46 protein-coding genes and 1 tRNA gene (2 of these 47 cut by a window edge) are annotated in these 57,118 nt (G+C 69.4%); 25 read left to right on the top strand and 22 right to left on the bottom strand.

What is annotated here, in order from left to right:
• The 3 genes in view from N8A90_RS00275 to N8A90_RS00285 are tightly spaced (at most 20 nt apart) and all read left to right on the top strand, a layout consistent with a single transcriptional unit that may run on beyond the window.
• Positions 1 to 337, top strand: partial view of a branched-chain amino acid ABC transporter permease gene (locus N8A90_RS00275; protein WP_262072646.1) — the 3' portion only. 839 nt of this gene lie to the left of the window's left edge; 337 of the gene's 1,176 nt are visible here — the last part of the coding sequence; its start codon lies off the left edge, out of view; its stop codon occupies positions 335 to 337.
• Positions 338 to 357: 20 nt separating this feature from the next.
• A complete protein-coding gene (locus N8A90_RS00280) occupies positions 358 to 1,128 on the top strand; it encodes an ABC transporter ATP-binding protein (RefSeq protein ID WP_262072647.1) in 771 nt (256 codons plus the stop codon).
• 1 nt (position 1,129) lies between these two features.
• Complete coding sequence (locus tag N8A90_RS00285; protein ID WP_262072648.1) at positions 1,130 to 1,891, top strand: ABC transporter ATP-binding protein; 762 nt, start codon at positions 1,130 to 1,132, stop codon at positions 1,889 to 1,891.
• Between the two features lie 45 nt (positions 1,892 to 1,936).
• On the opposite strand, the gene N8A90_RS00290 is transcribed toward N8A90_RS00285, so the two are convergent.
• Together N8A90_RS00290 and N8A90_RS00295 are read right to left on the bottom strand one after the other, a co-directional pair.
• A complete protein-coding gene (locus N8A90_RS00290; RefSeq protein WP_262072649.1) occupies positions 1,937 to 2,914 on the bottom strand; it encodes a Bug family tripartite tricarboxylate transporter substrate binding protein in 978 nt (325 codons plus the stop codon).
• 43 nt (positions 2,915 to 2,957) lie between these two features.
• Complete coding sequence (locus tag N8A90_RS00295) at positions 2,958 to 4,022, bottom strand: CDP-6-deoxy-delta-3,4-glucoseen reductase (protein WP_262072650.1); 1,065 nt, start codon at positions 4,020 to 4,022, stop codon at positions 2,958 to 2,960.
• Positions 4,023 to 4,062: 40 nt separating this feature from the next.
• Between N8A90_RS00295 and N8A90_RS00300 the strand changes: the two genes are divergently transcribed.
• The 4 genes from N8A90_RS00300 to N8A90_RS00315 all read left to right on the top strand — a co-directional run bounded on the left by N8A90_RS00300 (position 4,063) and on the right by N8A90_RS00315 (position 9,466).
• Positions 4,063 to 4,992, top strand: a complete 930-nt coding sequence (locus N8A90_RS00300) for an SDR family oxidoreductase (protein WP_262072651.1) — start codon at positions 4,063 to 4,065, stop codon at positions 4,990 to 4,992.
• A gap of 68 nt (positions 4,993 to 5,060) precedes the next feature.
• Positions 5,061 to 6,314, top strand: coding sequence for a cation:proton antiporter (locus N8A90_RS00305; RefSeq protein WP_262072652.1), 1,254 nt, complete (start codon positions 5,061 to 5,063; stop codon positions 6,312 to 6,314).
• 14 nt (positions 6,315 to 6,328) lie between these two features.
• A complete protein-coding gene (locus N8A90_RS00310; RefSeq protein WP_262072653.1) occupies positions 6,329 to 7,807 on the top strand; it encodes a GGDEF domain-containing protein in 1,479 nt (492 codons plus the stop codon).
• Between the two features lie 30 nt (positions 7,808 to 7,837).
• A complete protein-coding gene (locus N8A90_RS00315) occupies positions 7,838 to 9,466 on the top strand; it encodes a putative bifunctional diguanylate cyclase/phosphodiesterase (RefSeq protein WP_262072654.1) in 1,629 nt (542 codons plus the stop codon).
• Positions 9,467 to 9,491: 25 nt separating this feature from the next.
• Here the strand turns inward: N8A90_RS00315 and N8A90_RS00320 are convergent, their stop codons facing one another.
• From N8A90_RS00320 to bcsD, 6 genes are all read right to left on the bottom strand, one after another.
• Entirely contained in the window at positions 9,492 to 13,754 is a 4,263-nt protein-coding gene (locus N8A90_RS00320; RefSeq protein ID WP_262072655.1) for a cellulose biosynthesis protein BcsC, read from the bottom strand.
• On the bottom strand, positions 13,730 to 14,911 hold the full coding sequence (gene bcsZ, locus N8A90_RS00325; protein ID WP_262072656.1) for a cellulose synthase complex periplasmic endoglucanase BcsZ: 1,182 nt from the start codon (positions 14,909 to 14,911) through the stop codon (positions 13,730 to 13,732). The genes N8A90_RS00320 and bcsZ overlap by 25 nt, the downstream gene beginning before the upstream one ends.
• Positions 14,908 to 17,211: a cellulose biosynthesis cyclic di-GMP-binding regulatory protein BcsB gene (gene bcsB / locus N8A90_RS00330; RefSeq protein WP_262072657.1), complete on the bottom strand. Its 2,304-nt coding sequence runs from the start codon at positions 17,209 to 17,211 to the stop codon at positions 14,908 to 14,910. The genes bcsZ and bcsB overlap by 4 nt, the downstream gene beginning before the upstream one ends.
• Positions 17,211 to 19,388 carry a UDP-forming cellulose synthase catalytic subunit gene (bcsA, locus tag N8A90_RS00335; protein WP_262072658.1) on the bottom strand — a complete coding sequence of 726 codons (2,178 nt, stop codon included), beginning with the start codon at positions 19,386 to 19,388 and terminating at the stop codon, positions 17,211 to 17,213. Before bcsA ends, bcsB begins: the two co-directional genes overlap by 1 nt.
• A 67-nt stretch (positions 19,389 to 19,455) precedes the next feature.
• Entirely contained in the window at positions 19,456 to 19,803 is a 348-nt protein-coding gene (locus tag N8A90_RS00340) for a hypothetical protein (protein WP_262072659.1), read from the bottom strand.
• Positions 19,800 to 20,276 carry a cellulose biosynthesis protein BcsD gene (bcsD, locus tag N8A90_RS00345; protein ID WP_262072660.1) on the bottom strand — a complete coding sequence of 159 codons (477 nt, stop codon included), beginning with the start codon at positions 20,274 to 20,276 and terminating at the stop codon, positions 19,800 to 19,802. Before bcsD ends, N8A90_RS00340 begins: the two co-directional genes overlap by 4 nt.
• A 212-nt stretch (positions 20,277 to 20,488) precedes the next feature.
• Here bcsD and N8A90_RS00350 point away from each other — a divergent pair, with 212 nt between their 5' ends.
• Together N8A90_RS00350 and N8A90_RS00355 are read left to right on the top strand one after the other, a co-directional pair.
• Entirely contained in the window at positions 20,489 to 20,701 is a 213-nt protein-coding gene (locus N8A90_RS00350; RefSeq protein ID WP_262072661.1) for a DUF3606 domain-containing protein, read from the top strand.
• Between the two features lie 115 nt (positions 20,702 to 20,816).
• A complete protein-coding gene (locus tag N8A90_RS00355) occupies positions 20,817 to 21,032 on the top strand; it encodes a hypothetical protein (protein ID WP_262072662.1) in 216 nt (71 codons plus the stop codon).
• A gap of 75 nt (positions 21,033 to 21,107) precedes the next feature.
• Here N8A90_RS00355 and N8A90_RS00360 read toward each other — a convergent pair.
• Positions 21,108 to 21,192 (bottom strand) — tRNA-Leu (locus N8A90_RS00360).
• Positions 21,193 to 21,233: 41 nt separating this feature from the next.
• On the opposite strand from N8A90_RS00360, the gene cysM reads away from it, so the two are divergent.
• The 4 genes from cysM to N8A90_RS00380 all read left to right on the top strand — a co-directional run bounded on the left by cysM (position 21,234) and on the right by N8A90_RS00380 (position 24,125).
• A complete protein-coding gene (gene cysM / locus N8A90_RS00365) occupies positions 21,234 to 22,136 on the top strand; it encodes a cysteine synthase CysM (protein WP_262072663.1) in 903 nt (300 codons plus the stop codon).
• A 21-nt stretch (positions 22,137 to 22,157) separates the two neighbouring features.
• Complete coding sequence (locus N8A90_RS00370; protein WP_262072664.1) at positions 22,158 to 22,697, top strand: NUDIX domain-containing protein; 540 nt, start codon at positions 22,158 to 22,160, stop codon at positions 22,695 to 22,697.
• 29 nt (positions 22,698 to 22,726) lie between these two features.
• Positions 22,727 to 22,954: a sulfurtransferase TusA family protein gene (locus N8A90_RS00375; protein ID WP_262072665.1), complete on the top strand. Its 228-nt coding sequence runs from the start codon at positions 22,727 to 22,729 to the stop codon at positions 22,952 to 22,954.
• A gap of 67 nt (positions 22,955 to 23,021) precedes the next feature.
• Complete coding sequence (locus N8A90_RS00380) at positions 23,022 to 24,125, top strand: SGNH/GDSL hydrolase family protein (protein WP_262072666.1); 1,104 nt, start codon at positions 23,022 to 23,024, stop codon at positions 24,123 to 24,125.
• Here N8A90_RS00380 and galU read toward each other — a convergent pair.
• Complete coding sequence (galU, locus tag N8A90_RS00385; protein ID WP_262072667.1) at positions 24,106 to 24,993, bottom strand: UTP--glucose-1-phosphate uridylyltransferase GalU; 888 nt, start codon at positions 24,991 to 24,993, stop codon at positions 24,106 to 24,108. The two genes, N8A90_RS00380 and galU, sit on opposite strands and share 20 nt — an antisense overlap.
• A gap of 58 nt (positions 24,994 to 25,051) precedes the next feature.
• Positions 25,052 to 27,958, bottom strand: a complete 2,907-nt coding sequence (locus N8A90_RS00390; RefSeq protein ID WP_262072668.1) for a valine--tRNA ligase — start codon at positions 27,956 to 27,958, stop codon at positions 25,052 to 25,054.
• A 130-nt stretch (positions 27,959 to 28,088) separates the two neighbouring features.
• Between N8A90_RS00390 and yaaA the strand changes: the two genes are divergently transcribed.
• The 7 genes from yaaA (at position 28,089) to N8A90_RS00425 (ending at position 33,814) form a co-directional block, all read left to right on the top strand.
• Positions 28,089 to 28,874, top strand: a complete 786-nt coding sequence (gene yaaA / locus N8A90_RS00395) for a peroxide stress protein YaaA (RefSeq protein WP_262072669.1) — start codon at positions 28,089 to 28,091, stop codon at positions 28,872 to 28,874.
• Complete coding sequence (locus N8A90_RS00400; protein ID WP_262072670.1) at positions 28,871 to 29,716, top strand: 2OG-Fe(II) oxygenase; 846 nt, start codon at positions 28,871 to 28,873, stop codon at positions 29,714 to 29,716. Before yaaA ends, N8A90_RS00400 begins: the two co-directional genes overlap by 4 nt.
• Before the next feature lie 10 nt (positions 29,717 to 29,726).
• Positions 29,727 to 30,626 (top strand): alpha/beta fold hydrolase, encoded by a 900-nt coding sequence (locus N8A90_RS00405; RefSeq protein WP_262072671.1) that lies wholly within the window; start codon positions 29,727 to 29,729, stop codon positions 30,624 to 30,626.
• A gap of 10 nt (positions 30,627 to 30,636) precedes the next feature.
• Positions 30,637 to 31,494, top strand: coding sequence for an NADPH-dependent 7-cyano-7-deazaguanine reductase QueF (gene queF / locus N8A90_RS00410; RefSeq protein ID WP_262072672.1), 858 nt, complete (start codon positions 30,637 to 30,639; stop codon positions 31,492 to 31,494).
• A 70-nt stretch (positions 31,495 to 31,564) separates the two neighbouring features.
• Positions 31,565 to 31,933, top strand: coding sequence for a response regulator (locus N8A90_RS00415; RefSeq protein WP_262072673.1), 369 nt, complete (start codon positions 31,565 to 31,567; stop codon positions 31,931 to 31,933).
• The gene (locus N8A90_RS00420) at positions 31,930 to 32,613 is read left to right on the top strand and encodes a hypothetical protein (protein ID WP_262072674.1); all 684 of its coding nucleotides are present in this window, start codon (positions 31,930 to 31,932) and stop codon (positions 32,611 to 32,613) included. Before N8A90_RS00415 ends, N8A90_RS00420 begins: the two co-directional genes overlap by 4 nt.
• A gap of 145 nt (positions 32,614 to 32,758) precedes the next feature.
• The gene (locus N8A90_RS00425; RefSeq protein ID WP_262072675.1) at positions 32,759 to 33,814 is read left to right on the top strand and encodes a purine-nucleoside phosphorylase; all 1,056 of its coding nucleotides are present in this window, start codon (positions 32,759 to 32,761) and stop codon (positions 33,812 to 33,814) included.
• A gap of 1 nt (position 33,815) precedes the next feature.
• Here N8A90_RS00425 and N8A90_RS00430 read toward each other — a convergent pair whose 3' ends face one another.
• Together N8A90_RS00430 and N8A90_RS00435 are read right to left on the bottom strand one after the other, a co-directional pair.
• Entirely contained in the window at positions 33,816 to 34,499 is a 684-nt protein-coding gene (locus N8A90_RS00430; RefSeq protein ID WP_262072676.1) for a TIGR02117 family protein, read from the bottom strand.
• A gap of 8 nt (positions 34,500 to 34,507) precedes the next feature.
• Positions 34,508 to 35,704: a Y-family DNA polymerase gene (locus tag N8A90_RS00435; protein ID WP_262073126.1), complete on the bottom strand. Its 1,197-nt coding sequence runs from the start codon at positions 35,702 to 35,704 to the stop codon at positions 34,508 to 34,510.
• A gap of 225 nt (positions 35,705 to 35,929) precedes the next feature.
• Between N8A90_RS00435 and N8A90_RS00440 the strand changes: the two genes are divergently transcribed.
• On the top strand, positions 35,930 to 37,288 hold the full coding sequence (locus tag N8A90_RS00440; protein ID WP_262072677.1) for a dicarboxylate/amino acid:cation symporter: 1,359 nt from the start codon (positions 35,930 to 35,932) through the stop codon (positions 37,286 to 37,288).
• 143 nt (positions 37,289 to 37,431) lie between these two features.
• Here the strand turns inward: N8A90_RS00440 and N8A90_RS00445 are convergent, their stop codons facing one another.
• The gene (locus tag N8A90_RS00445) at positions 37,432 to 38,757 is read right to left on the bottom strand and encodes an MFS family transporter (protein ID WP_262072678.1); all 1,326 of its coding nucleotides are present in this window, start codon (positions 38,755 to 38,757) and stop codon (positions 37,432 to 37,434) included.
• A gap of 121 nt (positions 38,758 to 38,878) precedes the next feature.
• Positions 38,879 to 41,113 carry a penicillin-binding protein 1C gene (pbpC, locus tag N8A90_RS00450; RefSeq protein WP_262072679.1) on the bottom strand — a complete coding sequence of 745 codons (2,235 nt, stop codon included), beginning with the start codon at positions 41,111 to 41,113 and terminating at the stop codon, positions 38,879 to 38,881.
• Positions 41,114 to 41,248: 135 nt separating this feature from the next.
• On the opposite strand from pbpC, the gene N8A90_RS00455 reads away from it, so the two are divergent.
• The gene (locus N8A90_RS00455; protein ID WP_262072680.1) at positions 41,249 to 41,461 is read left to right on the top strand and encodes a hypothetical protein; all 213 of its coding nucleotides are present in this window, start codon (positions 41,249 to 41,251) and stop codon (positions 41,459 to 41,461) included.
• An 8-nt stretch (positions 41,462 to 41,469) separates the two neighbouring features.
• Here N8A90_RS00455 and N8A90_RS00460 read toward each other — a convergent pair whose 3' ends face one another.
• Positions 41,470 to 41,748, bottom strand: coding sequence for a DUF2164 domain-containing protein (locus N8A90_RS00460; protein WP_262072681.1), 279 nt, complete (start codon positions 41,746 to 41,748; stop codon positions 41,470 to 41,472).
• Between the two features lie 22 nt (positions 41,749 to 41,770).
• Complete coding sequence (locus N8A90_RS00465; protein WP_262072682.1) at positions 41,771 to 47,785, bottom strand: alpha-2-macroglobulin family protein; 6,015 nt, start codon at positions 47,783 to 47,785, stop codon at positions 41,771 to 41,773.
• Positions 47,786 to 47,965: 180 nt separating this feature from the next.
• Between N8A90_RS00465 and N8A90_RS00470 the strand changes: the two genes are divergently transcribed.
• Complete coding sequence (locus N8A90_RS00470) at positions 47,966 to 49,162, top strand: glycosyltransferase family 4 protein (protein WP_262072683.1); 1,197 nt, start codon at positions 47,966 to 47,968, stop codon at positions 49,160 to 49,162.
• A gap of 22 nt (positions 49,163 to 49,184) precedes the next feature.
• Positions 49,185 to 50,381: an OpgC domain-containing protein gene (gene opgC / locus N8A90_RS00475; protein WP_262072684.1), complete on the top strand. Its 1,197-nt coding sequence runs from the start codon at positions 49,185 to 49,187 to the stop codon at positions 50,379 to 50,381.
• Here opgC and N8A90_RS00480 read toward each other — a convergent pair.
• The gene (locus N8A90_RS00480) at positions 50,365 to 51,138 is read right to left on the bottom strand and encodes an SGNH/GDSL hydrolase family protein (protein WP_410087622.1); all 774 of its coding nucleotides are present in this window, start codon (positions 51,136 to 51,138) and stop codon (positions 50,365 to 50,367) included. The genes opgC and N8A90_RS00480 overlap by 17 nt on opposite strands.
• A gap of 185 nt (positions 51,139 to 51,323) precedes the next feature.
• On the opposite strand from N8A90_RS00480, the gene N8A90_RS00485 reads away from it, so the two are divergent.
• Entirely contained in the window at positions 51,324 to 52,646 is a 1,323-nt protein-coding gene (locus N8A90_RS00485) for a hypothetical protein (RefSeq protein WP_262072686.1), read from the top strand.
• 12 nt (positions 52,647 to 52,658) lie between these two features.
• On the opposite strand, the gene N8A90_RS00490 is transcribed toward N8A90_RS00485, so the two are convergent.
• The 4 genes in view from N8A90_RS00490 to N8A90_RS00505 are tightly spaced (at most 33 nt apart) and all read right to left on the bottom strand, a layout consistent with a single transcriptional unit that may run on beyond the window.
• Entirely contained in the window at positions 52,659 to 54,158 is a 1,500-nt protein-coding gene (locus tag N8A90_RS00490) for a rhomboid family protein (RefSeq protein WP_262072687.1), read from the bottom strand.
• An 18-nt stretch (positions 54,159 to 54,176) separates the two neighbouring features.
• Entirely contained in the window at positions 54,177 to 55,553 is a 1,377-nt protein-coding gene (locus tag N8A90_RS00495) for a UDP-glucose dehydrogenase family protein (protein WP_262072688.1), read from the bottom strand.
• A 7-nt stretch (positions 55,554 to 55,560) separates the two neighbouring features.
• Complete coding sequence (locus N8A90_RS00500; RefSeq protein WP_262072689.1) at positions 55,561 to 56,532, bottom strand: UDP-glucuronic acid decarboxylase family protein; 972 nt, start codon at positions 56,530 to 56,532, stop codon at positions 55,561 to 55,563.
• Positions 56,533 to 56,565: 33 nt separating this feature from the next.
• A protein-coding gene (locus N8A90_RS00505) for a glycosyltransferase family 2 protein (RefSeq protein WP_262072690.1) crosses the window boundary here: on the bottom strand, positions 56,566 to 57,118 show its 3' portion. 290 nt of this gene lie beyond the right edge of the window; only the last 553 of its 843 coding nucleotides appear in the window; the start codon falls outside the window, past its right edge — the gene reads right to left on this strand; the stop codon is at positions 56,566 to 56,568.

The following is a 57,118-nucleotide window of genomic DNA, read 5'->3' on the forward strand; positions in this document are numbered from 1 at the left end:
GGTGCTGGGCGGCATCGGCCATCTGCCGGGGGTGATTCTGGGCGCGGTGCTGCTCGCCGCATTGCCCGAAGTGCTGCGCTACGTGGCCGGTCCGCTGCAGTCGATGACGGATGGCCGGCTCGATGCATCCATCCTGCGGCAACTGTTCATCGCACTCGCGATGATCGTGATCATGCTGGTGCGTCCGCGCGGTCTGTGGCCATCGCCGGAGCATGGCAAGTCGCTGCGCCGCAAGGGCGACGCCACGCCCATGACGCCGATCGAGGCATCGGGTGTCGACAGCCCCGCCGACGAAGTGCCGGGCTCGCCCTCGCGCCCCATGTCGATCAACCCCTGAAACGGATGGAACCCCAGACCATGACTGACACCATCCTCGAAGTCCGCGGCATCTCCAAACGTTTCGGCGGGCTGCAAGCCCTGTCGGACGTCGGCATCAAGATCCAGCGCGGCCAGGTCTATGGCCTGATCGGCCCCAACGGCGCCGGCAAGACCACCTTCTTCAACGTGATCACCGGCCTTTACACGCCCGACAGCGGCACCTTCGAGCTGGCGGGCAAGCCCTACCAGCCGACGGCGGTGCACGAAGTGGCCAAGGCCGGCATCGCGCGCACCTTCCAGAACATCCGGCTCTTCGCGGACATGACCGCGCTGGAGAACGTGATGGTCGGGCGCCACGTGCGCACGCATTCGGGCGTGATCGGCGCCATGCTGCGCACCAGCGGCTTCAAGGCCGAGGAGGCCGCCATCGCCGAGCGTGCGCACGAACTGCTCGACTACGTCGGCATCGGCAAGTTCGCCGACTACAAGGCCCGCACGCTGAGCTACGGCGACCAGCGCCGCCTCGAAATTGCACGCGCCCTGGCCACCGACCCGCAGCTCATCGCGCTGGACGAACCGGCTGCCGGCATGAACGCGACCGAGAAGGTCATGCTGCGCGAACTCATCAGCCAAATCCGCAAGGACAACCGCACCATCCTTCTGATCGAGCACGACGTGAAGCTGGTGATGGGCCTGTGCGACCGCCTCACGGTGCTCGACTACGGCAAGCAGATCGCCGAGGGCACGCCCGCGGAAGTTCAAAAAAATGAGAAGGTGATCGAGGCCTACCTCGGCACCGGAGGACACTGAGATGAGCGAAACGATCACCGCCACGGCACCTGCATCCACCGGCGCGACCGGCAAGACCCTGCTGAAGGTCACCGGCCTGAAGGTCGCCTACGGCGGCATCCAGGCCGTCAAGGGCGTGGACTTCGAGGTGCGCGAGGGCGAGCTGGTGTCGCTCATCGGCTCCAACGGCGCCGGCAAGACGACCACGATGAAGGCCATCACCGGCACGCTGCCCTTCGTCGACGGCGACATCCAGTTCCTCGGCCGCAGCATCAAAGGCCGCGGCGCCTGGGACCTGGTGGGCGAAGGCCTGGTAATGGTGCCCGAGGGCCGCGGCGTCTTCACGCGCATGACCATCACCGAGAACCTGCAGATCGGCGCGTACATCCGCAACGACAAGGGCGGCATCGCGGCGGACATCGAGCGCATGTTCACCATCTTCCCGCGCCTGAAGGAACGCAAGGACCAGCTGGCCGGCACGATGTCGGGCGGCGAGCAGCAGATGCTCGCCATGGGCCGTGCGCTGATGGCGCAGCCCAAGGTGCTGCTGCTCGACGAGCCCTCGATGGGCCTGTCGCCCATCATGGTCGACAAGATCTTCGAGGTGGTGAAGAACGTCTACGACCAGGGCGTGACCGTGCTGCTGGTCGAGCAGAACGCCAGCCGCGCGCTGCAGATCGCCGACCGCGGCTACGTCATGGAGTCGGGGCTGATCACCATGACGGGCGATGCGAAGGTCATGCTCAATGACCCCAAGGTCCGCGCCGCCTATCTGGGCGAATGAAAAAGCCGCCTCCGGGCGGCTTTTTCGATAGTGCGGGGTGCGCCGTCAGTCCACCTTTGCGCCCGTGGCCTTCACGACTTTCTCGTACTTCGCCAGCTCGCTCTTCATGAACGCGCCGAACTGCTCGGGCGTGTTCGCGACCGGCTCCGCCAGCAGGTTGGCGAAGCGCGCCTTCGTCTCCGGCGCGTTCAGCGCCGCGACGAAGGCCTGGTTCAGCTTGGCGACCACGTCGTGAGGCGTGCCGGCCGGCGCGACCAGGCCCCACCAGGTGTCGATCGCGAAGCCCTTGAGGGTGGCGGCCACGGGCGGGACGCCGGGCAGGGCGCTGCTGGGCTGCGCGGTGGTCACGGCGATGGCCTTGAGCTTGCCCGAGCGGATGTTCGGTGCCGCGGTGGCGAGGTTGTCGAAGTTGAAGTCGACCTGGCCCGACAGCAGCGCGAGCTGGGCCGGGTTGCCGCCGTTGTAGGGGATGTGCACCGCGAAGATGCCGGCCTGCTGCTTGAACATCTCGCCGGCCAGGTGCCCGGCGCTGCCGTTGCCGCCGCTGCCGTAGTTCAGCTTGCCGGGGTTGGCCTTGGCGTAGGCGATGAGTTCGGGCAGCGTGCTGATCTTCAGGCGCTGCGCGGTCTCGGTGTTCATCACCAGCACGTTCGGCACGCGGACCATCTGCGTGATGGGCGCGAAGTCGGTGGCCGCGTTGAAGGGCATCTTGCTGTAGAGCCACGGGTTGACCGCATTCGTGGCCGTGGCCGCGATGCCGATGGTCAGGCCGTCCGGCGCGGCCTTGGCCACGGCGTCGGCGCCGATGTTGCCGCCGGCGCCCGGCTTGTTGTCGATGATCACGGTGCCCAGCGAATCCTTGACGCGCTCGGCCACGATGCGCGCCGTGACGTCGATCGGGCCGCCCGCGGCGTAGGGGACGATCAGTCGGATCGGGCGATGCTGCGCCAGGGCGGGCGCTGTGCTGAGGACGGCGAGGGTGGCGGTGGCCAGCGAGGCCAGGAGGAAGTGTCTCGTCTTCATTGTCGTGGGCCGTTGCCGGCGTTGCTGCAAAGGAAGGGGAAGCTCAGGGCAGGGCCTTGTCGGCTTCGGTGGTGAAGGCGTCCGCGTAGAACTCGTCTTCGGGCAGGCCGGCTTCGGCCACGTAGTCGCGCCTGGCCGAGTCGACCACGATCGGCGCGCCGCAGGCATACACCTGGTGGCCCGACAGGTCGGCGAAGTCCTCGAGCACGGCGCGGTGGACGAAGCCGGTGCGGCCGGTCCAGTTGTCTTCCGGCACCGCGTTGGACACCACCGGCACGTAGCTCAGATTCGGCATCTCGGCCGTCTGCGTGCGCAGCCAGCTGTCCATGTACAGGTCTTCGGGCCGGCGCCCGCCCCAGTACACGGTGGCGGGCCGCTCGATGGCTTTGAATTTCATGTGCTCGATGAGCGCCTTGATCGGTGCGAAGCCGGTGCCCGAGGCGAGCATCACGATCGGCTTGTCGGAATCCTCGCGCAGGAAGAAGCTGCCGTACGGCCCTTCGATGCGCAGGATTTCCTTTTCCTTCATCGCGCCGAAGACGTGGTCGGTGAACTTGCCGCCGGGCAGGTGGCGGATGTGCAGTTCGATGCCGGTGCCCGGCTCCAGCAGCGTATGCGGCGCGTTGGCCATCGAGTAGCTGCGGCGCGCGCCGTCGCGCAGGATGAATTCGACGTACTGGCCGGCATGGAACTGCAGCGGCTCGCCGGCCGGCAGTTGCAGGCGGACCATCATCACGTCGTGCGACAGCTTGGACAGCGCCAGCACGCGTGCGGGCATCTTGCGGATCGGGAAGGCGCCCAGCTCGGTCACCTGGCGCGACTCGAGCATCACGTCGCTGGTCGCCGTCGCGCAGCAGGTCAGCACGAAACCGGCGAGTTCTTCTTCGGCACTCAGCGCCTTGCTCTGGTGCGGGCCGTGGGTGACTTCGCCCGAGAGCTTGCGGCACTTGCAGGAGCCGCAGGCGCCGTCCTTGCAGCCATAGGGCAGGCCGATGCCCTGGCGGATGCCGGCAGCGAGGATGGTCTCGTCGCCCTGGGCGGTGAACTGGCGACCACTGGGCTCGACGGTGATCTGGAAGCCGGCTTCGTGCGGGGGGGCGCTCGTCATGGGTATTCTTCGGGTTCGTCTCAGCAGGGAACCCACGATTTTGCCCTCAATCCACAACCCTTCCGGCGCGCTGCCCGCGCGCTTCCGGCGGCAGCGCGTGCTGATCGTCGGTTGCGGCGACGTCGGCCTGCGTGCGGCGTCGCTTCTGCGGGGCCGGGTGCAGGTGCTCGCGCTGACCTCGTCGCCCGAGCGCGTGAGCGCCCTGCGCGCGGCCGGCGTGCGTCCGCTGGTGGCCGATCTCGATGCGCCGCAGAGCCTGCGCCGGCTGGCCGGCCTGGCCGACCGGGTGCTGCATCTGGCGCCGCCGGCCAACGTCGAAGGCGCCCGCTGGTGGCACGACGCGCGCACCACCGCCCTGGTGCGGGCGCTGCGCCAGCGCTCGCTGCCGGCCGCGCTGGTCTACGGCTCGACCAGCGGCGTCTATGGCGACTGCGGTGGGGCGCGCATCGACGAGACGCGCGCCGTCCGCCCCCACACGCCGCGGGCGCACCGGCGCGTCGACGCCGAGCGCGCCGTGCGCTGGCTCGGGCGGGCCGGCGTGGCGACGCGCATCCTGCGCATCCCCGGCATCTATGCGCCCGACCGTCCGGGCGGCACGCCGCACGAGCGGCTGCGCAAGGGCACGCCGGTGCTGCGCAGCGAGGACGACGTCTACACCAGCCACATCCACGCCGACGACCTGGCGCGCATCTGCGTGGCGGCGCTCTGGCGCGGCGGCACGCAGCGCGTCTTCCATGCCAGCGACGACACCGCGCTGAAGATGGGCGACTACATCGACCTGGCGGCCGATCTGTACGGCATGCCGCGCCCGCCACGCATCGCACGCGACGCCGCGCAGGCGCAGCTGCCCGTGTCGCTACTGAGCTTCATGGGCGAGTCGCGTCGGCTCGACAACGGCCGGCTCAAAAAGGAGCTGCGCGTGCGCCTGCGCCATCCGACCGTCGCGACCGGATTGCGGCCCGCGTCTTGAGCGCGGCGGCAGACATAATCCCCCTCGGACGTTTGGTAAAGAACGTCAAAGATTTTCCTGCCCACCGTATGCCCACGACGCAACTTTCCGTCTATTTCTTCCTGCAGATCGCTGTGATCATCACGGTCTGCCAGCTCGTGGGCCGCCTGGCGCAGAAGCTCGGGCAGCCGCAGGTGGTGGGCGAGATGATCGCCGGCGTCACGCTGGGCCCGTCGCTGCTGGGTCTGTTCTTTCCCGAGGTCCAGCGTGCGCTGTTCCCGAAGGAGACGCTGGGCATGCTCTACGTCGGCGGGCAGCTGGGCGTGGGCATGTACATGTTCCTCGTGGGCACCGAGTTCCGCGCCGATCACTTCAAGAGCCGCTTCCGCAGTGCCGTCTCGGTGTCGGCGGCCGGCATCGTCGTGCCCTTCGTGCTGGCCTTCGCGCTGATCCCCTGGCTGCTCACCATTCCGGGGCTGTTCTCGGCCAAGGCGAAGCCGCTGGAGGCGGCGCTGTTCCTGGGGGCCGCGATCGCGATCACCGCCTTCCCGATGCTCGCGCGCATCATTCACGAGCGCGGCCTGGCCGGCACCTCGCTCGGCACGCTGGCGCTCACCGCCGGCGCGGTCGACGACGCCGCCGCCTGGTGCATCCTGGCGATCGTGCTGGCGAGCTTCGGCGGCCACTGGGGTGGCGCCTACGCCGCAATCGGCGGCGGCATCGCCTATGCGCTGTTCATGGTCTTCATCGGTTCGCGGCTGCTCAGGCGGCTGGCCCGCCACGTGCGCCCAGACGCACCCCTGAGCGCCACGATGCTGGCCACCGTGCTGGTCCTGTTCGCGCTGAGCGCCTTCGCCATGGACGCGATCGGCATCCACGCGGTGTTCGGCGGCTTCCTGCTGGGCGCGGTGCTGCCGCGCGGCGCACTCACCGAGAAGCTGCGCGCGCAGCTGCAGCCCTTCGTGGTGGTCTTCCTGTTGCCGATGTTTTTCATCTATTCAGGCCTCAACACCCGCCTGGGTGTGCTGCTGGACCCGGGCATCCTGCTGGCGGCGGTGGCGATCCTCGCGGCCTCGTTCTGCGGCAAGGGCATCGCCTGCTGGGCGGCGGCGCGCGCCTCCGGCGAAAGCCACCGCGACGCGATGGCCATCGGTTCGCTGATGAACGCGCGCGGCCTGATGGAGCTCATCATCATCAACATCGGCCTGCAGGCCGGTGTCATCGAACCGGGGTTGTTCTCGATCCTGGTCCTCATGGCGATCCTCAGCACCCTGATGGCGACGCCTTTGTTCAACTGGGTGACGCGCGTGCCCAAGGCCGCCGCGGTGCGGGCCCCTGTCTGAGCCGATAAGCAACCATGTCCCAGCTGACCGATTTCGAGTCCATGTTCGACCTGGCGCCGGTGTCGCTGTGGGTGGAGGACTTCAGCGCCGTGCGCAGGATCTTCGAGTGCTGGCGCGCCGAGGGTGTCGAAGACCTGATCGCCCATCTGCGGGCCGACCCGTCGCGCGTGGGCGAGTGCATGTCGTCGATCCAGGTGCTGAAGGTCAACCAGACCACGCTCGACCTCTTCGGCGCTGCGGACCACGCGGCCCTGGTCGCCGGCCTCGGCCAGATCTTCAGCGGCGACATGGCCGAGCTGATGACCCATGAGCTGAACCAGCTCTGGCAGGGCAAGCTGCTCTACGAGAACACCACGGTCAACTACACGCTCGACGGCCGCCGGCTCGACGTGCAACTGCGCGTGCGCATCCTGCCGGGCCACGAAGCCAGCTGGGAGCGCGTGTTGGTGTCGCTCGACGACATCACCCTGCGGATGAAGGCGGTGCGCGAACGCGAGCAGAGCGCGCGGTACGCCACGGGGCTGTTCGAGCATTCGCCGGTGTCGCTGTGGGTCGAGGACTTCAGCGCGGTCAAGAAGCTGCTCGACGACATCCGCCAGCGCGGTATCACCGACTTCAACACCTTCCTCAAGGTCCATCCGGAATTCGTCACCCGCTGCATCGAGGAGATCCGGGTGATCGACGTCAATCGCGAGACGCTGCGCATGTTCGCAGCCGACGACCGCCGCATGCTGCTCGAGAACATCCCGCGCATCTTCCGCGACGAGATGCGGGACTCCTTCGCCGAGCAACTGCAGGACCTGTGGGCCGGCAAGACGCTGCAGCACCGGGAGGTGACCAACTACTCGCTCAACGGCGAGCTGATCAACATCCACATGCAGTTCGCCGTGCTCGAGGCGCACCTGCACGACTGGAGCATGGTGCTCGTGTCGCTGATGGACATCACGGCACGCAAGAAGGCCGAGGCCTACCTCGAGTACCTGGGCAAGCACGACGTGCTGACGCAGCTGCGCAACCGCACCTTCTACACCGAGGAACTCAACCGCCTCAACCGCAAGGGGCCGTGGCCGGTGTCGGTGCTGCTGATCGACCTCAATGGCCTCAAGCAGGTGAACGACGAGGAGGGCCATGCGGTCGGCGACGCGCTGCTGCGTCGTGTCGGCGAAGTGCTGGGCCAGGCGGTCGAGAGCCCGGCCTGGCCGGCGCGCGTCGGTGGCGACGAGTTCGCCGTGCTGATGCCCGCCACCGACGAGCGCGGCGCCGAGACGGTGCGCGAGCGCATCCTGTCGATGGTCGACCTTAACAACCAGTTCTACGCCGGCCGCAGCGGCCACGTGCTGAGCCTGGCCATCGGCATCGCGACGTGCGAAGTGGGCGAGCCGCTGGAGACCGCCCTGATGCGCGCCGACAAGGCGATGTACCGCGACAAGGCGTTGCACTACGAGACCCACGTGAAGCGCCGCGTCGACGACGCACCGGCCCCGCCTGTCTGATTCGACGATTCCATCGTGCCGACCCCTTCCATGCTCGCCCGCACCCTGTCCGGCCACCTCACCATCTGCGAGGGGCAGATCCTGTGGGCCGACGAGGATGCCCATCAACTGCTGGGCTATCCCGTGGGGGCGCTGATCGATCTGCCGTTCTCCGACGTGTGCATCAATGCGTCCGGCATTCCGGTGCCGGCCCGCGGCGGCGTCGACGGCCCCGACTTGCTGCTGAAGACGCATGACGGCGGCACGGTGCGCGTCGACGCGCGGGCCGAGCGCATGGACGACTTCTGCGTGCTCTGGTCCTTCAGCCCGGTCGCCCGCGGCGCACGGGCCGGCCGGATCGACTTCCTGGCGCGCCACGACGCACTCACCCGTCTGCCCAACCGCATCCCGGCGGTCGAGGAACTGCGCGAACGCCTGAACCTGCGCGACGGGCGGATGCTGGCCGTCTGCTACCTGGACATCGACCGCTTCCGCGACGTCAACGACCGCTTCGGCCCGATGGGCGGCGACACCGTGTTGCGGGAGGTGGCGCGCCGTCTGAAGGCCGGCCTGCCGCACGAGGCCGTTGTCGCGCGTGTGGGCGGCGACGAATTCGCGCTGGCCGTGTCCGTCGGCGGCCGACAGCAGTGCGAGAACCTGGTGGCCCAACTGCTCGCGCGGCTGGCGCACCCGTTCCGGCTCAAGGACGACACCGCCCGCCTGCGCGCCAGCGTGGGCGTGGCGCTGATGGCCGACGCCGAGCAGCCGACCGAGGTGATGCTGCAGCACGCGCAGCATGCGGTCTTCTTCGCCAAGCGCGCCGGCGGCAGCCAGCTGCATTTCTTCGATGCCAGCCAGGCGCTGGAAGAGCAGGAATCGCTGGCGCTTCGGCGTGCCATGGCCGAAGGCATGGCGCGCGGCGAGTTCTGGCTGGCCTACCAGCCCAAGGTGGACATGCGCTGCGGCCGCGTCATCGGCGCGGAGGCGCTGATCCGCTGGCGGCATCCGGCCTATGGCCAGCTGCAGCCCGGCGACTTCATCCCGCACATCGAGAACCACGAACTGGTGGAGCAGCTGGGCGACTGGGCCATCGGCGAGGCCCTGCGCCAGGCCGCGGCCTGGCAGGCGGCAGGCACCGGCACCTCGGTGAGCGTGAACATCAATCCGCGCCAGATGCAGCGCTCGGACTTCATCGAGCGGCTCGGCGAGCATCTGGCGCGCTACCCCGCGCTGCCGGCCGGCACGCTCGAGCTCGAAATTCTCGAGACCAGCGCCATCAAGGATTTCGCCACCGTCACCCGCTTCATCGAGGCGTGCAAGTCCTTCGGCGTGCCGGTGGCGATGGACGACTTCGGCACCGGCTACTCGTCGCTCACCTACCTGCGCCGGCTGCCGGTGGCCGCGCTCAAGCTCGACCAGTCCTTCGTCAACGGTGTCATCGACAACGCCGAGGACCAGGCGATCGTCAAGGGCATCCTGCTGCTGGCCAAGGGGCTCGGCCGCAAGGCCATCGCCGAGGGCGTCGAATCGGTGGCGCACGGCCGCGCGCTGATGGCGCTGGGCTGCACGCTCGGCCAGGGCTACGGCATCGCCCGGCCGATGGAGCCCGACGCCCTGCCGGGCTGGATCGCCGACTACGAGCGCAACCCGCTCTGGGGCCGCGCCGACGACTGCGACTGACCCGGGCCCGCACCGCGGGCGCCGATCAGAGCAGCGGCGTGTAGGGCGAATTGAACGGGTTCAGGCCCGGCGTCGCCGACGCATTGCCCAGGATGCCCGAGCCGCCGAACAGGTAGCGCAGGTAGATGCTGCCGGTCAGCTGCCGGTAGTTCTGCGCGTTGTTCAGGCCGAGTGCCCCGCCCAGGTAGAGCTGCGGTGCCAGCTGGTATTCGACCGCGCCTGCGAAGTTGTAGGCCAGGCCGGTCTCGGTGCTGCCCGCGTACATGCCGTTGTAGCCCGCGTTCGTGAGGTTCGCGCCGGCGGCCTGTCCCGCCGCGCCGTAGCTCGCGTTCTGCCGCACCGCATCGGTGGGGAAGTAGGGCGAGTCGTTCTGGGTGAACGACTGCACGCCGAGCGATGCGTTGACGCGCCACGAGAGCCGGTTGGCCCGGCCGCTCCAGTCCACCGGGAAGGCCACGCTCACGTAGCGTTGCGGGCTGAAGTAGCCGCCCTGCCCGAAGGTGAAGTAGCTCAGGTTCTTGTCGTAGTGCATCAGCCCGATGTTCATGCCGGCCGTGAGGTTCGACCCAGTGCCGCGCAGGATGTGCATGTACATCCCGCCGCCGACTTCGGCGCGGTTGTTGTCCGCCACGTTCAGGCCGGTGAGCACGTGGTAGCCGCCGTAGCCGTACAGGCCGTAGGTGCCGTCGTCGCGCGTCACGTCCATGCGGCCGCCGCTGGCGACCACGCCGCCCCACTTCTCGCCGCTCACCGGGTCCTTGGTGCCCGCGAAGGACAGCAGGCTGTCGGTGATCGGGCGGCGCGAGAGTTCGCCCTTGAGCGACAGGGTGTCGGTGACGGCGCCGCCGTAGCTCACGCTGCCGATCACGTTGGTCTCCTGGAAGCCCAGCGGCGTGGTGCCCACGCTGGCGTTCAGGTTCTTGCCTTCGTAGCCGACCGCCAGGCCGACGCCGCTGGCGTTCTGCGAGCCCGGCGCGCTGCGCTGCGCGTCCGTGAGCGCGCCTGCCGGCCCGTCGCCGAAGCGGCTGCGGGTGCCGTAGTCGCCCGACACCTTGCCGGCGTCGATCACGGTCGGCGTGGCGCTCACCACCATCTTGCCCTCGCCGACCGGGATGCGGGCCTGTACCGGCACCTGCAGGTCGGTCAGGCGGCTGAGGCCGCTCTCGCCGGCGCGGTTGCGGTAGACGGTGCCCGCGCTGAGCGACGGGCTGCGGTCGACTTCCAGCGCCTGCAGCTCCGACTGCAGGGGGCTGACGGGCTGCGACGCATTGCGCAGGCCGCCGCGCCAGGTGCTGTCGCTTCCGGCGGCGAATGGCTCGTTGTTGCCGCTGCTGCCCGGAACCGGCAGCGGATAGCCGCCGGCCAGCGTGCCCGGTGCGGCCGAAGGCTGGGGCGAGAAGGGCACTGCAGCGAAAGCCGGCACGGCTGCCGCCGGGGCGCCGCGGTTCGCGGCGGTGGTGTTGTTGCGTCGGGCCGCCGTGCCGCCGGCGACCTGCGCCGGCACACGCGTCGACGTGTCGGCCCACGGCAGGCCTGCGGTGCCGGCGGGCGCGTTGACGTTGCCGTAGGTGGCGGGCGCCGGCTGCGTCGCGGCCGGGTACGCGGCCTGGACGGGCGGCGATACCGGCAGCGCCACCGGCTGCATCGCACCGCCCAGCACCATCGCCGCCGAGGGCGCGCCGCCGGTCATGCCGGCGAAGGGGTTGGCCGCCGGTGCCGGCGCGGCGCCGGGCGCGGGGGTGCGGGCCTGGCCGCTCGCGAGCCGGTTCTCGGCCATGACGGCGGCGCGCAGGTACTGCTCGGCGCGGCCGTTGTCGCCCGCGTTGCGGTACACGCGGCCGGCCGCGGCCAGCGTGCGCGACTGGTCGGGCGCCTGCTTGAGCGCGGCCAGCACGTAGGCCTCGGCGTCGCCGTGTTCCTTCAGCGCGCTGGCGCTGGCGGCGGCGGCCAGCAGCGTGTCGAGGTCCGTCGGGCTGCGTTGCAGGATGCGCTGGTACAGCGCCAGCGCCTGGCGCTCGTCGCGCGCCGCGGAATAGAGCCGCGCCAGCGCGGCCATCACGCCGGGGTCGTTCGGCCGTTCGGCCAGCACCGGCGCCAGCGCGTTGTAGGCGGCCTCGAGGTTGCCCATCTCGCGCAGCGCGTCGGCCTGCCGCAGGCTCCAGGCGGTGCGCAGGTTGTCGAAGTCGCTGCGCTGCGAGGCGGTCATCTGCGTGGCCTGCAGCTGGCGCAGCACGGCCGTGAGTTCCACGTCCTGCTTCGTCTTCATCAGGATCGACGCGTACAGCAGCCGGTCGCCGATGCTCGGGTTGGGGCCGCGCGAGAGCAGTTGCCGGCTCATCGCCAGCGCGCGCGGCGCGTCGCCGATCTCGGCGTACGCGGTGGCGAGCTCGCCCCACATTTCGGCTGGCATGTCGCGGCCCAGCGTCGCCTCGGTCTGCTGCAGCACGTTGCGCGCCACCGCCGGCTGGCCCTGGCGCGCGAGCGCGATCGCCTGCTGCGTCTGGCCCTGCGCCCACAGCTTGCGCTGCAGCTGCGTCATGTCGCGCGTGCGGGCCGCGGCGGGCACCTTTTCGAGGTACTGCAGGCCTGCCACCGGGTCGCCGGCGTCGGAGGCCAGCAGCGCGCTCGCGTAGAGCGCGTCGGGCATGTCGGGCTGCGACATCAGCAGGCCGTCCATCACGCCGCGCGCCTGCGGCATCAGGCCCTGGCGGCGGTAGATGTTGGCCAGGTCGAGCCGCAGCCACGGGCTGTCGGGGTTGGCGAGCATCGCGTCTTCCAGCGTGCGCTGGGCGCCGGCGGTGTCGCCGCGCTCGTTCTGCTGGCGCGCCAGGGCGCGGGTCTGCTCGACGCGCACGTTCTGCAGCCCGCCGATCTGCGCGGCCTGCTCGGGCGTGAGCTTCTGCGACAACGCCAGGGCTTCCTCGGCACGGCCCTGCCGCGTGTAGACGTTGATGAGCCCGCGCAGCGCCTGCGCGTCGCTCGGCTTGGCTTCCAGCACGCGCTTGTAGCCCTGCTCGGCGGTCGGCAGTTCACCCTGGGCCGCACGGAGGTCGGCCAGCGCGATTTGGCCGACCGGTTCGCGCGCATCGAGCCGCACCGCGCGCTCCAGCAGCGCCTGCGCGGCTGTCGGGTCGTTGCGGTCGCGCGCCGTGTTGGCCTGGCCGACCAGGTTCCAGTAGGTGGCGCTCTGCAGGGCCGAGGCCCACTTGCGCCCGCCCGTGCGGCTGGCCTGCTCGAGGTAGTCCTGCGCCTGCGCGAAGCGTTCCTGGCGCAGCCGGATGAGGCCCATGCCGCCGAGCGCTTCCGAGTCGCCGGGCTGCACCCGCAGCGCCTGCTGGAAGCGCGCCTCGGCGGTGGTCGTGTCGCCGCGGTCGAGCGCGCGGTAGCCCTCGCCGAGCGGCTGGGCCGCCGGCGACGCGGGCGTGGCGGCAGCTTCGGCCTTGGTCAGGCTCTCAAGCCGCGCGGTGACGGCCGGGTCGCTCTGGCCGTCGAGGTAGGCCTCGTACAGCGGCGTATCGGGCGCGCGCGCGTCGAGCCAGATCAGCGCCTGCCGCCAGCTCGCGCGGGCAGCGGCGCCCACGCCGGGCCGCTTCGACAGATCGGCCAGCGTGCGGATGCCTTCGCGCCGCGAGGGCTCGCGGTAGGTCTGCAGCTGCGCCAGCGCCAGCCTGTAGTTGAGGTTGTCGGGCTTGTCCTTGACGAGCTGTTCGAGCCCGCGCCGGCCGTCGTCCCATCCCTGCGGCGTGCCGCCGAGCAACTGGTAGTACTCGACCGCCAGCGGTTCCGGCGGCGGCCGGTTGTCGAAGATCGCGCGGTAGAGCTGGATGGCCTCGGCGCTGCGGCCGGCCTGGGCCGCGGCGCGTGCGCGCTGCAGGTCGGTCTGCGGGCCGCCGGCCTGCTGCGCGCCCTGCTGGAAGCGCGCCAGGCGGGCGTCGGTCGGGTGCGCGGTGCGCAGGCGGCCGATCCATTCGCGGGCTGCGTCGGGCTTGCTGCGGGAGAGCTCGACCTGCGACATGCCGTAGAGCGCATCGGCCGAGTTCGGGTCGACGCGCAGCAGCTTGCGCCAGCTCTCTTCGGCGAGGTCGGCACGGCCCATGCCCTGCCAGTAGTTGCCTTGCTCGATCAGCGCGGCGCTGGCGTCGTTCTGCGCCCACAGCGGGCCGCTGGCGCACAAGGCGCTCACGATACCCAGGCGCGCGATCCACTGGCCGGCCGTGGGCCGCCGCGCGCCGGGCGGGCGCGGCGAAGGCGTTGCGCCGCGCGTCAGGCGGTCCGGGTGGATGGGCATGCGGGTCTCCATTGGGGTTGCAGCGCGCCGGTCTTCGTGAAGGCGTAGCGGCCGTCGAGCCAGCCTTGGGCGAAGAGCAGCAGCATGCGTTCGTAATAGGGCAGCGGCTTCGGGCCGGCCGGCGCGGTGCCGCCGAGGTCGACCGGGATGCGCGCGAGTTGGGCGGTGAGGGCAGCGGTCGCGTCCTGCGCTTTCAGGTAGGGCAGCAGCGCACCGCTGAAGCCCGCGGGGCCGTTGCCGCGCGTGACGCCGGTGCCGGTATCGACGTACTCGGGTGGCGGCTGCGATGTCTCGACCACGCGGCGCGGGCCGTACAGCGACTTCAGCAGCGCCGCGCGCGCCGGTTCCTGCGGATGGAGCATGCCGGCCCAGAGGTAGACGCGGATCGCGTCGTAGCTGCCGGTCGCGCCCTTCTCGGGGTCGACGACGAAGGCCTTCTGTTCGGTCGACCAGCCGCACCAGTCGGGCGCGAAGCCCTGCGGTGCGGTCGCGCCGATCATGCGCACGGTGTTGGTCGCGATCTCGTTCCACGGCCCGGTGGGTTCTTCCTGCTGGAAGCGGCGCAGCAACTGCAGCGGCAGGTAGCTCGCGTTGAGCCGCCAGACCGGCCCCTTGGCGACCGACTTCGGCCAGGGCAGCAGCATGCGGCCGAGGCCGGGCAGCACCATGACTTCCTCGCGCACCACCAGCGCGAGCAGGGCGCGGCCCAGCGTGCGGTAGCGCGGATCGTCCCACAGGCGGGCGGCCTCGAGCAGGGCGTAGGCGATCCACAGGTCGGCGTCGGAGGCCGGGTTCGGGTCGAGCACGCCCCAGCCGCCTTCGGTCTTGCGGCCCCACTGCCAGGCCGGCAGGCGCTGCGCCAGGCTGCCGCCACTCAGGTTGCCTTCGGTCCAGGCCAGCACGCGTTCGAAGTTACGGCGGTCGTCGTGCACCAGCGCGAAGAACATCGCGTACGACTGCCCTTCGGAGGTCGAATGCTGCTGCGGCGTGTCGAAATCGATCACGCGGCCGTCGGGCTGGATGTGCCGCGCGGCGAAGCTGGTCCAGTCGCCCATCGGCATGCAGCCGCCCAGCGAGGTCTGCGCGTGTGCGGGCAACGCCGAGAGCGCGGGCCCGAGCAGGGCCGCGGCGAGCGCGTCGCGTCGTCGGATCGTCATGGCCGCAGTCGCTTTCGTGCGCGCGCCTGCAGGCTGGCGTAGGCCGCGGCCGCGCCCAGCAGCGCCACCAGCAGTGCAGCGCCGGCCAGCAGCAGCGGGCTGCGCGAAAGGTTCCATTGCAGCCAGGCCCACGGCGGCAGGCGGCCGACGTAGTAGCTGTCGCCGGCCAGCAGGCTGTTGACCTGCGCACCGCGCACGATGGCGGTGCTGCCCTGGATGCGCTGCAGCAGCTCGGGCGTCATGAGCGCATGGAGCAGCGAAGGCTGCGAGGCCGCGTTGCTCACCACCGCGACCACGCTGCGGCCGGCGTGCAGCGGCGACTCGAAGCCCGCCAGCACCGCGTCGCTGCCGTCTTCGGCGACGGTCATCTGCACCGTGGTCGGCAAGTCCTTGCGCTGGCGCGTGCCGGTGATGAGGGGCAGGTTGTCGTCGACCCACTCGCCCAGGCTGAAGGTCTGCGACGTCGACGTGCCCTTGCGCTGCAGCGGCATGCGCGCGGCCCACTCGGTGAAGAGCGGCTGGTTCTGCAGGCTGCCGATGACGAGCAGGTCGCGGTCGGCGTGCTGCGACACGTTGGCCGCGCGGGTCACGGCCACGCGCAGTGCCGGATAGCCGGTGGCATGGCCGAGCTGGCCCAGCAGCGCGAGGTAGGTTTCTGCGTCGGCGGCACCGGGCTGGTCGGGCAGCACCACCGCCGTTTCGGCCAGGTCGGCCAGGCGCGTGAAGGGGAAGCCGCTGTTGGCATAGGCGGCCAGCTCGGGCATCGCCATGTAGTGCGGGAACGTCGAGATGTCGAGGGTCGACGTCGGGTCGATGGCGCCGCGCACGTTGTCCAGCAGCGTCTGGCAGTTGCCGGCCGCGGGCTGGAAGTAGTAGTGCAGGCGCAGCTGGCTGCGCGAGGCCAGCGCCAGCGGCGGCAGCAGCACCTCGCGCCGCTGGGCGATCACGCCGTCGGGCAGCAGCCGGGTCGCGAGCGGGTTCCACCAGTGGTCGCCGCCCGGGTTGGCGGTGCGCAGCGGCAGCGAGCCGATGAAGGTGTCGTCGACGCTCACGTTGAGCGTGGACTGGTCGTTGTGCACCCGCGGCGTGTAGCGGTAGTGCAGGTCGAGCGGAATGCCGTGCGAGCGCCAGGTGAACAGGTCCGGCGGCATCTGCAGGTTGACCTTGACCACGTCCGGCGAATAGCCGCTCACGTTGAGGTCGGCCGCCTGCGTCAGCTCGCCGAGCTGCACCGGGCGGTCGCTCGCGATCCAGCGCGGCGCGTCGTAGGGCTTGCGCGCGGGGATGTCCTGCAGGCTCGGGATGGTGACGCTGTTGCCGGTGAAGGTGCGCGCGTTCAGCGTGAGCGCGGTGGCGGCGCTGCGCAGTTCGCCGGGGTTGCGGCCCATCAGCAGCAGCAGCTTGCGCGTGGCGTCCTGCGGGTGGTCGATGACCGTGAGCGTCGGTCCGGCGATGGCCGGCAGCGTGAGGCCGGGGATGGCCGTCTCGGGCGTGGCGAACACCACGGCGTTGGCTGCGGGCAGGGCGTCGTTCGACACCGGGAAGATCGCGCCGCGGTAGCCCGCGAGCGCGCCGAACCACGACGAGACGATGCCCGCCACCTCGAGCGTGGTCGACGACGGCGTGCCGCCGAAGACGAAGGGGATGCTCGCGCGGCGCATGTCGCGCCGGTCGAAGAAGGGCTGCGGCAGCAAGGCGAGATCGCTCGCCGTCTTCAGAGGCACGACGTTCAGCCGCAGCGTGCTGGACGCGTCGACTTTGGCCCACAGGCTGCTGTGCAGCGGGTCTTCGCATTCGCGCGTGTAGTGGCCGACCAGCTCGACGTTGATGCGGTTGAAGTCGGTGACCAGGCGGCGGTCGATGGTGATGTCGGCGGTCTGCGGCTTGCCGGCGCCCTCGCGTGGCAGCGCGATCGTCGACACCAGCACGTCGTTCACGCTCACCTTGAGGTGCGACAGCTCGGGGATCAGCGCCGGCGAATAGGCGTAGTTCAGCCGCAGGCCGGCGCCGGTGACCAGCTCGTCCGCGCGCACGCTGAACGGGATGCCGACGGTGCCGCTCACGCCGCGCAGCTGGATCGCGTAGTCGAGCCCGAGCTGGGTCAGCGTGAATTCGCGGGCCGTGCCCGCCGGTGCGGTGGCCGCGACCGGCGCCGAAGCGGGCGGTGCCACGGCGGGGGCCTGCGCCGCGGCCGGGTCGGCGGCGCTGCCGGCCCAGGCCAGTAGGGCCACCAGCACCGCGGTGGCACGCATCAGGTGCGGCGGCATCGAGGAACAACGGGCGAAATCGGCCTGCATCATCAGGTGGGTTCCTTGGCGCCGACGGCGGCCTGCGGCGAGCGGGGAGGGGCCGGGCGCAGCTTGCGCAGGCCGGCACGGTAGTAGTGGGCGAACATGTCCTTGAAGCCGACCGCGCTGATGCGCGCGATGTGCCCGATCACGCGGTGCACGGCGGCACGCGGGTGGTTGCCCCAGCGTGCGGCCCAGATGTCGGCGCGGGCGGTCGTGCATTGCACCAGCGCGCGCTCCTGCTCGAAGCTCAGCGGCGCGAAGGCCAGACCCATCCGCTTGCCGCGGCTGAAGCGCACGGTGGCGGGAAAGCGGAACTCCGCTTCGCCGCGGTACAGCGCCACCTCGAGCGGCGCGTCCTGCGCCAGCGACAGGTCGGCCGGCAGGTCGAGCCCGAGGCCACCCGTCGAGAAGTCGGAGGTCTGGCCCTTGAGCGCCTGGCCGTCGGGCAGGTACAGCGTGGCCGGAATCTGCAGCGCGATGCGGTGTGCGTTGCGCAATTGCCGCGTCTCGTTGGCCGCCGCCACGCAGGCGCCCAGGATCACCAGGTTGTAGAAGGTCCAGGCCAGGTTGAGCCAGACCGTGGCGATGTTGTCGGCGTCGACCCAGGTCAGGCGCCACAGGCCGGCCACCACGCCCAGGAAGTTGAGCGCCAGCAGGAACAGGCTGGCCTTGGCGATCGAGGTGTCGAAATACTCTTCCTGGATCAGGCCGCCCTTGGCCGTCACGTTGAAGCTGCCGAGCTTGGGGTTGATCAGCGCCACCAGCGTGGGCCGGAAGATGTACCAGGCCAGCACCGCCTCGTACACCTCGTTCCAGAACAGGTAGCGGAAGCGCCCCTGGATGCGGCTGTTGGTGAGGTTGGCGTGGAAGATGTGCGGCAGCGCGTAGGCGAAGATCATCGAGGCCGACGCGTGGATCACGCTGGCGCCGAAGAACAGGTAGGCCAGGGGTGCCGTCAGATAGATCAGGCGCGGCAGGCCGTACAAAAAGTGCAGCATCGCGTTGACGTAGCACAGGCGCTGCGCCCACTGCAGCCCGCGGCCGAACAGCGGGTTGTCGATGCGGAAGATCTGCGCCATGCCGCGCGCCCAGCGGATGCGCTGGCCGACGTGGCCCGAGAGGCTTTCGGTCGCCAGGCCCGCCGCCTGCGGCAGCGCGAGGTAGGCGGTGTTGTAGCCCAGCCGGTGCATCTTGAGGGCGGTGTGGGCGTCTTCGGTCACCGTCTCGACCGCGATGCCGCCGACCTCTTCGCAGATCGTGCGGCGCAGCACCGCGCAGGAGCCGCAGAAGAAGGTCGCGTTCCAGAGGTCGTTGCCGTCCTGGATCAGGCCGTAGAACAGCTCGCCCTCGTTGGGCACGGTGCCGAAGGTGCCGAGGTTCTTCTCGAAGGGGTCGGCCGAGAAGAAGTAGTGCGGCGTCTGCACCATGCCCAGCTTCGGGTCCTTGCCGAACCAGCCCATGGCGATCTGCAGGAAGGAGCGCGTGGGGATGTGGTCGCAGTCGAAGATCGCGATGAATTCGCCGGTGGTGTGCTTGAGCGCCGCGTTGATGTTGCCGGCCTTGGCATGGCGGTTGTTGTCGCGGGTGACGTGGCTCACGCCCACCGCCTCGCAGAACACGCGGAACTCCTCGCGCCGGCCGTCGTCGAGCACGAAGATCTTCAGCTTGTCGCGCGGCCAGTCGATCGACTGCGCGGCCAGCACCGTGGCGCGCACCACCGACAGCGGCTCGTTGTAGGTCGGGATGAACAGGTCGACCGTGGGCCACTGCGCGACGTCGTCGGGCATCGCGACCGGCTTGCGCTCCAGCGGCCAGGCGGTCTGGACGTAGCCCAGCAGCAGCACGATGAAGGCGTACAGCTCCGCCATCAGCAGCCCGACGCCCAGTACCAGGTCGAGCGGGTTGTCCATCACCATCGTCTCGGTCAGGCGCCAGTACATGTAGCGGGACGACGCGATCACCGACAGGAAGATCATCGCCAGCGTCGCGAAGCGCCCGCCGAAGCGGTTGATCACGAGCGCGGCGATGAAGATGGCGACCGACAGCGTGAGCTGCTGGTCCAGCGTGAGCGGCGCGATGATCAGCGCCACCATCAGCACCGCCGTCACGGCCCAGGCGACGGCGCGCAGCCAGGGGAGGCGGCCGAGCAGCGGGGTGTCGGCCGAGGCTGGGGCGTGGGATGTCATGGGTGCACCTGTGCGGAAGGAAAAGCCGGCGCCATCGGGCGCCGCGCGGCCACCGGGATCACCGGCATCAGCCCGGAGTGCGCCAGTGCGCCATCAGGCCGCGGGCTGCGGACGCTGGGGCGGGCGGGCAGGCATCGAGCCGCGCGAACAGCCGATCGAGCGCGCGCGGCGCCGCAGGGGCAGCCGGCGCCTCGTCGGTCGCGAGCGGCGGCGGCTCGGCGGCGAGGGCGACCGCGGGTGGTTCGGGCGCCGGTGCCGGTGCCACAGGATGCTGTTGCGTCGACGGCGGCGTGGCGACCGGCGCTGGCGCGGCCGGCATCTCCAGAGGCGCGAACTCCTTGTACGCCGCGGCGTCGCCGCCGAACTTGCGGAACAGCCCCGCGACGTCTTCCTGCTGCGCTTTGGCCCGCTTCATTCGGCGAACTTCCCGAGTGCCAGCCGCACCTGCGTGCCGGCGCTCTCTTCGTCGTCGGCCACCGCCTGCACGCGCAGCCCCACCGGGCTGCCTTGCGCCTGGAACCAGGTCTGGTAGGCCCCTTCGAGAAAACCGCGGGTCCAGCCCGCCGCGTCGGCACCGAAAGCCACGCCGAGCGGGCTGCAGGCGTGGGTGATCGACAGCGTTTCGGCGCCTTCCTCCAGGCGGGCGAAGCCCCAGCCGATGGCTTCCCAGCGCGCGTTGAAAGCGCCTTCGAGCGCCTCCAGCGTGTCGCAGCGTGCCAGCGGCAACTGCTGCGCCACGCGTGCGCCGATGCGGGCGAACAGCCGGCGGTTCTCTTCCGGTGGCAGGCCGGCGCTCAACTCGATCGCCAGGGAACGGTTGAACGCGAGCCACTGCGCCGAGCAGGCCGTGCGTTCGTAGTAGGCGAGGGCGTGGGCGGTGAGCGTCATGAAAGGTCAATGCATTGTCACGGCGTCGCCGAGGGCTGGCAACAGAATGTATTCATGCTGCCCTCGATGCGTTTGATCCAGGCAACGGCTGCCTCCCGCTGCGGGCGCCGATCTGTCAGGCCACCCGCTTGCGCGGCGATGCGGTGTTGTCCGGCAGCGCCCACGACGGGCGCCAGCAAGGCTTGCGCGCTTTGCCCACTGGAGAACCGACCATGCACGAACCGACCCACGCCGTTGGCGCCGCGGCGACGACTTCGATCGATGTCACCCAGCGTCAGGCGCTCGAATACTGGCTCGACACGCTCGGTGTCGACGAGTACCGCTTGCGTTCGGCGGTGGCTGAAGTGGGCACTTCCGCTCAGGATGTGCGTTGCCATCTCGGCATGCCCGACGGCGCGCCCGGATTGTTAACCCATTGGTTGTAAGATGTAAACTAAAGTGTGCGGTTTTACCTTGCGGCTCGAGCCAAAATTAAACACAATTGATTACATGGCACACGGCAACACTTTTTCCAACCCATCGCGGACTCCCGACTTGCGCATGACGCACCTGAGCGTCGAGGATCTTGGCCAGATCGCGGTCGGCTTGCGCCGTCAGTGCGTCCGCGGCGACCTCAATGCGGGGCTGGTGGCGGACGCGCTCGAATCGGTGGTCCGGCGTCGCCATGCGGCGCAAATGGCGCCCCGCCGTCGCCACGCCAACAACTTCATGACGTCGGCCTGGCAGCGCGTCACGGCCTGGGCCAGCCTGCGATAGGCGGGAAAGCACCGGATCGAAGGCCGCACAGTGCTGGCGCAGCAGGCCACCCCTCTGTGCATCGGCGTTCGCCGATGGTGCCCGGGGCCGGAATCGAACCGGCACGCCTTGCGGCGGGGGATTTTGAGTCCCCTGCGTCTACCAATTTCACCACCCGGGCACGGGAAGAGTGCAGCCGAAAATTATGGCACAGTGCTCGCCATGAAGTACCCGACCATCGAAGACGCGATCGGCAAGACGCCGCTCGTCGCCCTGCAGCGCATCGACGCGACCGAGAACGCGCAACGTGGCAACGTGATCCTCGGCAAGCTCGAGGGCAACAATCCGGCGGGTTCGGTGAAGGACCGTCCGGCGCTGTCGATGATCCGGCGCGCCGAGGAGCGCGGCGAGATCAAGCCGGGCGACACGCTGATCGAGGCCACCTCGGGCAACACCGGCATCGCGCTGGCGATGGCCGCGGCCATCAAGGGCTACCGCATGGTGCTGATCATGCCGGAGGACCTGTCCGTCGAGCGCGCCCAGACCATGAAGGCCTTCGGCGCCGAACTCGTGCTCACGCCCAAGAGCGGCGGCATGGAATACGCCCGCGACCTGGCCGACCAAATGGTCGTGCAGGGCAAGGGCCGGGTGCTCGACCAGTTCGCCAACCCCGACAACCCGCGCATCCACTACGAGACGACCGGCCCCGAGATCTGGGCCGACACGCAGGGCAAGGTCACGCACTTCGTGAGCGCCATGGGCACCACCGGCACCATCACCGGCGTGTCGCGCTTCCTGAAGGAAAAGAATCCGGCGATCCAGATCGTCGGCGCGCAGCCGGAAGAGGGCTCGCGCATCCCGGGCATCCGCAAGTGGCCGCAGGAATACCTCCCCAAGATCTACGACCCGAGCCGGGTCGACCAGGTGGTGAACGTCAGCCAGGACGATGCCGAGGAGATGGCGCGGCGCCTGGCGCGCGAGGAGGGCATCTTCGGCGGCATCTCGGCGGCCGGCGCGCTGTGGGCTTCCCTGCAGATCGCCAGGACGGTGGAGAACGCGACCATCGTCTTCGTCGTGTGCGACCGGGGCGACCGCTACCTCTCGACCGGCGTCTTTCCTGCCTGATGTTTTCCGCCTGACCCGACCGTGTTCCAGCCCACCTTCTGCCCGGCCTGCGCGACGCCGCTCGCGCACATCGAACTCGTCGAAGACAGCGGCCCGACGACGCGCCTGCGCTGCCCGGCCTGCGACTGGACGCACTGGAACAACCCGACGCCGGTGCTCGCCGCCATCGTCGAGTACCGCGGGCAGGTGCTCCTGGCACGCAACGCCGCGTGGCAGCACAAGATGTATGCGCTCATCACCGGCTTCATGGAGGCGGGCGAAACACCGCAGGGCGGCATCGCGCGCGAGGTGAAGGAAGAGACGAACCTCGACGCGAGCGCGGTGACGCTCGTGGGCGTCTACGACTTCCAGCGCATGAACCAGGTGATCATCGCCTACCACGTGGTGGCGGACGGCGAGGTGGCCCTGTCGCCCGAACTGGTCGACTACCGGCTGTACGACCTGCCGGCGCTCAAGTGCTGGCCCGCGGGCACGGGCTATGCATTGGCGGACTGGCTGCGCAGCCGCGGCCATGCGCCCGAATTCGTCGAGTGGCCGCGCCCGGCGGCCCCGACCGCTTGAACCTTCTTTCCGCTGATTCCAGGAACGCCATGCACATCCACCAAGAACTCGACACGCGCGGGCTCAATTGCCCGTTGCCGATCCTGAAGGCGAAGCGCTCGCTCAACGACATGCAGAGCGGCCAGCTGCTGCGGGTGGTGTCGACCGATGCCGGTTCGCTGCGCGACTTCCAGGCCTTCGCCCGCCAGACCGGCAACGACCTGGTCGAGCAGCAGACCGTCGGCACGGAGTACATCCACATCCTGCGGCGCCGGTGACACACCCCGTGAGCCGGCCCCTCGTTCCATCGTTGCCAATCCGGTGCTCTGTGGCCGAGGCTCGCCCATGAGAATGGTCGTGCAGATCGCCTTCATCGTTCTCGGCCTGGCCGCCGCCGCAGCCCTGATGCTGTGGGACAACGGCGTGCCCGACGCGGCGGCCCACCGCGTGGTTCCACCCCAGGCCATTCCGATGGCCGTCATGGGCGACTCGAACAGCCATGCCTACCAGGACCGACTGAACTTCTCGGTCGAATCGGGTGAGCGCGGCGGCGTCAACCAGGAGCGCAGCTTCAACTGGGTCGAGGTGCTGGCGCGGCTGCGCGGCAAGGAGATCGACCTCGGCCCGTGGGTGACCTGGGGTCGATCGGGCGTGATGGTCCGGGTGCTCGACCTGCTCCACCTTCCGGTCGGCCGCGCGCCGCGCAAGGAAGACTACCTCTACAACTTCGCCTTCTCGGCGATGGGCTGCAAGGAGCTGATGGAAGGCAAGTTCCGGCAGGCGCCGCGCCTGGTCGCGCTGATGGACCGCGAGCCCGAACGCTGGCGCCGGGGCGTGGTGGTGATCCGCACCGGGCTGGGCGAGTGGTCGCAGTTCATGGAACTGCAGGCCAAGGACCCGGACGCGCCGGAACTGCAGCCGGTGATCGATGGCTGCGTGAAGCACATCGGCGATGCCATCCGCCTCATCCACGCCTCGCACCCGGCCACCCGCGTCGTCGTGGTGGGCGTGGTGAACGAGGCCTCCGACCCGCTGTACTTCGACCGCTGGCGCAGCGGCCTCGAGTTCGGGAACATCGAGAAGGCGCTGGGCCGCCTCAACGGCGCACTGCGGCAGCTGACCGAAGCGCAGCCGAACACCCTGTTTTTCGACGATCAGGCCTGGGTCCTGGAACGCTGGGGCTCGCGCCCGCCCGACGGCATGCCGGTCTACCGGACGGTCACCATCGGCGGCACGCTGCGCGTGACGAACACGGCCGGAGACGGCCCGAACCACGCGATGATGGAGGACCACCATGCAGGCCTGGCCTACAACGCGTTGTGGGCACAGTCGCTGGTGTCGCGTCTGAATGCCGGTTTCGGCCTGTCGCTCACGCCGATCACCGACCAGGAACTGGCCGGGTTCGTGTTGCCGCTGGCCGAGGCCTCGCTCAGAGCGCCAGGGTCTTGAGGTATTCGCGGAACTGGGCCCCCACCTCGGGGTGGGCCAGTGCCAGTTCGACCGTGGCCTGCAGGAAGCCTTCCTTGCTGCCGCAGTCGTAGCGCGTGCCCTTGTAGGCATAGGCGTAGACGGCTTCCTTCTTCATCAGCGCGGCGATGCCGTCGGTCAGCTGGATCTCGCCGCCCGCGCCCTTGGGCTGGTTGCGGATCTCGGCGAACACGCCCGGCGTGAGCACGTAGCGGCCGGCCACGCCCAGGCGCGAAGGCGCCTGCTCGGGTGACGGCTTCTCGACCATCTTGTTGACCTTGATCAGGCCTTCGTCGATGGTGTCGCCGGCCACGATGCCGTAGCGCTTGACCTGGTCGAGCGGCACTTCCTGCACGGCCAGCAGCGAACGGCCCAGTTGGGCGAAGGCGGCGGTCATCTGCGCCATCACCGGCTGACCGCCGACCGGGCCGACCATCAGGTCGTCGGCCAGCAGCACGGCGAAGGGCTCGTTGCCCACCAGGTGCTCGGCGCACAGCACCGCGTGGCCCAGGCCCAGCATGCGCGGCTGGCGCACGTAGGACACCGTCATGTCGTCGGGCATCACCGAGCGCGCGATGTTCAACAGAGCGGTCTTGCCGCTGGCCTCGAGCTGGCTTTCCAGTTCGTAGGCGGTGTCGTAGTGGTCTTCGATCGCGCGCTTGTTGCGGCCGGTGACGAAGATCATGTCGCGGATGCCGGCGGCATAGGCTTCCTCGACGGCGTACTGGATCAGCGGCTTGTCCACCACCGGCAGCATTTCCTTCGGCTGGGCCTTGGTGGCGGGCAGGAAGCGGGTGCCGAAACCGGCCACGGGGAAAACGGCTTTGCGGATGCGCGTGGTATTGGACATTGGATAGACAGGGGAAAGTGAATACGGAATGGTACGTGGATCACGCGCCCCCGGTGTGTCAGCCGAGGCGCATAAGCTGATCGGCCAGGCGCGCGGCCAGTGCGGTGAAATCCGCCAGCCGCTGACGTTCCTGGGCGATCACCGCGGGCGGCGCCTTTGCCACGAAGGCCTCGGTGCCGAGCTTGCCGTTAACTTTTGTTATCTCTCCCTCGATCCGGGCAATCTCCTTGCCGATTCGGACTTTTTCCGCGGCCTTGTCGATTTCCATGTGCAGGCACAGGCGCGAGGCGCCGACCACGGCCACCGGGGCCGCTTCGGCCGCCGCCGCCCACGCCGCCTCGTCGTCGAACACGCGCACTTCCTTGAGCTTGGCCAGCGCCTGCAACACCGGCGCCGCCTCGCGCAGGAAGGCGCTGTCGGCGGCATCGTCCGCCACCGCGTACAGCGGCAGGCGCGTGGCCGGCGACACGTTCATTTCGCCACGCAGCGTGCGGCAGGCGTCGACCAGGGCCTTCAGGCGCGCGACGTGGGCCTCGGCGGCCTCGTCGATCTTCTCCGGCTGGCTCTGCGGATAGGCCGCGATCATGATCGATGCGCCGTCGCGCCCCGCCACCGGGGCGACCTTCTGCCAGAGTTCTTCCGTGATGAACGGAATCACCGGGTGCGCCAGGCGCAGCAGGGTTTCCAGCGTGCGGATCAGCGTGCGGCGGGTGGCGCGCTGCTGCGCGTCGGTGCCGGTCTGGATCTGCACCTTGGCGATTTCCAGGTACCAGTCGCAGAACTCGTCCCAGGCGAACTGGTAGATCGAGGTGGCCACGTTGTCGAGCCGGTAGTCCTCGAAGCCCTTGGCGACCTCGGCCTCGACGCGCTGCAGGCGCGAGGCGATCCAGCGATCGGCCTGACTGAACTGCATGTAGCCATGGGCCGGGCCACCGGGCGCGCACTCGGCCTTGGTGTGCTCCATCAGCCCGCAGTCCTGCCCTTCGCAGTTCATCAGCACGAAGCGCGTGGCGTTCCAGAGCTTGTTGCAGAAGTTGCGGTAGCCCTCGCAGCGCTTGCTGTCGAAGTTGATGCTGCGCCCCAGCGAGGCCAGGGACGCGAAGGTGAAGCGCAGGGCGTCGGCGCCGAAGGCCGGGATGCCGTCGGGGAATTCCTTCTGCGTGTTCTTGCGCACCGCAGGCGCGGTCTCGGGCTTGCGCAGGCCCTGTGAGCGCTTTTCGAGCAATTCGGGCAGCGCGATGCCGTCGATCAGGTCGACCGGATCGAGCACATTGCCTTCGGACTTGCTCATCTTCTTGCCCTGCGCGTCGCGCACCAGGCCGTGGATGTAGACGTCCTTGAACGGCACCTTGCCGGTGAAGTGCTTGGTCATCATGATCATCCGGGCCACCCAGAAGAAGATGATGTCGTAGCCGGTGACCAGCACGTTCGACGGCAGGTAGCGCGCCAGGTCGTCGGTCTGCTCGGGCCAGCCGAGGGACGAGAAGGGCACCAGCGCCGCCGAGTACCAGGTGTCGAGCACGTCCTCGTCGCGGCGCAGCGTCTTGCCTGGCGCCTTGGCTTGTGCTTCGGCTTCGTCGTGGGCGACATAGACCTTGCCGTCCTCGTCGTACCAGGCCGGGATCTGGTGGCCCCACCAGAGCTGGCGCGAGATGGTCCAGTCCTGGATGTTCTCCATCCAGTGGTTGTAGGTATTGACCCAGTTCTCGGGCACGAAGCGCACTTCGCCTGACTTCACCACGTCGATGGCCTTCTGCGCGATCGAGCTGCCGTCGGCGCCGGCCTTGGTCATGGCCACGTACCACTGATCGGTCAGCATCGGCTCGACCACTGCGCCGCTGCGGGCGCAGCGCGGCACCATCAGCTTGTGCTTCTTGACCTCGACCAGCAGGCCGAGCGCGTCGAGGTCGGCGACGATCGCCTTGCGGGCCACGAAGCGGTCCATGCCGCGGTACTTCTCGGGCGCGTTGTCGTTGATGGTCGCGTCGAGCGTCAGCACGCCGATCATCGGCAGCTGGTGGCGCTGGCCGACGGCGTAGTCGTTGTAGTCATGGGCGGGCGTGACCTTCACGACGCCGGTGCCGAAGGCCTTGTCGACGTAGTCGTCCGCGATGATCGGGATCAGGCGGTCGACCAGCGGCAGCTTCACGTTCTGGCCGACCAGGTGTTGGTAGCGCTCGTCTTCCGGGTGGACCATCACGGCCGTGTCGCCCAGCATGGTTTCGGGGCGCGTGGTGGCCACCACCAGCGTGCCGCTGCCGTCTTCCAGCGGGTAGGCGATGTGCCAGAGCGAGCCGTCTTCTTCCTCGCTCTCGACTTCCAGGTCGCTCACCGAGGTCTTGAGCACCGGGTCCCAGTTGCCCAGGCGCTTGCCGCGGTAGATGAGTCCTTCGTCGTAGAGCTTGACGAAGGTGTCGGTGACGACGGCCGAGAGGTCCTCGTCCATCGTGAAGTACTCGCGGCTCCAGTCGACCGTGTCGCCCATGCGGCGCATCTGGCCGGTGATGGTGTTGCCCGACTTCTCCTTCCACTCCCACACCTTGGCGACGAAGTTCTTGCGCGCCTCGGCGGGCGTTGGGCCCATGTCGTGGCGGCTGATCTTCTGCTCCTGCAGCTGGCGCTCCACCACGATCTGCGTGGCGATGCCGGCGTGGTCGGTGCCCGGCAACCACAGCGTGTTGTCGCCCTTCATGCGGTGGTAGCGCGTGAGGCTGTCCATGATCGTCTGGTTGAACGCATGGCCCATGTGCAGCGTGCCGGTCACGTTCGGCGGCGGCAGCTGGATGGCGAACGAATCGGCGCCCTCCTTGGGCTGCTGCGTGCCACGGAAGCCGGCCTTGGCGTAGCCACGCTGTTCCCACTCCGGCCCCCAGTGCGCCTCGATGGCGGCGGGTTCGAAGGATTTGGACAGGCTCTCGAGGCCGGGCTGGGATGGCTGGAGTGGCTGGGAGGTGGGTTCGCTCATGGCGTGCTTCGGAAGGGCGAACGGCACCTCGCGGGTGCCGCTGCGGACAGGATGGGAAGCCTTCAATTTTAGCCGGCCCACCTGGGGGCATGGCCGGGCCCCTTCACGCGCCATGCCCATAATTGCCGCCATGCTCTTCCTGCTCTCGCCCGCCAAGTCGCTCGACTACGACAGCCCGCTCCCCGACGACCTGCCCGCCACCCAGCCCGTGTTCGAGGGCGCCAAGGGACCGGCCGCCGAACTGATCGCACTGATGCGCCAGAAGTCGCCGCAGCAGATCGCCGAACTCATGCACCTCTCGGACAAGCTGTCGACGCTCAATTTCTCCCGCTACGCCGCCTGGTCGCCCAAGGGCACCGCGAAGAACGCTCGCCAGGCCGCGCTGGCCTTCGACGGCGACGTGTACGGCGGGCTCGACGCCAAGTCCATGACCCGCTCGCAGCTCGAATGGGCGCAGGACCACGTCTGCATCCTGAGCGGCCTGTACGGCGTGCTGCGTCCGCTCGACCGCCTCCAGCCCTACCGTCTGGAAATGGGCACGCAGCTGGCCAACCCGCACGGCAAGGACCTCTACGCCTTCTGGGGCACGCGCATCGCCGACCATCTCAACCAGCGCCTGGTGGCCGACCGCACGCCGGTGGTGATCAATCTCGCCTCGCAGGAGTACTTCAAGGCGGTCGATCAGCGCGTGCTCAAGGCGCGCGTGGTCGAGTGCGTCTTCCAGGAGTGGAAGGCCGGCCAGTACAAGATCGTCAGCTTCTTCGCCAAGCGCGCCCGCGGCCTGATGGCCCGCTGGGCCGTGCTGCACCAGGCGGCCACCCCCAAGGCGCTGGAGAAGTTCGACCTGGAGGGCTATGCCTTCGATGCAGCGGCTTCGCTGCCGGAAAGGCTGGTGTTTCGAAGGAGAACGGCATGACGCAACCGGTGACCCCCGAACTGCGCAGCTGGCTCGTGTCGCAGCTCGCTGCGGGCCATTCCGTGGCGGCGCTGCGCCAGTCGATGCGCGCCGCCGGCTGGCAGGACGCCGCCACCGACGCGGCCCTGGCCGACATCGAACGGGGCGCCGGTTCGCCCGCGTCGCCCGCCGCGCCGATGCCGGTCCGGCCGATGCCCGGCCCCGACCTCGAAGGCTCGCCGCTCTACCTGGATGCGGGCGACCGCCGGGTGCATGTGCTGCACACGGTCACGCATCCGCGCGTCGTGGTCTTCGGCGACCTGCTGGCCGACGACGAATGCGAGGCGCTGGTCGCCGCCGCGGCCAAGCGGCTGGCCCGTTCGCTCACCGTCGAGACGCAGACCGGCGGCGAAACCCTGAACGTCGACCGCACCAGCGACGGCATGTTCTTCGAGCGCGGCGAGAACGAGATCGTCGCCCGCATCGAGCAGCGCATCGCGCACCTGCTGCGCTGGCCGCTGGCCTTCGGCGAAGGCCTGCAGGTGCTGCGCTACGCGCCCGGTGCGCAGTACCGCCCGCACTACGACTACTTCGACCCCGCCGAGCCCGGCACGCCGACCATCCTGCGGCGCGGCGGCCAGCGCGTGGGCACCCTGGTGATGTACCTGCAGGAGCCCGAGCGCGGCGGCGGCACCGTCTTCCCCGACATCGGCCTGGAGGTCGCGCCCAAGCGCGGCACCGCCGTCTTCTTCAGCTACGAGCGGCCTGACCCGGGCACGCGCACGCTGCATGGCGGCGCGCCGGTGCTGGCCGGCGAGAAATGGGTGGCGACCAAATGGCTGCGCGAGCGCGAGTTCACATGACGCCGCGCCGATGAGGGTCCAGGCCAACGGCATCGAGATCGAGGTCGAGGACACGGGGGGCGCAGGCCGGCCCGTGGTGCTGCTCATCATGGGCGTCAACATGCAGCTCATCGCGTGGCCGGACAACTTCGTGAAGGGGCTGGTTCGCGCCGGCTTCCGCGTGGTGCGCTTCGACAACCGCGACGCCGGCCTGAGCACCCAGTTCGACGAGGCCGGCACCCGCAACCTGTTCTGGCAGGGGCTGCGTTACCGCTTCGGCCTGCCGGTGCAGTCGGCCTACGGATTGCAGGACATGGCGAACGACGCGATCGGCGTGCTCGACGCCCTGGGCATCCGCCGCGCGCACGTCCTGGGCGCCTCGATGGGGGGCATGATCGCCCAGCGCGTGGCCGCCACCGTGCCGGAACGCGTGACCAGCCTGGTGAGCCTGATGAGCTCCAGCGGCGCGCGCGGCCTGCCCGGGCCGCGCAGCGACGTGGTCGCGCTGATGATGCGGCGCCCCGCGAAGCGCGACGAGGCGTCGCTGGTGGCGCACAGCATGCGCCTCGTGCGGCTCATCGCCGGCCCGTTCTATCCGCCGGACGACGCCGTGCTGCGCGAGCGACTCACCGTCGCCATGCGTCGCGCCTACCGGCCCCAGGGCGTGATGCGCCAGATCGCCGCCGTGGCGGCCGACACCGGCCGCGCGAAGCTGCTGGCGCGCATCACCAGCCCGACGCTGGTGATCCACGGCGACGTCGATCCGCTGGTGCCCATCGCCTGCGGGCAGGACACGGTGCGCCGCATTCCCGGCGCGCAGTTCGTCGCCATTCCCGGCATGGGCCACGACCTGACGCCGCAGCTCGCCGAAATCCTGCTGCCGCAGATGGTTCCTTTCCTGAAGGCGGCGGAAAAGTCCCGTACCGCGTAGAAACACCCCGATGAGCCTCGACAACACCCCCGAACAGTCGCAATTGGGCCGCGCCTCGGCCTACGCCGACCGGTACGACCCGACGCTGCTGTTCCCCATCGCCCGTGCCACCCAGCGCGCCGCCATCGGCATCGCCGACGCTGCCTTGCCCTTCTTCGGCGCCGACCTCTGGACCGCCTCCGAGCTGAGCTGGCTCAACCCGCGCGGCAAGCCGCAGGTCGCGGTGGCGCACTTCACCGTGCCCTGCGAAACGCCCAACATCATCGAGAGCAAGTCTTTCAAGCTCTACCTCAACAGCTTCAACAGCAGCGTCTTCGCCGACGCCGATGCCGTGCGTGAACGCCTGAAGGCCGATCTGGCCGAAGCCGCCTGGCGCGGCGGCGAGCGCAGCGGCGGCATCGGCGTGAAGCTGCTGTCGCCACAGGCCTTCGCGCGCGAGGCGGTGGAAGAACTCGACGGCCTCGACCTCGACCGTCTCGACATCGAGTGCACGCATTACCAGCCGGCGCCGGAATTGCTGCGCAGCGACGCGAGCCTGCCGCCGGTCGAGGAAACGCTGACCAGCCGGCTGCTCAAGAGCAATTGCCTGGTCACCGGCCAGCCCGACTGGGGCAGCGTGCAGGTGCGCTACAGCGGGCCGCCCATCGACCAGGCCGGTCTGCTGGCCTACATCGTCAGCTTCCGCAACCACAACGAATTCCACGAGCCGTGCGCCGAGCGCATGTTCTGGGACATCTGGCGCCGTTGCCGGCCCACCCAGCTGAGCGTGTACGCGCGCTACACGCGCCGCGGCGGTCTGGACATCAATCCGTTCCGCGCCAGCTGGCCGCAGGCCCTGCCACCGAACACGCGGACCGCGCGACAGTAGGCTTGCGCCTACATCGCGTGGCGTCCGGCCCCTCGATACTTGTCTTTTTTGTGTCCAGGGACCTCCGAACGTGAACGTGTTGATCGTCGACGACAACGAAGCAGCCGCTGATCTGCTGCAGGAACTGCTTTCTCTGCAGGACCACACGGCCCGGTGCACCTACTCCGGCGCGCAGGCGCTCGAAGCCTGTGCCGGAGAGATGTTCGATGTGGCGCTGGTCGACATCACGCTGCCGGACCTGCCCGGCACCGAGGTCGCGCGACGCCTGCGCGCGGGCACGCACCCGCCGCTGCTGGTGGCCGTGACCGGGCTGTCTTCGCAGGACGCAGGTGCCTCGGAGGCGGGTCTGTTCGACCACCATCTCCAGAAACCGATCGACTTCGACGCCCTCGATCGCATCCTCGAGCGGGCCGGCCACCGATCTTCCGCCGCCTCATGAAGGCGTCGCCCGGCGCGCGCAGCTGGATCGCCGCGGGCGTGCGCCACGAGTTGCTCACGCGCGCCTTGCCCGCGCTGCGCCACGACATGGCCGCGCCGGTCTCGGTGATGCGCATGGGCCTGCTGATGCTCAGGCGCCAGGTCGCCGCGCCCACCATCGACATGGTGGCGTGCGAGGAGCGCGTCGCGCTGATCGACCACCAGATCGCCGAACTGGTGAGCGCGGTGCGCTCGCTGCGCGACTGGGAACTCGCCACCGACGACGAAGGCATCACACGGCGCGGCCTGGTGGTGCAATGCGTCGGCCTGATGCGTGCCGCATTCGACCTGCACGGTGTTCGTCTGCAGGTGGACGAGGCCCTCACCGTCGATACCGACCCGAATGCCCCGACATGGCCCTCGGGCGCATCGCTGCGCTACCTGATGCTCGGCGCGCTGGGCTACCTCCACGACACGCCACCCGATGTCGGCGCCATCACCGTGGTGCCCGACGGCGATGCAGCCCTGCTGCTGCGCGTGGCCGCGCGCGCGCCCGCCACGACCGACCCGGTGGCCGGCGCGCACCGCGCGCCGCGCAAGCTGGCGATCGATGCCATCGCATTGCAGTCGCTGGCCGAAGACCTCGGCTATGTGCTGACCATCGAGCACGACAGCGTGCGTTTGCCGCTCGCGCCGGGCTGAGAGGCTGAGCGTCGCGGTCCTCGGGCCGCCGTCGCACCGGGGGGCGGGGGCGGCCCATGGTCGGCTGCAAGTCGCCGAAAATCCCGCGGGTGCGTGCCGTGCCCTTCACCATCGCCGCACCGTCCATTTTTCAGAAAGCGTTTCCATGTCACTTGCTTCCCACTTCCACGCGCGTTGGCTCGCGCTCGGCCTCACGGCGGTGCTGGCCACTGGCTGTGCCACCTCCACGGCGCCCGTCGCCGCCGTCGCCCCTGTCGCCACCGCCGCACCGATCCGCGTCAAGGTGTTCGTTGCCGCCATGTTCGAGATCGGCCAGAACACCGGCGACCGCGCCGGCGAGTTCCAGCACTGGTACGAGCGCTACTGGAAGGGCGCCACGCCCATCACCGTGCCCGGCGCGCTGCAGCCGGTGTACTGCAACGCCGACGGCGTGTGCGGCGCCGTGCTCGGCATGGGCAAGGTGAATTCGTCCTCGTCGATGCAGGCGATCCTGCTGAACCCGGCGTTCGACTTCTCGCAGGCCTACTACGTGATCTCCGGCGTGGCCGGCACGCCGCCGCAGCGCGGCACCATCGGCGAGGTGAACTGGGCGACCTGGCTGGTCGACTACGACCTGGGCCACCGCTGGGCGCCGGAGGAGAACAAGGCCGGCGAGCCGACCTTCATGCCGCGCAAGGGCTACGAGGCGTACCGCCGCTTCCAGCTCAACCCGGCGCTGGTGGGATGGGCCATGAAGCTCTCGGCCGACACGCCGCTGAAGGATTCCGACAGTGCCCGCAAATACCGCCTGCGCTACCCCGACGCGGCGGCGCGCCGCGCGCCCTTCGTCGGTACCGGCACGCACATGACGGGCGACACCTTCTTCCACGGCCCCGGCATGTCGAAGCAGGCGCAGTACATCGCCAAGCTCTACGGTGCCGACGACTACGTCATCACCGAGATGGAAGCTGCCGCGATCACGCTGGTGATCAAGCGCACGCACGGCACCGATCGGGTGATGAGCCTGCGCGGCGCGGTCAACTTCGACCAGGGCAACCCGAACGAAAGCACGCTGGCGCACCTGGACCCCGCACCGGGCGAGACGGCCGGCGGCTTTGCCGAGACGGTGGACAACATCGCCCTGGTCGGCACCCGGGTGGTCGACCATATCGTCGGCAACTGGCCGCAGTGGCAGGGCGGCGTGCCTGCGCTGCCGCGCTGAATCACTCCGCGGGCTGGGCCGGCCGCAACTGGCCGACCACGTTGAAGTCGAAGGGCGTCCAGCGGCTCACCGGGACGCCCGCGCGGCGCAGGCCGCGGCCGGTCCAGGTGTTGCAGGTCTCGAAGAGGTGGTAGCTGCCCGCGGCCTCGTAGAAGGCATCGTCCGGCCCGTAGCCGGCGCCGGGCAGGGCGACGGCCCGGCCGCCCGGCAGGCTGTCGCGCACATGGGCCACCAATTCAAGGTACTGCCGTTGCGACAGCGGCATCGCGTAGGCGCCCTGGCGCAGTTGCGCGCGGGTGAGCCAGGTCACGTGCAGCAGCGATGCGTTGGCGCCGAACAGGGCCCCGACGGCGCGGCGCAGCGTGAGATCGGCCCAGGTGGGGGTGTGCAGGTAGAAGTCGCGGTCGCCCCAGCCGATGGCGACGAATTCGGCGTCGGGCGGTGGCGCCTTCGCGTCGCGCGGGGCGAACAGCGCGCGCCAGTCGATGGCCGCGCTGCGCACGGGGAAGACCAGGTCGGTGTGCACGCCGTTGCTCAGGACGTAGGCCTCGATGCGCACCGGCTCGGCCGGTGCCCGGGCGTTCGCGGGCCACAGCATCAGCGCGGCGGCGACGCCGACATACGAGCCCGCCAGCGCAACCAGCGCGAGCCATGCGCCTGCGATCCAGCAAAGACCACGGCGCACCCGGTGCCTCAAAACAGCGACGCCGTCAGCGCTGCCGCGTCGGACGGCGTGCGGGCGCGCGGCGCGCTCGTCGCCGGTGCCGTGGCCTCCGGGCTGTCGGCCCGCACCAGCGCGCCCACGCGCACGCCGATCAACCGCAGCGGGCGCTCCAGCGGCACGCGCTTCAAGCACTGGCCGGCCGTCTGGCGGATGGTCTTGCCGTCGGCGGTGAAGCGGTCGATGGTCTGGTCGCGCGTCGCGATCTTGAAGTCGTCGTAGCGCAGCTTGATGCCGATGGTCTTGCCGACGTAGCCCTTGCGCTGCAGGTCTTCGGCCACCTTCTCGCACAGGTGCGTGAAGATGGTGCCCAGTTCGGCGCGGTCGCGCACCGCGTGCAGGTCGCGGTCGAAGGTGGTCTCGCGGCTCATCGACACCGGCTCGCTCTCGGTCACCACCGGCCGGTCGTCGCGGCCCCACGACACCTCGTGCATCCAGGCGCCGGTCGCCTTGCCGAAGTTCGCGATCAGCCAGTCGCGGTCTTGCGCGGCGATGTCCCCCACGGTGCGCAGCCCGAAGCGCTCGAGCTTGGCGTCGGCCTTGGGGCCGATGCCGTTGACCTTGCGCGCCGGCAGCGGCCAGATGCGCGTCTGCAGGTCGCCCTCGTACACGATCGAGATGCCGTTGGGCTTGTCGAACTCGCTCGCCATCTTGGCGATGAGCTTGTTGGGCGCCACGCCGATGGAGCAGGTGAGCCCGGTCGCGTCGAAGATCGATTTCTGGATGAGCCGCGCCAGCACGCGGCCGCCTTCGCGCTGGCCGCCGGGCACCTCGGTGAAGTCGATGTAGACCTCGTCCACGCCCCGGTCCTGCATGACCGGCGCGATGTCCAGGATGATCTGCTTGAACTGCCGCGAATAGCTGCGGTACTGGTCGAAGTCCACCGGCAGGATGATGGCCTGCGGGCACAGCTTGGCGGCCTTCATCAGCCCCATCGCCGAGCCGACGCCGAACTGCCGCGCCGGGTAGGTGGCGGTGGTGATCACGCCGCGGCCGGTGTAGTCCTTCAGCCGCGGGAAGGCGTCCACCGGAATGTCGGCCAGCGTGCGGCCTTCGGGCAGGTCGCGGATGGCTTCGTCGACCTTGCGCCGGCCGCCGCCGATGACCACCGGCAGGCCCTTGAGCTGGGGGTAGCGCAGCAGTTCGACGGAGGCATAGAAAGCATCCATGTCGAGGTGGGCGATGCGGCGCACGGGAGGGGCGGAAGCGGTCACGCCGCGATTTTCGCTCGGCGATGGCTTTGCGGCGCGCCGTTCCGGTCCAGGGTCGCCGACCGGAGGGTGACGACATACGTACTCCCACTTACATCGATGTCGCCCCATCGCATCGAGACGGCGTTAGCATGCGCCCCGCGCCTTCGCCGTCACCCCTAAAACAACTCGTAGGCAGAGACCATGACAACCACATCGCCTTCTCCTACCAAGCGCCCGATCTACCGGTCGCTCTATGTCCAGGTCATCGTCGCCGTCGTCGTCGGCGTCGCGCTCGGCCACTTCTATCCGCAGGTCGGCGAGTCGATGAAGCCGCTGGGCGATGGCTTCATCAAGCTGATCAAGATGCTGATCGCGCCGATCATCTTCTGCACCGTGGTGGTCGGCATCGCCGGCATGGAAGACATGAAGAAGGTGGGCAAGACCGGCGGGCTGGCGCTGCTGTATTTCGAGGTCGTCAGTTCCATCGCGCTGGTGGTCGGCCTGGTGTTGGTGAACCTGCTCAAGCCCGGTGTCGGCATGAACATCGACCCCGCGACCATCGACACCAAGTCGATCACCGCCTACACCGGCCCCGGCAAGATGCAGGGCACGGTCGACTTCCTGCTGAACGTCATTCCCAACACGATGGTCGACGCCTTCGCCAAGGGCGAGATCCTGCAGGTGCTCTTGATCGCGGTGCTCTTCGGCTTCGCGCTGCACAAGTTCGGCGGTCGTGGGACGCTGGTGTTCGACGTGATCGAGAAGGGCTCGCACGTGCTCTTCACCATCGTCGGCTACGTCATGAAGCTGGCCCCTGTCGGCGCCTTCGGCGCCATGGCCTTCACCATCGGCAAGTACGGCGTGGGGTCGCTGTTCTCGCTGGGCAAGCTGATGGCAGTGTTCTACCTGACCTGCCTGCTCTTCATCTTCGTGGTGCTGGGGCTCATCGCGCGCTTCCACGGCTTCAGCATCTGGAAGTTCATCAAGTACATCAAGGAAGAACTGCTGATCGTGCTGGGCACGTCGTCATCCGAATCGGTGCTGCCGCGCATGATGGAGAAGATGGAGAACCTCGGTGCCAAGAAGACCGTGGTGGGCCTGGTGATCCCCACCGGCTACTCCTTCAACCTCGACGGCACCTCGATCTACCTCACGATGGCGGCGGTGTTCATCGCACAGGCCACCAACACCGACATGACGCTCACGCAGGAACTCACGCTGCTAGCGGTGCTGCTGCTCACGTCCAAGGGCGCTGCCGGCGTGACCGGCAGCGGCTTCATCGTGCTGGCGGCCACGCTGTCGGCCGTGGGCCATGTGCCGGTGGCAGGCCTCGCGTTGATCCTCGGCATCGACCGCTTCATGTCGGAGGCTCGCGCGCTGACCAACCTGATCGGCAACGGCGTCGCGACGCTGGTGGTCGCGAAGTGGACCGACGAGCTCGACGAGAAGCGCCTGCACGCCGCGCTCAACAACGAGACCTGGATCGAGGCCGACGAGCCCGAGGTGCTGGTCAACGCGAAGACCGAGCACATGGCCGCGGGCACCGCGCCTCGGCACTGAGCCTGTCGCCGGGATACCGGCGCGGTCAATGCAAGCCAGATGCCAGGGCACCCGCGGAACTGGCTCTGCCAGGCCGCTGGGTGCGCCCCCTCGAGGGGGAGGCGGCGACACGCAGTGCGCCGCTTCGGGGGTGAGCTTTGTTTCTAGTGGTCGTGGTGCAGGTAGCTGGCCTGCCTGGGCAGCCGCCAGCTCACCGCGAAGGCGATGACCATCATTACCGTCACGTACCAGTAGAAGGCCGACTCGTGGCCGAGTGACTTCAGGCCCAGCGCCACGTACTCGGCCGAACCGCCGAAGATCGCATTGGCCACCGCGTAGGCCAGGCCCACGCCCAGCGCACGCACTTCGGGCGGGAACATCTCGGCCTTCACGATGCCGCTGATCGAGGTGTAGAAGCTCACGATGGCCAGCGCGAGGATGATCAGCAGGAAGGCGACGACAGGGTTCGTCACGTGCTGCAGGCCGGTGAGGATCGGCACCGTCGCCAGCGCGCCCAGTGCGCCGAACAGCAGCATGTTGTTGCGGCGGCCGATGCGGTCCGACAGCGCGCCGAACACCGGCTGCATGCACATGTAGACGAACAGCGCGGCCGTCATGATGTAGCTGGTCGTCTTGATCGGCAGGTGCACCGTGTTCACCAGGTACTTCTGCATGTAGGTGGTGAAGGTGTAGAAGATCAGCGAACCGCCGGCGGTGTAGCCCAGCACCGTGAAGAAGGCCGCCTTGTGGTGCCTGAAGAGCCCGGCCATGCTGCCGGCTTCCTTGTTGGCGCGGGCTTCGGCCGTCTGCGTCTCGTGCAGCGTGCGGCGCAGCAGGAGCGCGACGACCGCAGCGACCGCGCCGATCGCGAAGGGAATGCGCCAGCCCCAGGCCTTGAGCTCCGCCTCGGACAGGAACTGCTCCATCACCACGATCACCAGCACCGCGAGCAGCTGGCCGCCGATCAGCGTGACGTACTGGAAGGACGAGAAGAAGCCGCGCTGGCCGCGCAGCGCGACCTCGCTCATGTAGGTGGCCGTGGTGCCGTATTCGCCGCCGACCGACAGCCCCTGGAACAGGCGGCACACCAGCAGCAGGAAGGGCGCCCACGCGCCGATCTGCGCGTAGGTCGGCAGGCAGGCGATGACCAGCGAGCCGCCGCACATCATGGCCACCGAGATCAGCAGCGAGGTCTTGCGGCCCATGCGGTCGGCGATGCGGCCGAACAGCCAGCCGCCGATGGGGCGCATGAGGAAGCCCGCGGCGAACACGCCGGCGGTGTTCAGCAATTGCGCGGTCGGATCGGACTTGGGGAAGAACGCAGGCGCGAAGTAGAGCGCCGAGAAGGCATAGACATAGAAGTCGAACCACTCGACCAGATTGCCGGACGAGGCCGCCATGATGGCGAAGATGCGATGGCGCTTTTCTTCGGCGGTGTAGGCGCGGGGCGCGCCCAGTGCGCCCGATACGGGAGGAGCAGTGACGGACATGGAAAACGCCTTGTTATGTGGATCTTGGCGTTCGCCATTCTGCTGTGCCGTGCCGCTCCCTGTTGTCGGCCGAGAACGCATCCGACCCCGCAAAGGGGGTATCTCGCTACCGCCGGGTAGCTCAGGGGCGGCGTGCGACGGGCGCCCGCACGCCGGCGCCGCGCACCTCGATGCGCACCCGGTCGAGCACCTCGCCGCGGGCGTCGACCAGCTCGACCCCATGGCGGCCCGGCCAGGGCATCCATTGCGCCTGGTTGCCGCGCGCGAACGCCTTGCCGTCGATGCGCCACTGCAGGCCCTGGCCCTGTGCCTCGAAGCGCACGCGCTGGCGGTTGGGCGGGATGTCGGGGTCGATCGCGATGATCGATCCGTCGGCCGGCGAGGTGATGCGGCTGCCCGCGTCCGCCGCCGCGACATCGGGTGCGAACAGGCGCTGCTCGGTGCCGGCGAGGAACCATTCGCTGCGCGGTGCTTCGAGGTCATGGCCGAAACGCACCGGCACCTGCACCACGCCGGGCGGTGGCGCTGGCGCGCGGCTCGGCTCGCGCGCATGCAGGAAGCCCATCACCTCGGCCCACACCGGCGCGGCGCCGCTGGTGCCGCTCACGTCCCACATCGGCGCGCCGCCCGCATTGCCGACCCACACGCCGACCGTGTAGCGCTGCGACCAGCCGACGGCCCAGTTGTCGCGCATGTCCTTGCTGGTGCCGGTCTTCACCGCCGTCCAGAAACGGGTGCCGAGCACGCTGTCGACGCCGAAGGTGCGGGTGCGTGCGTTGGCGTCTGACAGGATGTCGCCGACGATGAAGGCGGCGCGCGGGTCGACGGCCGGCGGCGTGCGTGGCGCGGGTGTTGCGGGTGGTGCGGCGGCCGCCGGGAGCATGCGCGTCTCGCCGAAGCGCCCGCCGTTGGCCAGCGTGCGGTAGGCATTGGTCAGCGCCAGCAGCGACACCTCGGCGCTGCCGAGCGCCAGGCTGTAGCCGTAGTAGCCGCCGCTCTCGCGCAGCGGCAGCCCGGCCGCCTGCAGCTGGCGCGCGAAGGATTCGGGCGAGACCATCACCAGCGTGCGCACCGCCGGCACGTTGAGCGACGCGGCCAGCGCGGTGCGCACCGAGACCAGCCCCTTGAACTGGCGGTCGTAGTTCTGCGGGATGTAGAGACCGCCGGCCGTGGCGATCTGCGCCGAGGAATCGTCGATCAGCGACGCGGCGGTCAGCCGCCGCTCGGCGATGGCCTGCGCATAGAGCAGCGGCTTGAGCGTGGAGCCGGGCTGGCGCTGCGCGAGCACGGCATCGACCTCGCCGGCCCGGCTGAGCGCGCCCGACGAGCCGACCCACGCGAGCACCTCGCCGCTGGCGTTGTCGAGCACCACCAGCGCAGCGTCTTCGACGTTGCGACCGTGCAGTTCGCGCAGATGGCGCTGCAAGGTGTTCACGGCGAAGCGCTGCAGCGGCGCGCGCAGCGTGGTGCGGAGCGTGTCGTCCGCGGAGTTCGTGGCGTTTCGGCCGGAGGTCGTCGCAGCATCGCGGCGCAACTGCAGCGCACGGCGCGCGGCATGCGGCGCGATGCCTTCGCTCGCCTCGAAGGCGCGGCGCTGCAGGGCCGCGCTCGCGAACATGTCGACGGCATCGCAGTCGATGCGGCGGCGCTCGGCGTCGGTCGCTTCCATCGCCTTCATCACCTCGCAGGCGCGCTGCGCGACGAGGGCGGGCTTGGCGTTCGGCGCGCGCACCAGCGAGGCGGCCACGGCCGCCTCGCGCGCATCGAGCCCGTGCGGCGCCTTGCCGAAGAGCGTGCGCGACAGCGCGTCGATGCCGACGATCTCGCCGCGGAAGGGCACGGTGTTGAGGTAGGCCTCGAGGATCTGGTCCTTGCGCCATTGACCTTCGAGCTGCGCGGCGGCCACCGTCTGGCCGAGCTTCTGCGTCAGGCTGCGGCCACCGCTGCCGCGCCGCAGCTCGTCGTCGAGCAGGCCGGCCAGCTGCATCGTGATGGTCGACGCGCCGCGCGTGCGCGTGTTCCAGAGGTTGCCCCAGGCCGCGGCCGAGACGGCGCGCCAGTCCACGCCGCTGTGTTCGTAGAAGCGCCGGTCTTCGCTGAGCACCATGGCCGTCCGCAGGGCGGGCGACACGTCGGTCAGCGCGACCCATTGCCCGCGGCGCACGGTGGCGTCCGTGCGCACGCGTTGCAGCAGCGCGCCGTCGCGGTCGAGCACTGCGGTGTCGGAGGGGCGGAATTCGCGCCGCACCGCGTCGAAGGCGGGCAGCGCACAGGCCGGCCCTGCACATGCAGCCGCGATGCCCAGCACGAGCAGCGGCCGGCGCAGGGTGGGGCAGCAGAGGGAGAGAAGGTGCATGGCGTGCAAGACGGGCAACGGGCCTACTTTAAGTCGCGCGGGCGGGCCGACGCATGCGGTCTCGCACCGCACCGACCATGCGGTTCGGAACAGGCTCGAACCCTCGGGCCTGCCGAAAAACTGGAGGACATCACCATGAAATCACTTCTCGTCGTGCTTGCTGCGACCGCCACCCTGGCGGGTTGCGTCGTCCCACCACCCTACGACAACCGCCCGCCGCCGCCGGGCCCGGGCGTGCGGGGCGACCGCGACCGCGACGGCGTGCCCAACCGCTACGACCGCGACCGCGATGGCGACGGCGTGCCGAATCGCTACGACAGCCGCCCCGGCGATCCGCGCCGCAACTGACCGCGGCGTCAGCGCCGCGGCTTCGGCTGCTTGTCGTACTTGCGCCAGTAGTCGAACTCTTCCTCGTGCACCTCGATGTCGAGTTCGGCAACACGGCCCTGCATGCGTTCCTGCGCGTCAGCCACGCCGCGGTTGTAGAGCGTCGGGCCGATCTCTTCGAGGAAGAAGCCCAGCAGCGCGCCCGCTGCGATGTTGCCGATCTTCTGGTCGTCCATGTGCTCGCGGAAGTAGCGTTCGATGGACGCGATGGCCTGCTGACGGACTTCGCGGGGCAGTTCGATCGTCATGAGGGACTCCTGTGGACGGCGCTCAGCGCCCCGCCTCGACCTTCACCCGCGCATTCGGCACCTCGCCGAACATCTCGGGCGCGTACATCGCCTCGACACGGCTCGGCGGCAGCGTGAAGTCGCCGACGTTGTTGAGGCGCACCGTGTACTCCATCTTCACCACGCCCTTGGGCAGGTACTCGTAGTAGCTGCGGAAGGACTCGAAGCTGCGCTCCTCGAAGGCCGGCCAGCCGGCACCGCTCTTCTTCTCGCCCTGCGTCGCGATCTGCGAATCGCGGCCCAGGCCGCTGCCGAGAATCGTCGCACCACCCGGGATCGGGTCGGTGATCGCCACCCAGGTCATGTCGGTGCTGGCGTTGACTTCGAGCGTGACGCGCAGCACGTCGCCGCGCGTGTACTTGCCCGCGGTCGCCTGCTCGACCGGCGTGATCGTCTTCTTGATCGCGTAGCCGGCCGCGAACGGCGCCTTCAGCTGGATGGCCGCCACGGACTGCAGCGTGAGCCAGGGCTTGCCGGCGCCCTCGTGCGTGACGGTCAGCGTTTCCTTCTGCGGCTGGCCCCAGGGCAGGAACATCGTGTTGTTGCGCAGGTTGCCCGGCGAGGCCGGTGCACCGAACCAGGTCGTCTGGTTGGGCGCGCCGGCAGCGTCGCTGGTCTTCACGCGCTCGACGCGGCTCCAGTCGACGCTCTGCGTGCGCGCGGCCGAATCGGCGTTGCCGACGGGTGGCGCGCGCAGCACCGAGGTCGTGGTGCCGGCCACCGGCACGCTCTCGAACACCTTTGAGAACTTGTCCAGCGCCAACCCGCCCCACAGGTTGGCGGTGGTCGTGTGCCAGGCGCCGTTCTGTTGACGGCCGATGAAGCCGTTGGCGAGTTTGCCGATGTCGTCCTTCCAGGCCGGGTCGTCCATCACGGCCAGTAGCAGGCGCGCGGTGTTCACGTCGCCGTTGGTCATCAGCCACCACCAGTAGTCATCCCGCTCGGTGCTGAAGAGCACCTTCGTGCCCTGGTAGCTCAGCCGCGCCTTCAGCACGTTGCTGGCTTCGTCCAGGCGTTGCTGGCGCTGCGGCACGTCGTTCACCCGCTTGAGGATCTGCATCCAGTCGATGACTGCGCTGGTGGGCCACTGGTTGGGTGCGATGGTGATGCTCGCGACCATGCTGCCGCGTGCCTTGCCGTAGCGCGACAGCGCTTCGAGGGCGGCCAGCTTGCGCACGTCCAGGTCCTTGCGCGGGCTCCAGAACTCGCGCTGGATGCGGCCTTCGACGAAGGCGATCAGGCCCTGTTCCATCGGTGCGCGCGCATCGTCGGGCAGCGCGAAGGCCGGGTCGATGGCGGCGGCTTCGTTCGTCGCCGCCAGCAGGTACGACGTGAGGATGTCGCTGCCACGGTTCGACTCACCGTCGCGCGGCGGGAAGTAGCTCGCGAGCCCGTCGCTGTCGAGGTAGCTCGGCAGCTGCGCCACCACGCCTTGCCACAGCTTGCCGTCGCGCAGGCCGATCGACTTGCTGGTCTTCTGTTCCAGGCAGGCGAAGGGGTAGTTGGCGAACCAGTCGCGCACGCCCGGCATGCCTTCGGCCAGCCTGGGCTGCAGCGACATCTTCAGGCCACCTCGGCCGGGGAGGGCGTCGGCCGGCGGGGCGACGTCGAGCGTGAAGCTGCCGTCGACCTGCACCAGCGTGGCCTGCTGCACCGTGAGCGGCACGGCCGGCACGATGCGCTGGCGCACCTTGAGCGCGTCGCGCGCGCCGCTGACGGTGTCCTTCGCCTCGATCTCCCACAGGATGGCTTCGGCGCGCGTCTGCGCAAGCTGCGCCGGCGCCGTCACGTTCCACGCCAGTTCGCGCGATTCGCCGGCCGGGATGTCGATGGTCTGCGTCTCGAGCGTGAGCAGCGTCGCGCGCGGCGACGCCTCCACCTTCATCGCCTTCTGCGTCGTGTTGCGCAGCGTGATCTGCGCGCGGAACTGGTCGTCCTCGCGCACCAGCGGCGGCAGGCCGCTGATGATCTGCAGGTCCTGCGTCGCCTGGATGCTCGCCTGGCCCGTGCCGAACAGGCCGGTGCCCATGTCGGCCACCGCGACGATCTTGAAGGTCGTCAATGCGTCGTTGAGCGGGACCGTCACCACGGCCTGGCCGTTGGCGTCGAGCACGATCGATGGGTTCCACAGCAGCAGCGTCTCGAGCAGCTCGCGGGTCTGGCCCTTGCCGCCGCCGCCGCCCGCGGGCACGGCCTTCTTGCCGTAGTGCCGGCGCCCGACAATCTCCATCTGCGCGGTGGAGGTGCTCACGCCCCAGCTGCGCCGCTGCAGCATGGCTTCGAGCAGGTTCCAGCTGTCGTTGGGCATCAGCTCGAGCAAGGCCTGGTCGACCGCCGCCAGCGCCACCTCGGCGCCCGCCGCCGGCTTGCCGTCGGGCAGCTTGCCTGTGATGGTGATCTGCGCCTTGCCGCGCACCGGGTAGCTCGGCTTGTCGCTCGTCACCTTCACGTCGATGCGGTGCGCCGACGTGCCCACGCGGATTTCGGCCAGGCCGAAGCGGTAGGCCGGCTTGCTCAGGTCGACCAGCGCGGTCGGCGCGACGTATTCCTTGCCCTCGACCCAGAAGGCGGTCCACCATTCGCGCGGTGCCTTGAAGCCCCAGGTGAAGAAGCTGTACCAGGGCACCTCGCGCAGGCGCCCGCGCAGCGCCAGCACGCTGACGTAGGCGTTCGGGCCCCACTCGGGCTTGACCTCCAGGCTCACGGTCGGGTCCTGGCCGTTGAGCTGCACCACGTGCGTCTCGATCACGCCCTCGCGCTCCACCGACACGAGCGCGGTCGAGAAGCGGAAGGGACTGCGCACCTGGAACTTGGCGACCTCGCCGGGCTGGTAGTTCTTCTTCTCCGGCAGCACGTCGATGCGGTCGTGGTCTTCGCCGCCGAACCACAGCTCGCCCTGCTTGGTCACGTACACCGAGCTTGCGGCCTGGCTCTCGCGGCCTTCCTTGTCGGTGGCGGTGGCGATGAGCTCGACCTGGCCGGCTTCCTTCAGCGCCGCCTCGCACAGCACCAGGCCGCGCGAGTCGCTGTTGCCGCTGCACACCGTGCCCAGTTCCTTCACCTCGGTCTTGTTGTCGTAGGTGTAGAAGCCGCCGACCATGCGCTTGCGGCTGGTGGTCGTGATGCGCGCGATGGCGTTCACCTTCACCTTGGCGTCGGCCACCGGCTTGCCGGCGAGGTCGAGCGCCAGCGCCTGGAACTTGAGCTTCTTGTCGGTCGAGATCCAGCCTTCGGTCTTGAGGCCGGCGATGACCGACGCGGGCCACAGCGTCTGCGTGCTGCGGAGGGTCTGCACTTCGCCGTTGGGGTCGGAATAGGTGGCTTCGATCAGCAGCTCGCGCGGCGTCGCCTTGGCCAGCGGCACCTTGTCGATGGTGAGCTTGCCGGCGCCGTTGCGGTCGAGCGTGAGCGGCAGCTTGTCGGCGATCACGCGGGTGTCGTCCGCCGACGAGGCCTCCTCGTCGGCGTCGGACGCGGCCTGGTCGTCGCGCTTGCGCGGCGGCGAGAAGCTGAAGCTGTCGTAGTCGGCGAAGTCCAGGCGCTTGCCGCGCACCATGGCCGACACGCGCACCGGCAGGTTCGCGGCGCCGCCGCCGGCCACGTAGTTGATCTGCACGTCGGTCGGCAGCGCGGTGATGGCGACCAGCGGCTTCTTGTCGCTCGGCGTCACGCGGCCTTCGAGCACCGGCAGGCGGAATTCCTCGACGCGGAACATGCCCGTGCCGTAGCTGCGGCGGCCGTCCTCGTCGTCCGCCTTGTCCTTGCCGCTGCGCAGTTCGACCTGGTAGACGCCCAGCTTGGCGGCCGGTGGAATCGCGAAGGTGTTGGCTGCGCTCCGCCCGCCGGTGCCGGTCTTGCGCCAGTCGATCGCCTGCGTGAACTGCTGGCCGCTGCCCACATGCGTGATCACCAGCGTGTCGGGCAGCGTCTCGGGCACACCGAAGCCCTTGCTGGTCTGGGTGCGGATCAGATGCTTCATCGACACGGTTTCACCGACGCGGAACAGCGTGCGGTCGAACACCGTGTGCGCGACGCGGTCGGGCTCGGGTTCCTGGCTGGTCGGCACGTTGAAGCGCCAGGGCTCGATGCCGCGCTGCCAGTCGCTCCAGGTGAAGGCCAGGTCTTCGACCGGCTTGGCGTTCTTGTCGCCGGCGTCGCTGAGCGTCGCGCGCGCGCTGACGAAGTAGGCGTCGCTGCTGTACTCGTTCTCGGTGTTGCAGCTCGGCGGCGTGGAAGAGATGCCTTCCAGCGTGACGACCCCGTTCGCCCCGGTCGTGCCCCGCGCCACCTCGCGGCCGCGGCAGTCCGACACCCGCACCGCGGCGTTGGGCACCACCTGGCCCTTGTCGAGCGTGGTGACCCAGGCCACCGCGTTCTCGCGGCCCAGCTTGAAGTGCACCGCGAGGTTGGTGGCCAGGGCCGTGGTGCGCACGTACATCGTGCGGCCGTTGCCGTAGCGCTCGTCGAGCAGCGATTCGCCCAGCTTCTGCGAGGCGATCTCCAGCACGTGGAAGCCCGGCGTGAGCGGGATGCCGATCACCTCGAAGGGACGCTCGTTCACGTTCTGGCCGCTTTCGACCTTCGGCATGTCGAGCGTCTTCACGCCGGCCTGGCCGCCGAGCAGCGACACCATGCGTGTCTGCACGCTGTCGCGGTTGTCCCGGTCGATCACCTTCGGCAGCGGCGCCTTCACGTCGCGCGCGGCGACCGAGCGATTCACCGAGTAGCCGTCGTAGCGGCGCACCTTGCGGAACCACGCGATGATCTCCGCGTCGGTCGTCGGGTTGAGGTCGCTCACCTTGCCGGGCGTGAGCGCCTGCACCTGCAGGGCCGGCTCCACGCGGCGCACCGTCACCGGCATCATCGCGACGCCGCCGGGCTCGGCCAGGCGCTCGATCACGCCGAAGGGCGAGGCCGCGAACTTGGCCAGCGGCGGCATCGCGCCGGTGGCGGTGGCCAGCGGGAAGCTGTCGGGCGCGCCGAGCGGGCGGCCAGAGGCGTCCTCGAAGGAGGAGGGCAGCGTCACGCTGAACTTCGTGTTCTCGGGGAAGGGCGGCTGGAAGCTCAGGCCGTTGACGACGGCGTCGTCGTTGCCGCTGTCCTCGTCGACCTTCGGCTCGATCGTCTTGCCGCCGCCGCCCACGCGGATCTGCGCGGCCATCTTGCGGGTGACGGGCGCGTTGAAGCGCAGTTCCATCGGGCGCAGCGGCAGGCAGGCGGCCTGCGCGTTCTCGCGTTCGCAGGTGAAGGTCGCGGCGAAGGGCTCGCGCACGTCGTAGGTGAAGCGCCGCTCGACCGTGTTGGCCACGCCCGACGGCGTGGCAACGCCCTTGCCGTAGACCAGCTGCATGCGGCTGCCGGCCGTCAGCGTGCGCTTGCACTGCAGCGTGGCGAAGCGCAGCGGCTCCTTCTGCGCCTGGCGCTCGCGGCCGAAGGCCTTGAGCAAGGCGGTGCGGTCGTCGCCGTCGAGTTGCTTCACCGGGATGCGCTCGCCCACGCCGTCGGCCACGCACCAGACGTTGTCGCGCACGCTCGCGAGCGTGGCCGGGCCGTTGAGTTCGAGCACGAAGGACTGCTGCTCGTCGATCTTTCCGTAGCTCGGCTGAATGTTGCGCACGAAGGGGCCACCGGTGCTGAATTCCTGGCGCTGCGGGCCGGTGAGTTCGGCGCCCGCCGGCGACTTGAAGCCGGCCACGCGCGTGACCGTGCAGCGCACGCCCGGGGGCAGGTCGTTCTCAAAATCGAAGACCCACTGCTTCTCGCCGGTCCAGCGTGCGGTGCCCTTGCCGGCCTGCGCGTCGTCGCAGCGGACCGTGTAGGGGGCAGGCGCCTTCGGGTCGCCGAAGTTGACGGCCGCCTGGTCGAACTTGGCGACCACCTGCCGCACCTGCGACACCTCGCCCTGGGGGCTGAGGCTGATGGCCTGAAGGGCCATCGCCGGGAACGTCGCCGCCGCCAGCGTCAGGGCGAGCGCGAGTTTGCTTTTTGTTCTCTTCATGCTTTTTCCTCCGAGGAGCGTCGAGATTAGCAAAAGTCGCCGATGGCGCTCCCCGGCCCAGGAGGCGAGAGGGCGTGCGCCTGGTGAGCTCTTGGGCCGCGAAAACCGAGGGCTCCACTATGATCGGCCGCCATGACTTTGCTGTTGAGCCACCCCGCAGGAAACCAGAATGTGCGGGCCATGCTCGACGCGCTCCAGACGGCCGGACTGCTGGGCCGCTTCGCCACCACGGTGGCCGCCGACGAGCACAGCCCGCTGCTCAAGCTGATGCCCGCCGGCGCGCGGCGCGAGTGGTTGCGCCGCCGCTTCGATGTGCCACGCGACAAGCTGCTGCAGCATCCCTGGCGCGAACTGGCGCGGGTGGCGTGCAGCGCGGTCGGCTGGCGCTCGGCGCTGCGGCACGAACAGGGCTTCGCATCGACCGACGCCATCATCCGGGACTTCGATCGCTTCGTGGCGCACGCCTTGCCGCGCCGGGTCTCGCGCGATGGCCTGAGCGCCGTGTATGCCTACGAGGACGGCGCGCTCGACACCTTCCGCGCCGCCCGCACGCTGGGCCTCCGGCGCGTGTACGACCTTCCCATCGCCTACTGGGAACTGGGCCGCCGGCTGCAGCAGGAAGAAGCGGAGCGCCTGCCCGCCTGGGCGCCCACGCTGGGCGGGGGCCTGCTCGATTCGCCGGCCAAGCTCGAGCGCAAGACGCAGGAGCTCGACCTGGCCGACCTGGTGGTCGTGGCCAGCCACTTCGTGCGCGATTCGCTGCCGGCCTCGGCGGCGCAGAAGGCGGTCGTCATGTCGCCCTTCGGCTCGCCACCGGTCTGGACCGGCGGATGGTCCGAGGCGGCGCTCGATCCGGCGCGGCCGATGCGGGTGCTGTTCGCCGGCTCCATGGGCCAGCGCAAGGGCCTGGGCGACCTGCTGCAGGCCATGCGCCTGCTCGGCGGCGAGAACATCGAGCTGGTCGTGATGGGCTCGCCGATGGCCGAGCTCGACTTCTACCGCCGCGAATACGCCGGCTTCACCCACGAGAAGGGCCGGCCCCACGCCGAGGTGCTGGCGCTGATGCGCAGTTGCGACGTGTTCTGCCTGCCGTCGATCGTCGAAGGCCGCGCGCTGGTCATGCAGGAAGCGATGAGCCAGGGGCTGCCGGTCGTCATCACGCCCAACACCGGCGGCGCCGACCTGGTGATCGAGGGCGAGACCGGCTTCCTGGTGCCGATCCGCGCGCCCGAGCAGATCGCCGCCAGGCTCGCCTGGCTCAACCAGCACCGGCCCGAACTGGTCGCCATGAAGGACAAGGCGGCGCAGCATGCCGCCGGCTACTCGTGGAAGCGCTACGGCGACGTCATCGTCGACGCGATCCGCGCGCTCGACTGAACCGTCCGCCGCCCGCCTGCCGATGACGGCCGCACCGCCTTCTGCTGCCGCCGAGCGGCCTGCCTCGACGCGCTACTGGGAGGTCGACGCCCTGCGCGGCCTGATGCTGGTGCTGATGACGTTGACGCACCTGCCGTCGCGGCTGACCGACCCGCTGGGCCAGCCCTTCGGCTTCGTGTCGGCGGCCGAGGGCTTCGTGCTGCTGTCGGCCTTCATGGCCGGGCTGGTCTACACCCGCACCGCCTACCGCGACGGCGTCGACGCGATGCGCCGCGCCTTCTGGCAGCGTGCGCTCAAGATCTACATGGCGCAGGCGGCCACGCTGCTGTTCCTGTTCACCATCATCGCGGCGCTCGGCCTGCGCATCGACCAGCCGGCCGTCAAGGACCTCATGTCCTACTACCTGACGCAGCCGCGCCACGCCTTCCTCTACAGCCTGGCCCTGGTCTACGAGCCGCCGCTGCTGGACATCCTGCCGATGTACATCTTCTTCATGCTGCTGAGCCCGTGGGTGCTGGCCTTCTCGCTGCGGCACGGCTGGGCGGCGGTGGCGCTGGCCAGCACGGGCGTGTGGGCGGCGGCGCAGTTCGGCTTCAGCGAATGGATCTACGCGGGGGTGGTGCGCTGGACCGGGCTGCCGGTGCCGTTCCAGGAGATGGGCGCCTTCAACGCCTACGCCTGGCAGTTTCTCTGGTTCATGGGGCTCTGGTTGGGCGCCAGCCGCAGCGCACCCGGTGCACGGCCGCTGCGGCTGCCGCACTGGCTGCTGCTGGGCGCCGCAGCCATCGCGCTCTACGGCCTCTACTGGCGTCATCACGGCCCCGACGGGCAGGCGCCCTTCGGCGGCGACGCGCAGCTCAACCTGCTGTTCGACAAGTGGCTGCTCGGGCCGCTGCGCCTGGTGAACCTGGTGGCGCTGGGCGCGCTCGCGATCGGCTTCGGCCCGGCCCTGATGCGGCGCCTGCCGCGGCTGCACGGGCTGGAGGCGATGGGCTCGGCGTCGCTCCCGGTGTTCTGCGCGCACCTCGTCGCGGTGCTGCTGGTGCTGGCCTTCTACGGCAGCAGCCAGACCGCGCGGCCGCCGTGGGGCGACGCGCTGCTGCTGGCGGTGGTCTTCGCGGCCCTCTACGCGGTGGCGCGCGCCACGCTGTGGATCGACGCACGCAAGGCTGCGCGGGCGCGGATCAAGGACGCGCAGCCTGTCAGGGATTCGGCCTGAGGGCCGCGGCGGGCACGGCCAGCACGGCCGGCGCTGCCACATGCGCGCCGATGACCGATTGCCACAGCCGGTAGCCGGCCTCGTTCATGTGCAGCCGGTCGCCCAGGAAGAGTTCGGCACGCGGGCGACCGTCCTCGCCGATCATCGGCGTGAACGTGTCGATGTAGTCGGCGTTGGTCATCGTGTGGATGTAGGCCGCGATCATGGCGTTGGTGCTGCGGATCTGGGGCAGCAGCGCCTCGCGCGAGGGGCTGGGCTTGACCGAGATGTAGCTGATGCGCGCGCCCGGCAGCGCTTCGCGCACCGTGTTGGCGAAGCGCGCGAAGCTCTCCATCACCTGCATCGGCGTGCGGCCTTCGGCCAGGTCGTTGTCGCCGGCGTAGACCAGCACATGGCGCGGCTTGTAGCGCACCACCAGGTCACGGGCGAACAGGCTGCAGTCGGCCATGGTCGAGCCGCCGAAGCCGCGGTTGATGACCACCGGCGACTGACGGAAATCCTGTGCCAGGTGCTTCCAGAAGCGGATGGTGGAGCTGCCCACGAACAGCACGCCGTCGGTCGCGGGCGGATTCTCCCTGTCGGCGTTCGCGAAGGCGGCGAGCGAACCCTGCCAGCGGGCCATCGCGGCCTGGTATTCGGGCGAGGGCGCCACCGCCAGCGCCGCAGGCGGCACCAGGCGCGGCTCGGTCTGCGCCGCGGCGCCTGTGCCGAACGCGAGGGCGAGACACAGAACAGGGAGGGAGACGGCGGCTTTCATCGAGGGCATGGCATTCGGACAACGCGTGGGAGCGGCGTGAGGTTGGCAAGTTTCGCGCCACGCGGCCAGAAATGGCCATCGGCGTGCAGGCGCGCGGCGTACACGCAACAGCGGCACCGCTCCGGCGCCGTCTGAAACAAGTTGAAACCTATACTGCGCAGCAGTTTTCGGAAGGACCGTCCGCCATGTCTTCACCCGCGCCCGCGACGCCGCGTCCTTTCTGGCACCGGCTCAACACCTTCTTTGCGTTCCCGTTCCAGCTGCGGCCGCTGGCCTATGCGCTCGTGCTGTCGCTGTGCAGCCTGCTCGCGCAGGTACTGTTCTTCCTTCCGCAGGTGCTGGCGATCGCCCTGGTCGAACTCGGCATCCTGCTGGCGGCCAGCCGCTACGGCTTCCGCGTCATCGCGCTGGGCTCCCGCGGCATCGTGCGCGCCAGCGACTTCCCGGGCGAACTCGACGACGACTGGACGAACCTGCCCTGGAAGCTGTTCGCCGTGTCGCTGGTGCAGGGCTTCATCGTCGGCGGTCTGGGGCTGCTGAGCCCGGTGCTCGCCACGGTGGGGCTGTTCGCGCTGTCCTTCCTGTTCCCGGCGACGGTCATCGTGCTGGTGCAGTCGTGCAGCTTCTGGCAGTCGCTCAACCCCACCTTTCTCTGGATGACGGTGCGGGCCATCGGCTGGCCCTATGCGCTGCTGTGTCTGTTCCTCTTCCTGCTCAGCACCGGCGCGCAACTGGCGCTCGCGATGGTGCTTCCGGCCATCAGCCCGTGGCTGGCGCTGCCGATCTTCAACTTCCTGCTCATCTACTTCAGCTGGGTCATGGCGAGCCTGCTGGGCTACGTGATGTACCAGAACCATGTCGAACTGGGCATCGACCTGCTGCCCGGCGCCGGTGCCGACGAGCACGAAGCCGACCGTCGCACCCCGGCGCAGATCGCGCGCGATGCGGACGATGCCGAGGTCGCACAGTTGGTGACCGACGGCGACGTGATCGGCGCCCTGGCGCTGGCCTACGAGACGCAGCGCACCGCACCCGACGACCTGGCCGCGCAGCGCCGCTACCACCGCGTGCTGCTGCTCGCGCCCGAGAAGTTGCCTACGCTGCTGGACCATGCACGCCGCTTCGTCCCGCTGCTGATGCGTCGCGATCTGGCGTCCGAAGCGCTCAAGGTGGCGCGCACCTGCGCCGAACGCGACGCCGCCTTTCAGATCGACGACGGCGACACGGTGCTGGCCTTCGCCCGGCTCGAATGGCGCGGCGGCGACGCGCGCGCGGCGCTGGCCTGGCTCAAGGGCTTCGACAAGCGCTTCCGTGGCCACGTCGCCATTCCGCAGGTCTACGAGCTGGCCGCGCGCGTGCTGGTCGAAGGTCTGGCCCGTGCCGACATGGCCAAGCCGATCCTCGCCGTGCTGGAGGCGCGCCACCCCGAGGCGCCGCAGACGCAGGAGGTGCGCTGGTTGCTGCGCGACCGCGGTGCGCCTGCTGCGCCCCTGGCGCCCGCAGCCTGACCCGTCAACCGTTCAGCCGGGTGACGCGGGCGGTGGCGCCTGCTGCTGCAGCGTGCGCGTGACCATCTCGTTCGGTGCCACGCGCAGCAGGTGCGGCAGCCATTGCTGCGCCTGCGCAGGGCGGCCGGCCTGCAGCAGGCCGTTGGCGCAGACGGTGAGCGTGTCGGCCAGCGCCGGGTGGTCAGGTGCCGTCCTGGCCAGTGCCTGACAGAGGCGCTGCGCGTCCTCGAACTGCCGCGCGCGTGTGAAGCGCCGCGCGAGCCGCGCCATGTCGCCCGGCGACAGCCGCGCACCGGGCCGGGCCTGGTTCAGGTACGTCAGGTAGCTGGCGTGCTGCAGTTCCAGCGTGGCCGGGTCTTGGCGCTGCAACCGGAAGATGTGTTGTGCCGCGCGATGGAAATCGTCGCCGGCCGGTTGCAGGCGCGCCAGGTTGAACCAGGCCCGCAGCGCATCGGCATCGTCCGGCCGGTGGTGCGCGGCGGCGCGCCACTCGGCGCAGGCCGCGTCGAACCTCATCTCCGCGGCCAGCTTGCGCGCCGCGGCGCTGTGCAGCTCGAACGGGTCGGGCGCAGGGGGCAGCACAGGCGCCGGCAGCTCGACCGGGCGCGCCCTTCGCAGATGCATCGCGGCGGCCATCAGCGCCGCGCCGGTCAGCAGGCCGCCCAGGTGGGCCATGTACGCGATGCCCTGGCCGCCGAGCAGGTGCAGCAGCAGCTCGTTCGCGATCCATGCCGGCAGCAGGATCAGCGCCGGCGCCGTGACGTAATTGAAATAGAAGAACAGCTGGTAGAAGAAGCGGATGCGCCGCAGCCGGTAGAGCACCGCGTACATGCCCATCAACGCCGACACCGCGCCCGATGCACCCAGCCCGATGCTGCCCTTGCCGGCATAGGCCCAGCCCGCGAGCAGTGCGGCGCCGACGGCACCGAGCAGGTAGAAGGCCAGGTAGGTGCCGCGGCCCAGTGCGAGCTCGACCGAGAAGCCGAACAGGAAGAGGAACAGCATGTTGCCCAGCAGGTGGGCCGTGCTGCCGTGCAGGAAGGCGGCGGTGAGCCAGGTCCAGGGCTTGAAGGCGGCGTCGGCGCCGTAGTCCTGCGCCCAGCGGCGCGTGAAGGGCGGCGGCAGCATCTGCTCGTACTGCGCGCGGTCCTGCTGCCATTGCGCGTGTTGCGGATGGTCGGGCGTGACGACCGCGCCGTTGTGCAGCAGCTTCAGGAAGCGCGGTTCGTGCTGCAGGCCGTCGAGCAGGGGCTCGACCGCCTGGCGCGCGAGCAGCCGACGTGCGCGGTCGGCGTGGGGCGAGCCGGTCTTCGCGAGCCAGTCGACGAAGGCCGGCAGTTCGAGCGCCGGCAGCGAACTGGCCGCATAGAAACGCGCGGCGCGTTCTTCCGCGCGTTCCTCGGCCCGCTGCGGGCCCCAGAACACCACCATGTTCAGCACGATCAGCAGGACCGTGACCCATGGCGGGTTGCGCCAGCTCGGCCGGTTCTCCAGCGGGATCGCGTAGAACACGGCGCGCGAGCGGCCCGATCAGGCGGCGTGCAGGCTGTTGCGGCCGATGCCGTGGTAGATCACGCCAGCCGCCTTCATGAGGGCCGGCTCGTACAGGTTGCGGCCGTCGAACACCACCGGCGACTTCATCGTTGTCTTCAGCCGCTCGAGGTTCGGACTGCGGTAGGCCTTCCACTCGGTGACGATGATGAGCGCATCGGCGCCGTCGACGGCGGCCATCGGCGACTTGGCGTAGCTGATGCGGTCGAGCAACTGCGGCGCGTCGGCGAAGTCGAGCGCGAGCACGCGTTGCGTTTCCTCGGCCGCGATCGGGTCGTGCGCCACGATGCGTGCGCCGGCACGCAGCAGCGCGCCGATGACCACGCGGCTCGGTGCCTCGCGCATGTCGTCGGTGTTGGGCTTGAACGCCAGGCCCCACAGCGCGAAGCAGTGCTTGCTCAGGTCCTGGCCGAAGCGGGCGAAGACCTTGTCGGTCAGCACGGTCTTCTGCTCGTCGTTGACCGCTTCGACCGACTCCAGCACGCGCAGCGTCTGGCCGTTCTCGCGGGCGATGCGGGTCAGCGCCTGGATGTCCTTCGGGAAGCAGCTGCCGCCGTAGCCGGTGCCGGCGTACAGGAAGCTGTAGCCGATGCGCGGGTCGGCGCCGATGCCCTGGCGAACGGCCTCGATGTCGGCGCCCACGCGGTCGGCCAGGTTGGCCAGCTCGTTCATGAAGCTGATGCGGGTCGCCAGCATCGCGTTGGCCGCGTACTTCGTGAACTCGGCGGAGCGCACGTCCATCACGCGGGTGCGTTCGTGGTTGCGGTTGAAGGGCGCGTAGAGCTCGCGCATGGATGCCAGCGCACGGCGGCCGTTGTCGTCGCCGGACACGCCGATCACGATGCGGTCGGGGCGCATGAAGTCGTCGACGGCCGCGCCTTCCTTCAGGAATTCGGGGTTGCTCACCACCGAGAAGCCGAGATCGCTGCGGCCGCGCTTGTCGAGCTCTTCCTGGATGGCGGCGCTCACCTTGTCGGCGGTGCCCACCGGCACCGTCGACTTGTCGACGACGACCTTGAAGCTCTCCATGTAGCGGCCGATGTTGCGGGCCGCGGCCAGCACGTACTGCAGGTCGGCGCTGCCGTCTTCGTCGGGGGGCGTGCCCACGGCGATGAACTGGATGTCGCCGTGCGCCACCGAGGCCTGGATGTCGGTCGAGAAGTCGAGCCGGCCGGCCTCGACGTTGGACTGGACCACGCCCTCGAGGCCCGGTTCGTAGATGGGAATGCCGCCGTCCTTGAGGATGGCGATCTTGCGCGGGTCGACGTCCAGGCAGAAGACGTGGTTGCCGATGTCTGCCAGGCAGGCGCCCGTGACGAGGCCGACGTAGCCGGTGCCGATGATCGAAACGTTCATGGGAGTGTCAGACGGTTGCGGGTTCGGTGAGGATCTTGTCGAAGTAGGCGATGGTCTTCTTCAGACCTTCGTCGAGCTGCGTCTGGGGCGTCCAGCCGCCGAGCTCCTTCTGTGCGATCGTGATGTCGGGGCGGCGCTGCTTCGGGTCGTCCGACGGCAGCGGCAGGCGCACCAGCTTGCTCTTCGAGCCGGTCAGCTCGATCACCTTGTTGGCCAGCTCCAGCATCGAGAACTCGCCGGGGTTGCCGATGTTGACCGGGCCGGGGAACTCGTCGCCGGTGGCCATCATGCGCAGCATGGCTTCGATCAGGTCGTCGGCGTAGCAGAAGCTTCGCGTCTGGTTGCCGTCGCCGTAGATCGTGATGTCCTCGCCCTTGAGCGCCTGCACGATGAAGTTCGACACCACCCGGCCGTCGTTCGCATGCATGCGCGGGCCGTAGGTGTTGAAGATGCGCACGACCTTGATGCGCAGCTGGTGCTGGCGGTGGTAGTCGAAGAACAGGGTTTCGGCGCAGCGCTTGCCTTCGTCGTAGCAGCTGCGGATGCCGATCGGGTTGACCCGACCCCAGTACGCTTCGTACTGCGGATGCACCTCGGGGTCGCCGTAGACCTCGCTGGTCGACGCCTGCAGGATCTTGGCGCGCACGCGCTTGGCCAGGCCCAGCATGTTGATGGCGCCGTGCACGCTGGTCTTGGTGGTCTGGACCGGGTCGTGCTGGTAGTGCACCGGCGAGGCGGGGCAGGCCAGGTTGAAGATCTCGTCGACCTCGACGTACAACGGGAAGGTCACGTCATGGCGCATCAGCTCGAAGCGCGGGTGGTCGAGCAGGTGCTCCACGTTGCGCTTGGTGCCGGTGAAGAAGTTGTCGACGCAGAGCACGTCGTGGCCCTGTTCGATCAGGCGGTCGCACAGGTGGCTGCCGAGAAAACCGGCGCCGCCGGTGACCAGGATTCGCTTCGAGGCGTTGTATTGGCGCATGGGCGAAGTCACTCCAAAAATGGGAAAAGAGAATCAGGGGGCGCGCTGCATGCGCTGCTCGTACATCTTCGCGTCGACCAGCATGCGGAACCACAGGGCCTGGAAGAACGCGAAGTAGAAACCGATGGTGCCATCGAGGAAGCCGAGCCGGAACACGTAGCGGTAGATGAAATAGCTCAGCGCCCGCGCGCCCACGGGAAGCCGGTAGTACAGCTCCTTGATGTAGCGCGTGCGCTCGCGCGAATCGCCCAGCAGGCGTGGCTGCAGCACGCCTTCGGCGGGCGCGTGGCGGGGGGCGAGCTTTTCCTTGGCCTCGGCGTCGCTCCAGCGGTTGTGGCTGGCGATCCAGTCGGCCAGCCTGGCCGAGTTCTTGTCGTGCATGAAGCCCGAGAGGCGCCCGGGCCTGGCGGGGCTGATGAAGTGCTGGTCGTACAGGCGCGCTTCGCAGCGCCCTTTGCCGGAGCGGAACAGGCGCAGGTGCCACGGGTTGACGCCGCTGAAGCGCAGCATCTTGCCCATGAAATAGTCGCGTCGCCGCAGCAGGTAGGCGTCATGGTCGGGCGTGCCGGCCATCAGTGCGCGGATC

Source organism: Variovorax sp. N23, from assembly GCF_025486315.1.
Lineage (GTDB): Bacteria > Pseudomonadota > Gammaproteobacteria > Burkholderiales > Burkholderiaceae_C > Variovorax.

Coding starts and splice junctions, on each gene's coding strand:
- N8A90_RS00280 (WP_262072647.1), top strand. CDS start 358: ATGACTGACACCATCCTCGAAGTCCGCGGCATCTCCAAACGTTTCGGC.
- N8A90_RS00285 (WP_262072648.1), top strand. CDS start 1,130: ATGAGCGAAACGATCACCGCCACGGCACCTGCATCCACCGGCGCGACC.
- N8A90_RS00290 (WP_262072649.1), bottom strand. CDS start 2,914: ATGAAGACGAGACACTTCCTCCTGGCCTCGCTGGCCACCGCCACCCTC.
- N8A90_RS00295 (WP_262072650.1), bottom strand. CDS start 4,022: ATGACGAGCGCCCCCCCGCACGAAGCCGGCTTCCAGATCACCGTCGAG.
- N8A90_RS00305 (WP_262072652.1), top strand. CDS start 5,061: ATGCCCACGACGCAACTTTCCGTCTATTTCTTCCTGCAGATCGCTGTG.
- N8A90_RS00310 (WP_262072653.1), top strand. CDS start 6,329: ATGTCCCAGCTGACCGATTTCGAGTCCATGTTCGACCTGGCGCCGGTG.
- N8A90_RS00315 (WP_262072654.1), top strand. CDS start 7,838: ATGCTCGCCCGCACCCTGTCCGGCCACCTCACCATCTGCGAGGGGCAG.
- N8A90_RS00320 (WP_262072655.1), bottom strand. CDS start 13,754: ATGCCCATCCACCCGGACCGCCTGACGCGCGGCGCAACGCCTTCGCCG.
- bcsZ (WP_262072656.1), bottom strand. CDS start 14,911: ATGACGATCCGACGACGCGACGCGCTCGCCGCGGCCCTGCTCGGGCCC.
- bcsB (WP_262072657.1), bottom strand. CDS start 17,211: ATGATGCAGGCCGATTTCGCCCGTTGTTCCTCGATGCCGCCGCACCTG.
- bcsA (WP_262072658.1), bottom strand. CDS start 19,388: ATGACATCCCACGCCCCAGCCTCGGCCGACACCCCGCTGCTCGGCCGC.
- N8A90_RS00340 (WP_262072659.1), bottom strand. CDS start 19,803: ATGAAGCGGGCCAAAGCGCAGCAGGAAGACGTCGCGGGGCTGTTCCGC.
- bcsD (WP_262072660.1), bottom strand. CDS start 20,276: ATGACGCTCACCGCCCACGCCCTCGCCTACTACGAACGCACGGCCTGC.
- N8A90_RS00350 (WP_262072661.1), top strand. CDS start 20,489: ATGCACGAACCGACCCACGCCGTTGGCGCCGCGGCGACGACTTCGATC.
- N8A90_RS00355 (WP_262072662.1), top strand. CDS start 20,817: ATGACGCACCTGAGCGTCGAGGATCTTGGCCAGATCGCGGTCGGCTTG.
- cysM (WP_262072663.1), top strand. CDS start 21,234: ATGAAGTACCCGACCATCGAAGACGCGATCGGCAAGACGCCGCTCGTC.
- N8A90_RS00375 (WP_262072665.1), top strand. CDS start 22,727: ATGCACATCCACCAAGAACTCGACACGCGCGGGCTCAATTGCCCGTTG.
- N8A90_RS00380 (WP_262072666.1), top strand. CDS start 23,022: ATGAGAATGGTCGTGCAGATCGCCTTCATCGTTCTCGGCCTGGCCGCC.
- galU (WP_262072667.1), bottom strand. CDS start 24,993: ATGTCCAATACCACGCGCATCCGCAAAGCCGTTTTCCCCGTGGCCGGT.
- N8A90_RS00390 (WP_262072668.1), bottom strand. CDS start 27,958: ATGAGCGAACCCACCTCCCAGCCACTCCAGCCATCCCAGCCCGGCCTC.
- yaaA (WP_262072669.1), top strand. CDS start 28,089: ATGCTCTTCCTGCTCTCGCCCGCCAAGTCGCTCGACTACGACAGCCCG.
- N8A90_RS00400 (WP_262072670.1), top strand. CDS start 28,871: ATGACGCAACCGGTGACCCCCGAACTGCGCAGCTGGCTCGTGTCGCAG.
- N8A90_RS00405 (WP_262072671.1), top strand. CDS start 29,727: ATGAGGGTCCAGGCCAACGGCATCGAGATCGAGGTCGAGGACACGGGG.
- queF (WP_262072672.1), top strand. CDS start 30,637: ATGAGCCTCGACAACACCCCCGAACAGTCGCAATTGGGCCGCGCCTCG.
- N8A90_RS00420 (WP_262072674.1), top strand. CDS start 31,930: ATGAAGGCGTCGCCCGGCGCGCGCAGCTGGATCGCCGCGGGCGTGCGC.
- N8A90_RS00425 (WP_262072675.1), top strand. CDS start 32,759: ATGTCACTTGCTTCCCACTTCCACGCGCGTTGGCTCGCGCTCGGCCTC.
- N8A90_RS00435 (WP_262073126.1), bottom strand. CDS start 35,704: ATGGATGCTTTCTATGCCTCCGTCGAACTGCTGCGCTACCCCCAGCTC.
- N8A90_RS00440 (WP_262072677.1), top strand. CDS start 35,930: ATGACAACCACATCGCCTTCTCCTACCAAGCGCCCGATCTACCGGTCG.
- N8A90_RS00445 (WP_262072678.1), bottom strand. CDS start 38,757: ATGTCCGTCACTGCTCCTCCCGTATCGGGCGCACTGGGCGCGCCCCGC.
- pbpC (WP_262072679.1), bottom strand. CDS start 41,113: ATGCACCTTCTCTCCCTCTGCTGCCCCACCCTGCGCCGGCCGCTGCTC.
- N8A90_RS00455 (WP_262072680.1), top strand. CDS start 41,249: ATGAAATCACTTCTCGTCGTGCTTGCTGCGACCGCCACCCTGGCGGGT.
- N8A90_RS00460 (WP_262072681.1), bottom strand. CDS start 41,748: ATGACGATCGAACTGCCCCGCGAAGTCCGTCAGCAGGCCATCGCGTCC.
- N8A90_RS00465 (WP_262072682.1), bottom strand. CDS start 47,785: ATGAAGAGAACAAAAAGCAAACTCGCGCTCGCCCTGACGCTGGCGGCG.
- N8A90_RS00470 (WP_262072683.1), top strand. CDS start 47,966: ATGCTCGACGCGCTCCAGACGGCCGGACTGCTGGGCCGCTTCGCCACC.
- opgC (WP_262072684.1), top strand. CDS start 49,185: ATGACGGCCGCACCGCCTTCTGCTGCCGCCGAGCGGCCTGCCTCGACG.
- N8A90_RS00480 (WP_410087622.1), bottom strand. CDS start 51,138: ATGAAAGCCGCCGTCTCCCTCCCTGTTCTGTGTCTCGCCCTCGCGTTC.
- N8A90_RS00485 (WP_262072686.1), top strand. CDS start 51,324: ATGTCTTCACCCGCGCCCGCGACGCCGCGTCCTTTCTGGCACCGGCTC.
- N8A90_RS00495 (WP_262072688.1), bottom strand. CDS start 55,553: ATGAACGTTTCGATCATCGGCACCGGCTACGTCGGCCTCGTCACGGGC.
- N8A90_RS00500 (WP_262072689.1), bottom strand. CDS start 56,532: ATGCGCCAATACAACGCCTCGAAGCGAATCCTGGTCACCGGCGGCGCC.